The organism is Methylobacterium sp. Leaf87 (assembly GCF_001422775.1).
Classification (GTDB): Bacteria; Pseudomonadota; Alphaproteobacteria; order Rhizobiales; family Beijerinckiaceae; genus Methylobacterium.
The window spans coordinates 1-50,265 of the sequence record NZ_LMMI01000019.1; the positions used below are offsets into that span (position 1 = coordinate 1).

Sequence of the window (50,265 nt, forward strand, 5' to 3'; positions counted from 1 at the left end):
ATAAGGTCGAGGATGTGGTCGGCCTCTACATGGATCCGCCCGCCCATAAGGTCGAGGATGTGGTCGGCCTCTACATGGATCCGCCCGCCCATGCGGTCGTGCTCTCCATCGACGAGAAGAGCCAGATCCAGGCCCTGGAGCGCACCCGTCCCAACCAGCCGCTCGGACCAGGGCATCCCGCCGCCCAGACCCATGACTACAGCCGTCACGGCACCACAACCCTGTTCGCCGCCTTGAACGTCTTGGAAGGCACCGTGCTCGGCCGCGGCATGCAGCGCCATCGCCATGGCGAGTTCATCCGCTTCCTGAACGCGGTCGAGGCCGCCGTGCCGGCGGGCAAGGGGATCCACGCGGTGCTCGACAACTACGGCAGCCACAAGCACCCGAAGGTCCGCGCCCGGCTCGCCCGCCATCCGCGATGGACTTTCCACTTCACCCCGACATCGGCCTCATGGCTCAACGCCGTCGAGGGCTTCTTCTCCGCCCTCACACGCCGCCGGCAGGCGGCCATCAAACGCTACATCGTCGAGCACAACCAAAGGCCCAGACCCTTCGTCTGGACCAAACCCGCCGCTGCCATCTTCGACGCTCTCAACCGGACCCCTGAACCATCCGTCTGAGTCAGTGCACTAGAAGCGCCGCGTCAAGCAGTGCGAGGAAAGCGTTGCACCGCAAGGCTCTTTGCCGACAGGGCAATAGCACGCCAAGCTCAAAACATTGCGCCAATTTAAATTGCTTAATCAATTATTGAGAAGATAATCGTGAATCTCCATCCAATGTGTTATTTTAACGCATTTTGTTCGGACTTCGCTATACCAGATGTAAGTTTGATTCAGGCAATAGTATGGCATGTATATGTTATCAATCTTATGCCACGCGCATACCTCAATCCGCGAAGAAAACTGACCTTGGATAAACCCAAGAAAATTACAGTTTTTCGGCGCCGAACCGATCGGCATCCAGTTAGTATATAGGCCCTTCTCTCTTTCCACTCGGTTGCCTATAATGAATCAGATACCGAAGTTATAATCAAGCGATCGGACTGAGTGCTCTAGCCAACGCTCACCCGCGATTTCATGTTGCGGAAAGCTGTCTGACCAGATCGTCCGATATGTTCGATGTCGCGCCGCGAAGGACGCGGCGATTCTAGCGAGACTGGGTAGACCGCGCCAGAAGACTCGGGCAAATGTGGCAATCCACGCAGGAGCCGTGGGCAACACGAGGACTTGCAATGCAACGGCGGGCGATCCTGTCCGCAGGCCTGGCGCTGATCCTAGGTGCGGTGCTCGGCATTGGGGCCCTCGGCATGCTCGTGCTGACGGACACCGGTACCGGTCTGCTGGGAAGGGCTGGTCCTTCCGCAACCGACCTACGCCATCGCTTCTTCGCGACATCGTCGACTGCCGATCACCGAGGCAGTCCAGAGCAAGTCAGGGCCCCGGTGCGAACTGCGCTGGAAGGCGGGCGGGTCGTGGTGCGCCTGAGCGACGGGGAACAGACACGGATCGGCGTCGAAACGGCACGGCGTATGCGCTTTCCCCATCCCATCGAGGTGCAGGCATACGGCAGTGTCATCGATCCCGCCCGCGTCACGGACCTTACCAACGGTTACGCGGGCGCGGTGGCGGCGCTCCAGGCCGCAAAGGCCAAAGCCGAGGTCTCAGGCAGCGCCGCGCGGCGGGCGAAGAGCCTCAGCGCCGGGGTGGTGACCGCGGCCCAGATCGAGCTCACCGAGGGCGCAGCTATCACCGATCAGGCAGCCGTAACCGTCGCCGAATCACAAATTCGTACCTTGGCCGCCACCGCTCAGCAAGAATGGGGTCTGGTGATCGGCAAGGCCATCGTCGAACGCAGTCCCACCGTAACGCGCCTCATCGAACGGAACGATTTCCTCGTCCAGGTCACGCTGCCGCCCGGCGAGACGTTAAAGGCCCTGCCCGTCATGGCTTTCGCCGAGGTTCCGCCCCAGAGCGAGCGCGTCCCCCTACGCTACGTCTCGCCCGCGACGCGGACCGATCAGCGCGTCCAGGGCGTCAGCTCCTTCTACACGGTCTCGGGCAACAGCGGCCTTCTGCCCGGCATGAGTACGCTGGTCTTCCTGACCTCCGACCGCAAGACCCTGGGTCTCAGCATTCCAGAGAGCGCCGTGGTGCACTGGCAGGGAGGCGCCTGGTTTTATCGCAATGTCGGCGAGGACGCCTTCGTGCGCCACCCGCTGAAGGCCGACGCCCCGATTTCGGCCGACACCTACATCGTCGACGATCTCGGCCCCGAAGCGCAGATCATCGTCACAGGGCCACAGGCGGTCCTCTCGGAAGAACTGAGAGGGCAGATCCAGGCTCACGGCGATACGGACGACGATTGAGCATGCGCGATGAGCGGCCCCCGTCCCGCACGTCGCGGAGCGATGCTTCGAGCCCGGCGTCGGCCCGTGCGCCCTCCGGCCTGCAGGGGCGCCTCGTCGCCTTCGCCGTGCGTCGGCCCGGCATCGTCCTAGCCCTCGCCTTTACCCTTGCGGTCTACGGACTTTTCGCCCTCAGCAGCGCCAAGTACGACGTCTTCCCAGAGTTTGCGCCTCCGACGGTGACGGTGCAGACCGAGGCACCCGGCCTCAACCCGGAGCAGGTCGAGGTGTTGGTCACCCAGGCCTTGGAGGTCGCCATCGCCGGCCTGCCGGGCCTTGCCACCGTACGCTCCAATTCGGTTCAAGGCCTGTCGGTGATCACCGTGACCTTCGGGGCGGGGAGCGACATCTACCGAGCGCGCCAACTTGTGAACGAACGCTTGGCCGCGCTGGCCGGGCGTCTGCCGCAGGGCGTGCTACCGCCGGCCATGACGGCGCTGACATCCTCCACGAGTTCAGTGTTGCTCATTGGGCTCACCTCGCCGACCCGCACGCTCATGGATCTGCGCACGATCGCCGATTGGCGTGTGCGCCTACGCCTGCTTGCCGCCCCCGGCGTCGGCGAAGTGCTGATCTATGGCGGCGACGTGCGTTCCATTCGTATCCAGGTTCGGCCGCACGACCTCGTCCGCTTCCGCGTCGGCCTCAACGATGTTCTCGTTGCCGGGCGCAAGGCGACGGGCGTGCGTGGGGCAGGCTTCGTCGACACGACCAATCAGCGCATCACCTTGCAGACCGAGGGGCAGTCCCTGACCCCGGAGGCGATCGCCCGGACCGTCCTCGTCAACGAGGGCGGGGCCAGCGTGGTGCTCGGCGACGTCGCCGACGTGGTGACGGAGCCGGAGCCGGCGATCAGCGCAGCCCTCGTTGACGGTAGGCCGGGGGTGCTGATGATGGTCGGCGCGCAGTACGGCGCCAACACCCTCGACGTCACAGCTCGGGTTGACGCCGCCCTGGCTGAGCTGCGCCCGGGCCTGGAGCGCGACGGCATCGACCTGCGCGCCGATCTGTTCCGACCGGCGAACTTCGTCACGCAGGCTACTGGACACGTATTGAAGGCCCTGGCCCTCGGCGGCGTCCTCGTGGTGATCGTGCTGCTCGTCTTCCTGTACGACTGGCGGACGGCGTTCATCAGCGTTACGGCGATCCCGCTTTCCCTGATCGGGGCCGTCCTCGTGCTCGGGGCGTTCGGCCAGAGCCTCAACACGATGACGCTCGGCGGTCTGGCCATCGCCATCGGCGAGGTGGTCGACGATGCGGTGATCGGTGTCGAGAACGTGATGCGCCGGCTGCGGGAGAACCACCGCGCGGGCTCGCCCGTCGCCGGAGCCAAGGTGGTGCGCGATGCCATTCTGGAAGTGCGCGTCTCGGTTGCCTACGCCACCTTCGCGGTGCTGCTCGTGTTCCTGCCGGTGCTGGCGTTAACCGGCGTGCCGGGCCGCCTGTTCGGCCCCTTGGCGCTCGCCTACATCCTCGCCGTACTGACGTCGCTTGCCGTCGCCCTGACGGTGACGCCGGCGTTGGCCCGCCTGCTGCTGGCGGGTCGCGAGAACATGCCGGCCGCCGAGCCGCCGGTGACCCGAGCCGCACGGCGCGTGTACGTCCGCCTGCTGCGGCGGACCGACCGGCATCCGCGTCTCGTTTTGGTCGCTTGCCTCGCTCTGACACTCCTGAGCGGCGCGCTGGTACCGCTGCTGGGCGGCACCTTCCTGCCGGACCTCAAGGAGGGCCATCTCATCCTGCACATGACGACGGCGCCGGGGACCTCGCTGCGAGAGACGCTCCGGGTCGGCGAACGCGTCACCGCGGCGCTGAAGTCCGTACCTGGTGTGCGCGCCGTGGCTCAGCAGGTTGGTCGCGCCGAGGCCGGGTACGATCTCGGCGGCACGCATGATAGCGAGATGCATATCGATCTCGACCCCGGCCTCGACGGCGCCGCGCAGGCACGGGCCGAAGCCAGTATCCGGGCTCTGATGCTGGCCACCCCCGGTGCGAGCTTTTCCCTCAAGACCTTCCTCACCGAACGCATCGAGGAGGTGGTCTCGGGCTACACCGCGCCGGTGGTGGTGAGCGTTTCCGGCGCGGACCTCGAAACAATCGAGGCGACCGCCCGCGAGGTGGCGCGGGAACTCGCAGAGGTACGCGGCGCCGTGGATGTGCAGCTGAAATCGCCACCGGGCCTGCCCCAGATCAACGTCAGCCTGCGCCCGAACGACCTGCGCCACTGGGGACTCGATGCCATCGAGGTCCTGGAGATCGTCCGCACGGCCTACCAGGGTGACATCGTGGGGCAGGCCTATGAGGGCAACGCCGTCTTCAACGTCGTGGTGGTCCTCGACCCGGCCACGCGGACGCGCCTGGCGACCCTCGGCAACCTGCCCCTGCGCACCCCTGGCGGCACCTACATCCGGCTCGCTCACGTGGCGGACGTGTATGAGACCTCCGGTCGCTATGCCGTCGGACATGTCGGCGCGCAGCGGGCGCGGGTGGTCACCGCGAACGTGCAGGGGCGCGATGTCGCCTCGTTCACCGAGGCAGTGAAGCAGAAACTCGCCCGGTCAGTGACGCCGCCCTCGGGCGTCGACATCGGCATCGCCGGCGCGGCCGAGGCGCAGGCCGCTGCCAGACGCGACCTGGTCCTTTATTCAGGGCTCGCCGGGCTCGGGATCGTGCTGCTGCTCCTCGTCGTCACAGGATCGCTGACCAATCTCGCCCTGATCCTCGTCAACATCCCGTTCGCGTTCGTCGGGGGCGTGATGGCGGTGGCCGCCACCAGTGCCGTGATCTCGCTCGGCTCGATCGTCGGCTTCGTGACGTTGTTCGGCATCTCCCTACGCAACACCATCATGATGATCGCGCATTACGAGCACCTCGTACTCGTTGAGGGTCGGACGTGGGAGGCGGCCGTGGCCGTCGAGGGCGCGGCCGACCGCCTCGTGCCGATCCTGATGACGTCCCTCGTCACCGGTCTCGGGCTCCTGCCCCTCGCGTTGGGTGCGGGCGAGCCCGGCCGCGAGATCGAAGGCCCCATGGCCCAAGTCATCCTTGGCGGACTCATCACCTCGACCGTGCTCAACCTTGCCGTGCTGCCCATGCTAGCGAGTCGTTTTGCTCAGTTCAGGACAACAAACGAGACAAGCCATTTTGCATCGAATATTTAGCCTGGCCCAGACAGGTTCGCCCTTGGACCGAATTCATAGCATACATGATATGAATGCTTGAGATATGCATAAAGCGCCAAAAATCCCTACCTATGACTGCTGATTTCACCCACGCGGCGTGCGACCCGGCTGCCTTAGCCTCATACATCGAGCAGAACATTCGCTCGCCAGCGCGATCGTTGACCCGGGTACGCTCGTAGTCGCGGGTCCCCGGAAGGTGGTTGATCCGCTCACCCCCGGGAGAGATGTTGCCTTCGATGTTGCACCCGCTGGCCTCGGACGGTGCCGAAAGCGTTTCGGGCCGCGAATGCTCTCCGCCAGCCCGCTTCTCGCGCCGCCAATCGGACGGGGCATGGAACGTGCTCGCCCAGATGGCATGCCGAAGAGACTTCGCCGTGAGCTCGGCGTTCACGTACGCCTCGGGAAAAGCACCGGTCTGCGATGGCATGCCACTCGCGGACCATCCAGGCGTTCCGATCCTCAGATACCGCCCGGCACACGGCCACCACACGGCCGTAGCGGTCGGTGTCTTGCGGGTCGCATGTCACGACACGCTTGCCGATGTGGGCAGCGAGGGCTAGCGCCGCGGCTTGACCGCAGCGGTAATCCTTGCCGGCGGCATCCTTGCAAGTCTGGGTGCTCTCTGGCGCATTTCTGCCGTGCAAGCGGATGGGGGTGTCCCGGATCACCACCGTGTCGCCGTCGCTAACGCCGGCGCGGCCAACGAGAGGATCGGCGGCTATGGCGGGAGATGTGAAAAGAATGGCGACGACGAGGATGGTCCGCACGACGGTCTTCCGGGGGTGGTGCTGACCGCGGATGTCTAAAACACACGCAGCTCAAAGCCAGCGCTCGTCGAGGTCGGTCGCGTTTCGTTCGGCCACGGGCTGGCTCTCGTCTCCCTCAGCTGTCCGACGTCAGCACCTGTGGGACAGAATGAGGGTCTTCACGAACGGAGGATGGCTGGTTCATCGTAGCCCCTGAGGAGCGAAGATGAAGCAAACATCCGGACCGGCCAAGAAGCCTGCAGAAGCGGTGATCAAGGACATCCGTCGGGCCACACGTCGGCAGTTCTCGTCCGAGGAGAAGATCCGCGTCGTACTGGAAGGCTTGCGTGGCGAGGACAGCATCGCCGAGTTGTGCCGACGTGAGGGTATCGCCGCCTCGATGTACTACGGCTGGTCCAAGGAGTTCCTGGAGGCTGGTAAGAAGCGCCTGTCCGGCGACACAGCGCGCGCGGCAACGACGGACGAGGTGCGGGATCTCCGTCGCGAAGCGGGGGCGCTGAAGGAGGTCGTGGCTGATCTCGTCCTGGAGAATCGTCTGCTTAAAAAAAGCATGAGCGGGGCTGGGGGCGACGAGGCATGAGGTACCCGGCCCCCGAGAAGCTGGAGATTATCCGGCTGGTCGAGCAATCCCACCTGCCGGTGCGTGCCACCCTGGACAAGCTCGGCATCACGCGCTCGACGTTTTACCGCTGGTACGACGCCTACCAGCGCGGCGGCCCCGAGGCGTTGAATGACCAACCTTCGCAGCCGAGCCGGGTCTGGAACCGTCTACCTGCGGAGATCCGCGAGCAGATCGTTGCCCTGGCTCTGGAGCAGCCTGAACTCAGTCCGCGTGAGCTGGCAGTGCGCTTCACCGACGAGCGCCGCTACTTCGTCTCGGAAGCGACCGTCTACCGGTTGCTCAAGTCTCAGGACCTGATCACCAGCCCGGCCTATATCGTCATCAAGGCTGCCGACGAGTTCCGCGATAAGACCACCGCGCCCAACCAGCTTTGGCAGACGGACTTCACCTACCTGAAGGTCGTTGGCTGGGGCTGGTACTACCTGTCGACGGTCCTGGACGAACCGAAGGACCGCGTAGCGACTTCTCACGCTACATCGTCGCCTGGAAGCTGTGCACGACAATGCAGGCCAGCGACGTCACCGCCACGCTCGACCTGGCGCTGGGTGCGGCTGGGCTCGATCGGGCGCGGGTGATGCCGCGGCCACGCCTGCTCTCCGACAACGGGCCGAGCTACGTCGCCAGCGACCTGGCTGACTGGCTCGGCAGTCGGGGCATGACCCACATCCGCGGTGCGCCATGCCATCCTCAAACGCAGGGCAAGATCGAGCGTTGGCATCAGACGCTCAAGAACCGCATCCTGCTCGAACACGCCTACTTGCCCGGCGAGCTGAAGACGCAGGTTGCCGACTTCGTCGAACACTACAATCATGCCCGAGCCCATGAGAGCCTAAGCAACCTTACGCCCGCTGACGTCTACTTCGGACGCGGCGAAGGGATCCTGGCCGAGCGGGAACGCATCAAGCGCCAGACCCTGATGGATCGCCGCTTGCGCCACCACGCGCAGGCCGCCTAACCTCTCACCCCAGATGGACCAGAGCCTCCGCTCCTGAACACCGCTGAATGTCCCAAATCATCTGACGACGGACACCTCTAAGCTCCTTCACAGGACTGACCTGGGCTCAGGTCTATTTCTCTCTGTCTGGACCTAATATGGGGAGCCTCTTTCATTTTTGACGTGTCGATCCGCACGCACCATCGCGGATTAAGCGGACGGACCGTCGTGCACCGTGATCAACCCCATAGCAAGCACGACGCCAGCCAACTCAGGATCGGCAAGGAATAAGTTGTCCTCTAGGGCTATTTTTTTACGGCGATCCTGTTGATATTTTCAAAGCGGCACGTCTTAAGAAAAAATTGGCGCAATCTAAGGGAGAGATACAATGACCAAAATCGAACAAAATCAAGTGGTCGATTATATCGAATTAAGTGCCGATATCGTTTCGGCCTTTGTGTCCAACAATTCCATCCCCGCGAGCGAGCTTGGCAATCTGCTCGCTAACGTACACACGGCCATCACGGACCTCGCTGCGAGCGGATCTGCTTCTTCGAAGGGTGACGAGGTCGAGAAGGTCACCTCGGCGCAGATCAGGAAATCGGTCACGCCGGACGCCCTTATCAGCTTCGAGGACGGCAAGCCCTACAAGACCTTGCGCCGGCATCTCACCCTCCGCGGGCTCACGCCCGAGGATTATCGTGTGAAGTGGGGTCTGTCCGCGGATTATCCGATGACCGCCGCGAGCTACTCGGCCCAGCGTTCCGATCTCGCCCGTGCGCTTGGTCTGGGACAGCAGCGGAAGAGGGCCAGCAAAGCTGTTGAGACTCCGCAGCCCGACATGACCGTTTCCGAGGCTTCGACCGACGTGACGCCGAAGCGTGCGGGGCGTCCGCGCAAGACTGCTGCTGCTCGACGCTGATGGAGTCGGCGGCCGAGGTATCGCCGCTTCAGGCGTCCACAACTTCACTGCATTGAACCTGTCGACTGCCGCTTCTTTCGCCTTGCGGAAATTGTATGGAGACGCTCTTTGTAAAGGGATTGCCCTTGCTGGTCCTCTGGCAACTCACTTTAAAACTGACAGCCCGCTGCATCTCAGCAAGCGGGCTGTTTTTTCTAAAACAATCGCCTTGGAGCTCGTTGTCGTATCTCGCTTACTCTGGAAGTAAACATAGAGTGAATCGTCGCCTATGTTCGTCCTGCGTTCGATCTAATATCAGTGTGGCCGAAATGCACTAGAGGTATCCGGCCAAGGCTTGCTAAACTCTGGACACACCGCACCGAGAGTGCGCCTCCGACTTTCGGTAGCCGCCCCATGTTCAAGACGCTCTTCCTCGCCAGCACCGCCGCCGCCCTCCTCGTGGGCGCTGCCTCGGCCGCCGACCTTCCGCGGCGCGCCGCTCCGCCGGTGTTCGTGCCGGTGCCGGTGTTCACCTGGACAGGCTTCTACGCCGGGTTTAACGCTGGCTACGCCTTCAACGAGCGTGACACCGTCCGCACCACCGGCATCGGCGCCTTGCAGAACAACGTCAACGCCGGCCTTCGCCGCGGTGATGTCCGTCTCTCCCAGGAAGGCTTCACCGGCGGCGGCCAGATTGGCTACAATCTCCAATTCACCCCAGGTTCCGGCGTCGTCATCGGCTTCGAAGCCGATGCGCAGTACACCGACCTCCAGCGCACCCAGGTCGACAGCATTTTCCTGCCGGTGTTCAACCCGAACCGCCTGACCAACACCTACCGCTCGGAGCTTGGCTTCCTCGGAACTGTGCGCGGCCGCATCGGCTACGCCTTCGACCGCGTCCTCGTGTACGGCACCGGCGGTTTCGCCTACGGCGACGTGTCCCAGAACATCAGCTTCACCACCGGCATCCCGCAGACCTATGCCGGTTCGCGGTCACAGATCGAGACGGGTTACGCCTACGGCGGCGGCATCGAGTACGCCCTGCCCACCGAGTCGTTCCTGAACTTCTTCAAGTCCAGTGCCGTCACGGTCAAGGCGGAGTACCTGCGCTACGATCTCGGTACCAAGAACCTCCTCGTCGGTACCACGGGCGGTCCTGGCATCGGCTACAACTCCCGCTTCACCACCGAAGGTAGCCTCGTGCGCGCTGGCGTGAACTACAAGTTCGGCTCGTACTAGGACCTGCGGGACTTTTAGGTTCGGCCTAAGCGTCCCCAGCCCCGATCACGGAGCCGCTTCTGTCGAGGCACACCCCGAGGAGAAATCCTCGGGGTTTTGTCGTTTGCTCTTAAATCGGCATGTCCCGTCTCTAAACGCTCAACAGCTCGCCCCATCGGGTCGTGTAACGCTGCGATAGATGCTCGGCCCGCAGCTTCCAGGGTCGGTCCATACCCGAAGTCGCGTAGCGCACCCGGTCCTTGCCGTACCGGGCGTTCAGGGCATCCACGGCGGCCATGAGTTGGACCCGACGGGGCTGATCCGGCTGAAGGAATAGCGAGCCCTGCACGGCGGCGGCCGGGCGGAGGTCGAGCAGGAGTATGCCGCACTTCTTGTAGCGGAAGCCCGGCCGGTAAATGCCCTTGAGGCCCCATAGGGCGGCTCGGATCAGGCGAGCGGTGTCACTGGTGCCAATGGTGAGCCGAACGGGCCTGGTGGCGTGGTACTGGGCATCCTCGGGCTTGTGCCGGTTGGTCGTCAGCATGACGGTGATCGAGGCCGTGGCGAGGCCCTGCCGGCGTAGCTTCTGCGCGGCGTAGGAGGTGTAGGCAGTCAGCGCCTCGGCCAACTCGTCGAAGCCCTCCACCGCCCGGCCGAAGCTTCGCGACGTGCAGATGGTCTTGGCATCGGGGCTCCCGTGTTCGAGGTCGATGCAGGGGATTCCCTGAAGCTCCATCACGGTCCGCTGCACCACCACGTTGAAACGGCGCCGGATCATCGCCGGGCAGGACTCGCGCAGGTGAAGCGGGGTCGTAATCCCCATGCCCGCAAGATGGTGCTGGAGGCGGTGCCCGATACCCCAGACATCGCCGAGATCCAGCCGGGCGAGGGCAACTGTCTGAGCGGCCTCGTCGGCGAGGTAGCAGACGCCCCCAGACGCGGGGTCCTTCTTGGCGGTTCGGTTGGCGACCTTGGCGAGGGTCTTCGTCGGGCCGATGCCGACGCACACCGGGATGCCGGTGCTGAGGCCAACGGTTTTCCGCAGGCGACGGGCGTGGGTCTCCGGATCGGCAAAGCCGGTGAGGCCAAGGAACGCCTCGTCGATGCTGTACACCTCCAGGTCGGGGGTGAAGTCGGCGAGTACCTGCATCACACGCGCCGAGAGGCAGCCGTAGAGGGTGTAGTTCGAGCTGCGGACCTGAACCCCCCAGCGCTCGAACTCGTCGCGGCGAAGGTGCCAGGCGTCGCCCATCTTGATCCCGAGGGCCTTGGCCTCGTTCGACCGCGCTATGACGCATCCATCATTGTTGGACAGCACCACCACCGGCTTGCCCCGCAGCGCCGGCTGAAACAGCCGCTCGCACGACGCGTAGAAGTTGTTGCAGTCCACGAGGGCGATGGGTGCGCTCACGGCCTAGAAACGGCGGAATGAGTGCGTGACGACGCCCCACACCTCGAACTCCGCCTCATCGGGCACCTCGATGTCGGGGAAGGCAGGGTTCTCGGGGTGAAGGATGATCCGGCCGCGCTTCTTCAGGAAGCGCTTCATCGTGAACTCGCCATTCAGACAGGCAACGACGATGCAGCCGTGCGCGGGCGTCTTCGCCTTGTCCACCACGGCCACGTCGCCGGGGTAGAGGCCAGCCCCGAGCATGCTCTCGCCCGCGACGCGCACGGCGAACACCGAGGGCAGCCGCGCGCCCACCAGTTCGTTGAAATCCAGCGGGCTCTCAAGGCTGTCCTCGGCCGGTGAGGGGAATCCGCAAGCCACGGACGCCGTCACATATGGCACCTCGGCCGTCGAGTTGCCGTCCACCTTGAGGAAGGCGGCAATGCCACCGGAGGTGCCGCCACGGGCCGCGATCCGACGCGCGAGGTCCGCGATTTCCACCGGCAGGCGCACGACCTTGGTCGGCTCGCTCTTTCGGCGGCCGGAGTTCGGGCGCGCCCCGCCCCGTGAGCTCGTCGTGGACATGGCCGCTGACCCAATTGATTTCTGTTACAGAAACCAAACGCGCAACGTGCCGAAAGGTCCACCCCTTTATGCCGTCAAGCGATAAGTTCGCAGGGGCTTGTTAAATGTGGGGATAACTCGGATATCCGCTGTGGAGGGCTTCAGCCGGGCTCGTTTCCGGTATGTCATTGAGCCTGAATGAGTTTTACCACTTGCAGATGCTGCAATCCGTAGGTCTGTCAGCCATGGGGCGTTTTCAGCTACGGATCTTACGTCGTCCGCTGAGAAGCCAAGGTCCGATTGAAACCCAGCATGCCTGGGTCGAGGCCACCTCTGCCGAGCAGGCTATCGCTCAGGGGAAGTTTCTGGCTGAAGCCGCGCTGGAGGGCTGGTCCGGCGTATCGATCCTCACCAACGAGACGGGCGCCATGATCTGGTCGGTGCGCAAGGATATGCCGCGCCTCGACGGACCGGGCTCGCTCTGAACGCCCAACCCCTGTTCCGGATGGACGAGGGCAAAGCCTGCGATTGCGCGCACCACCGCGGGCGCTCGTTCGACGCGTAGCGTCCACAGGCGCCAGGGCGTCGCCAAGGGCAGGAAATCAGCCTCGTCGAGAACGTGCTCCGGGTGATCGGCGTGGGCGATGGCCATCCGGAACGGCACATCTCCCGGCTGTCCTATGAGCACCACCGTGAGAGTGTTGACCCCGTCATGCAGCCACGAGGTTACGTCGTAGGTGAACCCGTCCTCGGTCGGCTCCAGGCCCTCCAAAGCGGGCTGGGTTACGCCGTAGGTGTTGAGACTGACCATAGCACGGCTCCCCGCGCCCCACAGTGTGAGACGCAGCCGTTCCCCGGCTCGAATGTGCATGATGTGCCCCGCTTCAAGGCCCAAACTGACGGGTTCGTGAGTTTTCCACAACGGGAACATGTCGCGAACGGTTACGTCGCGTTAACCATGTTGCAGCGGTGCATGAGGGTTCCCACCAGGCAAGAGGCAGGGCGATTTGGAAGGTCCGGGGATACGTCTCGCGGAGTCCTCTGCCGTGGCACTCCTGCTGCCTCACGACCCTTTGCCGACCGCACTGCGCAGCCGATCCTCAGGATCGGACCCGTGCCCAGCATCCCAACCCTCCTCGCGAGCGTGTGTCTTTCCGGCGGCGTTGTTGCAGGCCTGTTCGTAGGCGCCGGAGGCTCCGTGGCGATTGCAGCTTGAGACGGCGATGGCCTGCTCACGTATCGAGAATGGCTGGAAGGTACTGTTCACCCGCACCACCGACCTCGTGCAGAAGCTCCAGATCGCCCGGTGCGACCTCACCCGGGAGGCTGCCCTCGCCCGGCTCGATCGCTTCGACCAGCTGATCCTCGACGACCTCGCCCACGTCACCAAGGATCAGGCCGAGACCCGCGTACTGTTCGAGCTGATCGGCGCCCGCTACGAGCGGCGCTCGATCCTCATCACAGCCCCCACCACCGAACCAGGGTCGGGAGCAAATCAGATAGGGCAACGACCCAAGAGCCGGGGGCATTTCAGCTGAGGCAATGCGACCAATCATCCAGATTGCCGCGCTACACCGCCCGTTTTCGCAGTGCTGCAACCCAGGTGATTGTCACGGTGAATCGCTGTGACATGGCCCGCAACCCAACGCCTGTCCAGCATCGCGCTGCGGAACGTTGAGCACAAAGTCTCGGACAAGCGACGGGCAGTCCTGGCACGCCCGCCGCGCCGGGAGGCGCGACGGGCGATGTTCACTCCGGGCCTTCTGCCGAACCTTACACGGTGGGGCTAGGCCCTGATGGTCACGGTCTGGCTTTGGGTCAGCAGGCTCTGGACCTGGCCGGCGAGACGGCTCTGCTCCGGCCGGAGGAGGCGCAGACCCGCGGCGTTGAGCAGGTTCAAACCGAGCATGAGGGCGAGATCGAGCATCTTGCGGTCATCGTCGCTCAGGGGGAAATCCTGGAGATGCCGGCAACCCTTGTGCCAGTCGATCTGTGCCTCGCCCTCGACGATCTCGGAAAGCTGCTCTTGCAGGTAGACCGTGGCGCTCTTGTTGAAGGACGGCGAGACGAGGAGGTAGATCTCCGCGACGAAACTCAGGCTCGCGTCCGCCCTGTGGTCCGGGAGCCTGCGCCATAGCTTGACCCCTTCGCCGACCCGCACGCGCCGGCGGCCGTTCTGCGAGCCGACCAGCAGGTAGGCCCCGCTGCGACGGTTCCGGTTCAACCACGCGCAGACGTGGCCGAGATCCGTCCAGTCGGCGGCGAGCACCTGCTGGCCGGAGAGCCGGTCTGTGACGAGACGCAGGGTAGTGTCCGGGGTCGGACATGACATCTGCGTCGCGAGACGGAATTCATGGAGGATCTTGGGCAGGGTCATGGTCATGTGGGATCTCCGGGTCTTGGTCGACGAAAGTGGGAAAGGGGCCGCATGGCGCGGCGGTCTCGGCGCGAAAGGGTCGTGGCGAAGCGGACCGGCCGGGCGGTCAAACCTCGTTTTGACGCATGGGCTGCCTCCGGCGAGCGAATGAGGACGGGACGGGATCGCGGGCCGGTTCTAAGGAACAGCCTTGACGACCCCGCGGCGAAAGCTCGGGTGGCCTCTCGCCGGCGAGGGTCCGCGCTGGGGGGGCCTCAGCGGCGACAGGCCTGGAACGGCGACGCTCAAAGCGCTCGGGGGCGGCCCTTAGGCGGCGGCGGTGGTCACGCCGTCCGTCGGGGCCGCTGCCGTTGCGCGCGTGAGATACCGGGAGAGGTTGTCCTCGCTGGCCCGATAGGCGTCGGAACCAAGGGCACCGCGCATGTGCTGCAGGGCGAGCCAGATCCGATAGGTCGCCGCCACGTCAGCCCGGCAATAGGCGGCGATCTCGGCGATGCGGCCGGCCTGCAGGAACTCGGCGACCCGGGACCCATCGATGCCCGCGGGCTTGCCCGGCACGTTGAGGGCACGGCACAGGGCATCGAGGCCCATCTTGCCGCCCGGCTGGTAGTTCGACAGCACGTCGCAGAGGTCGAGGGCCGCCTCGGAATAGCGATGGAGATAGGCGCGACGGGCGAGCCCCGGCATCGCGACCCGATTGACCAGGGCACGATATTGAAGAACCGGCAGATCGAACGCGGTGCCGTTGAACGTGACGATCTGCGGTCCCGTCGCCACGACACGGGCGTCGAAATCGCGGATCAGTCCGGCCTCGTCATGATCCCCGCAATGGGGGGCCTCGATGGCCTCGACCTGCCAGGCACCGGTGGCAAAGCGCGCCGTGAGGGCCCCGACACAGATGATTCTATGGAACGCGAGCTTCGGGAACTTTCCGGCGAGACGGCCTTGCGCGCCGGCCGTGTCCGTGTCGGCGAGCCCGTACATTCGGGCCAGACCTTCGAGGTCCGGAACCGTTTCGAGATCGAAGACCAGGACCGAACGCTCGGGCGCAGGTGCGTATGACGACGGCGGCGCGCCGGGCCGGCGGCGGTGCATCGGGTGAGGGGAGGGCATGGGAATCGAGCCTTTCGCCTGGTGGGTCGGGGTGGGTTGGGTGGCGAGGGGGCCGGGTCCTACTCGGCCGGGTGGCCGAGGCGGTACCAACGGCTGAGCGTCCGGGCCCATCCGTCCACGGGGTCGAGGGCGAGGAGACGCGAAGTCGCGACGTTGCGCCGGCCGGAGAGGTGCGGGTGCCCCTCGACGGTCCCGATGAGAACGGGCTCGACGAGGGGCATCAGGGTGCGGCGCCAACCCGACAGGATCGGTGCGGCGGAGAGTTCGTAGGGGTCCGGCGCGCCACCGGCGGTGAGCCGGTCGAAGGCCGCGAGCGCGGATTCGAGCCGCACCGCGTCATCGACGGGGAGAAACAGTTCGAGATGGTCGAGTCGGCTCATGAAACGGCTGTCCTTTGGTCGGTGGGGCCGCGCGTTTGCGGCCGGGGCGATCGGTCGAAGGCGGTGAACGGCGTCCCGCCGTGCTTGCGGGCGTGATGGACGCCGGGGTGGGCCCGTTGCGGGGGAGACGGTCCAGGCAATGCGGAGGTCGAGCATCCGTGACGGACCATCACCACGGCGGCGTTCGCGACCCGAACCACGGGTGATGGGGCGCCTCGGGCATCGCGCGAGCGGGGTTCGAGGACCGTCGATGCCGGCGACGCACGGTCCGGATCGGGCGTCCCGGGACACCGGCCGCACGCTCAAGCCAGGGGCACCGATCCCTCGCTGTCCCGCCTCGCGGCCGCCGACGGGCGAGGGCAGGTCTCGGGATGGTTCGCTGCGAGATTCATCACCTCGGACCCCGTCAGCACCCGCTGTCGAACCAGTGCCTCGGCGACGGCGCTCACCGCCCGGCGATTCCCCTCGATGAGCCGGAGGCTTGCCGCCATCAGTCGCTGGAGATGCTGCTCCAGGCGATGAGCGAGGACGGGATCGCCGGCGAGGAGATCGGCCGCATGTCCCGGATCGCGACGGTAGAGCAGGCCGTCGCCCAACCCGTGGCTTGTGTGCAGGGCCGTGAGTTGGGCCGTCGCCATCCGCAGATCGACTGTGGCACCGGCGTGCGGGCCGGTGCCGAGCACGATATCCGCGGCCCGGCCGCCGAGGAGCTCGATCACGACCGCCTCGATCCGCGCCCGGGTCGGCACGGCAAAGGTCGGGCCGAGTTCGGTCCAGCCCGCGGCGTCACCGCGCGGCTCGATCGATACACGCTCCACCGTGAGGCCGAGCCGGACCGCCGCGATGGCGTGGCCGGCCTCGTGCAGGGCGACGGCCCGCACGAACTCGGTCGGACGCGTGTCCTCGGGCTGGATCACGCCAAGGAGGTCGTCGAGCCTGAGCGACCGACCGGCACGCCGGGCGATCTGCCGGGCGGCGCGAATCCACCCGAGGGCATCGGCGCCGGTACCCCCCTGGCCAAGCCGCGCGACACCTGACAGGTCCATTCCGGCCAGGTCGTCACCGAGGTGGCCGCGCAGGATCGTCGCGAGGGCAGTCGCGTCGGGCAACGCGATGGTGAAGATCCGATCGAACCGGCCGGGGCGGCGCAGGGCAGGATCGATCCGATCCGGGTGATTCGTTGCCGCGAGCAGGACCGCTCCCCGACCGGCCGATCGAACCTCGGCGCATCGAAGCAATTGGTTCGTCGAGACGACGTTCCAGAAATCAGCGTTCCTCGATTTTACTTTATCTCTGCTTGGCAAAGCATCGCACTCGTCGATGAATCCGATGCAGGGCGCCTGAGCCAGGACGGCATCGAAGAACGCGTTCTGTTTTCCCAGCACGCTGTCGAGGTACGGAGATCCGGAGATCCAGTCGCCGATGCTCGTCTCGACGAGCGGAAGCTGCGCCGCCCGTGCCAAGGCGCGGGAAAACTGGGTTTTGCCCGTACCGGGGGGCCCGGCGAGAATGGCGCTTTCCAGTTCATTGCCATCGAGCTCCCCGGCACGGAAGCGTGCAACATCCGCGACGAGGCCCATGGCCCATTCCTTGGCCGCCCCATAGCCCGCGAGGGTCGCGAGGTCCGGCGCATCCTTGAGATCGGCGCCCTCGGCGATCCGGGCCGCGGCGCGGCGCAGGCGACGCATGATCTCGTCGGGCGTCGAATTCGGGCGCATGGCCGCGACGAGGTCATCAAGGGTGAGGCCGGCGAGATCGGCACCGGTGAGCGCCGTCTTGAGGCGTCGGCGGGTGAAAACCCGGATCGCCTTTGCCACCATCGCCGGGTCGGCCCCGTGCAGCGTCAGCTGGTTGTCGGCGGCCGAACGCAGGGCGACGGGGACCGCGTCGAGGCTCGTCGTGATCACCACGACGAGGCGCCCCTGACCCAGGCCGACCGTGGCGTCGGAAACGACGTTGGCGCGTTCGCGCTGGCGCTCGCCCTGGACCCGGACGACGCTGACGTTGCGGACGTCGCGATGGATCATGCTCTCGACCGGTACGACCCAGCGCTGGTCCGGCACGGTGACGAGGACGAGCTCGTTCGGCCCCGACCGCAGCCGCCGCAGGCCGGCGGGTCCGAGGACGCGGGCGAGGGCGAGTTCGGCGAGAAGCGTACTCGGGTTGGGGTTCGAGAATCCCGCGGAGGTCTGGGTTCGGCCGCCCCTCGGCTCAACCTCGGACCGAAGATCGAAGAACGGATCGTTGAACGCCTCGGTCGCCACGCTGGGATTGGGCTCGGACTCGGTTCCCCCGTCCGCTGTCTGGATCTCAGGCTGATCCGCCGTAGGGAAACGCGATCCCTTTCCGTTCGACCGTGCGGACCGGTTCGCGGGGCGTTGGTTCGGCGACAGGGACATGAGGGCGGAGACCTTTCGGGCAAGGCGGGATGGGTGATCGTCGGGTTTGGCGGCGAGGGGGGGGGCTATCCTGGCCGGATGGCCGCCCCCTTCGCGTCAGGCTGCGGGCACGTGGCGGGTCACGAGGTGCACCCGGCTCTCGGGACCCAAGGGGTGATCGAGATCGACCGCCAGGAACTTGCTGGCGACGAGGGCGAGGATGGCGCAGGCCGGATCGGTCTCGCCGCGCAGGGGCGGGAGGCAGTCGCGCAGGGTGGCCGAGCCACCCTCGGCAAAGAGGTGCCGGATCAGGCGCCGGGTGGCGCAGCGCGAGGGATGAAAGCCCGCCGATTCGTGGATGAGGCGGGCATTCGAGAGCCGCGGCTCACGGCTGACGACGGCCTCGCGGATGAGGCGAAGCGGGCACCCGAGCCGATGCCGGCGTGAACGCAGGGCGCGAAGCGCATCGCGGTGGGCGGGACGGTCGAGAAAGCCGTCGGGCAACGCGAGGAGGTCGAAGGTTGCCCCCCCGGCCACGCGGATGCGCCGCAGGATGAGGTGACCATCGGGATCGAGGCGCCGGACCGCCCGGACGAGGGACCGATCGAGGAGGGTTCGCTCGACCGGCATTGCGTCGATGAGCCAGTCGAATCGCTGGGCGAGCGTCTCCGCCGGAGTGGGGGGCACGGCCCCGGAGGGGAGGGGGTGGGCCCGGTCGGCGTCACCCATGGATGAGCCGGACCCGGGAAACCCGGAATGGGCCTCAGTGGTGGATGAGAACGAGGCATGCGTCATCGAGAACGGACTCCTGGAAGCGCCCGCCGCGGAGCGGCGGCGACGTCGAATCGAACGGGAGGGGTGGGATGCCGTCCCCGGAGCGGAGGGCTCCGGGGTGGTCGCGTGGGATCGGTTGGTCGTGCCCGCTGGGCCCCGCGACACCGTTGCCGACTGGCCACCGCTGGACCGGACAGCGGCGGACCACCACAGACGCGGGGTGGCCGGGATTCCGGTCCGCCAATGGCCCCGGAGGGGGCACGCGGAGGCCAACGGCGGAATCGTCGTGCGGGATTGCCCTTAGACGGGCGGCGAACCGGTTCCCTGGGGCACCGGACCGTGGGCGGCGGGCGTGGCGATGCCCAGCCGCCGGTCCGGCGGGACGACTAGTTCGGGGCGGCCGCCCAGACGCGACTCGACGCCCCGAAGGCGGCGTCGAGGTCGATCACGGCATCGCCCGCGTCGACGAGGTCGAAAATCGCGGAGATCGGGCGGGGATGGTCGGGGAGGAGATTGACGAGATCACCGAGCGCGACAGCGGTCCCGCCGGCGAGGGCGCCGAGCAGGATGCGGCGGGTGTCGCTGGGACGGGGGAGGGCGGTCTCGGGGCGCACCGGGTCGGGGACGGGGCCGCAGACGGGAAAAACGCGCGCGGAGCCGTTGCGCGAGGACGAGGCCTCGCCGTAGAAGTGGGTAACCATGCTGCTCTCTGCCTGTAACAGTGAGTTTGCGTGGCCAGGCCGTCATTGCGGCGGCAATCGCTTTGACGGCCGCCCACGGCAATGGGGGATGGTCTCGGCGAAGGCCAACCTTTTCGCAAGGACGGCTACTGACGTCGGGAGGTGCAAGTCCCGGTGAGTGCAAGATCGGTCACGGGCTTGGAAAGCGCAAGGGATGCAAGGCGGCTATTTGCGCATAACCGCACTCTCGTCCGATGATGGTAAACAAATCCTTAACGGGATCTGTAAAATTTCCGGTGATCGATCATTCGTCGGCACGCGATTCATCACTTGCCGTCCATGCTCAGACTAACTCCGTGCGACGGTAGCGCCAAAAAATTCAGCCAAAACTAATTCTTATAATTACAGAGCTTATAATTAGTAGGCACTTTATAAGTATTTATATAAACTCCGCCTTCGAAATATTATCGAAACAGTTCTATAAGACTAACAATTTTTTGTATTTATGTTGAATACAATTTTAATACCACGCACCAAAAAATATCTCCTGATCTCATTTTACTATATTGCTATAAGAGTAGATCTCAAAACCGACAAGTTCCAATATTATAGCGATGTGTCATAGATCTATATTTTCTTGATGATCGTACTCGTGGAATCGTCATCCTCGTCGTCCAGGCTCGAAGACGCCGGGTTCGCGACGATTTTTTCGGTCCCCGTGCGCGACGGCTCCCTGATCACCGACGGATTCGTCGAATCGGCCGCGGCGCTGACCTTGCGGTCAGAGACCCGGCTGCCGACGGTTTTCGGATTGATTCCGGCCGGCTGCCCTTCGATGATCGGCGGACGCTGCAGCGTCGGCAGCGCTTTCAGTTTGAGTTCGAGCTCGACCTTGTAGAGATCCCACGCCGAGAGCTCGGCCCGTTCGGTGTCCGCTAGGGCAATCGGGAGATCGGTGCTCTCGGCATGAAGCTTTGGACGACGGTCGCGTTTCGGGCGCGGCGCGACGGGATCGAGGACGTCCATCGGGGCGCCCGTGATCGACGACGGATCGCCGGTGGTGGTGCGCACAGTTTCGATGTGAGCCTGCAATCCGGTCCGCACCAGCGGATCGTTGTGGACCGCCGCGGCCAATCCGGGCGGCAACGTCCTGAGATCCGCAGGGGTCGATCCCGACCACTGATCCGGCGTGGTCTTCCTCCCTGACCCCTTCGACCGTTCGAAGAGGGCATCGATCAGCACCGCCTCCTGCGCCTGGTTCCGGGCGGCACGGTTCGGCACCGCCGGAAACTCGCCGGCCAGCGCCGCCGGCAGGCTGCGGCCGACAACCGCGACGAGCTCGTCGAGCGAGGTCGCGACCGCCGGCAGGACGGAGATCGGCACGGTCGGATCGCTTGCTTCGGATGCGAGCAGCAGGGCGGCCCACGCGGTCCGGCCCGATGCGACGACGACCCGGTAGGGACTGCTCGCCGCCTCCAGCGCCCGCGCCTGGCGAAGGCTCAGGTTCGCCAAGGGTGCGAACAGGTCGACGCCCTGTGTCGTCGACACCGGGATGTCCGAATCGGACGACCGCAGATCCCACGCAGGCCGACCGTTCGTGGTGCGGTGAACCGCCACCAGCACGTAGACACGGCCGGCCCGGATGACGGGCGGCAGGTGCCCGTAATCGGTGCGAAGGGCGATGAGACACTCGCCAACATTCGGATGCCAGACCGGGTTGGGACCGGGACGCGACGCCGAGCCTGCGGCTTTCGCATCCGCCACAGGAGGCAAGGGGTCGCCGACAGTGATGCGGTCACCCTCCGGTGCGGGCGATTCGAATCGCACGCCCCCCGAGCGCATCAACGCGGCAAGCCCCTCGCGGATGAAGCCCGTGCGCAGGCGTTGAGCGGAAAGGCGGCGCAAGTCCGCGACCGTCAGGTCCGGCCTGGGATCGCGCGGGGCGAGGAGACCGGCGATCACCGTGGCGAGCCGGCGTTCGATGACCCCATCCGCCGCGGCGTCATCGACCCCGAGGATTAGGGTGGCGCCCGCCCGCCCGGCATTGATGACGAGCGAGGCAAGATCGCCGTCTGCGAGGGCGTGGGCCCGCGGGGCCACGATCAGGGTCGAGGGCGACCACACCGCGTTGGCGCGTCCGATGACGTCGCGCAGACGGTGATGCGCAATCACGGGCGCTGCCAGATCCTCCGCGTGCGACAGGACGGCCCCGACGGCGACGACCGGGCCTGGGGCGTAGGTCCCGGCCTGATGGTCCGCCACCGCACGGTGGAGATCCGCGGTGAGCGTACCCCCCGTGGCGCGCACGCAAACGAGGGTGGGGGCCGCCACGCCGACATTGGCCTGCGCGATGCGGAGCGCGTGTGTGGTGCGCAGGTGGATCGTTCGCGTCGTGATGCGATCCACGGTCTGCGTCGAGGACACTCCCCCCACCGAGGGGACTCCGACGATGGCCGGATGCCCGAGGATCGCAGTGAGGCGATGATGGCGGGCCGAGGGATCGACGATGACGCGGGTCAGGAACGCGCGGAGGTCGGCAACCAGCACCGTGGATCGTCCCCGCGCCAGCGAACGCACCAACACCGGGGGAGATCCGAATGCGATCCGCCGGTTCTCCGCCACGAGATCCGCTCGCGCCGCCGCGATCTCCCGCGGCTCGGTCTGCGACATCTGACGCCCGAAATGCCGCTCGGGCCGAGCGGCGATCGGTTGAACTCGGGTCGAGAGCCCGAGTTCGAAGAACGCGCGATTCTGGAGGCTCCACCACAGGTCGGGCCAAGCCACGCCTTCGGCGACGAAAACGGGGCGCCGATCCTGACCCTCCCCGCGACCGGCGGTCCGCACCCGGGCGACGAGATCGCGCAGCTTGTGCCGGCTCAGGCGGCCGCCGTTGTACGGGCGCAGGGCGATGACCACGTGCGCGTGCCGATTTCGCAATGCGCGCGTCGGGTGGCGCACGGCCGGATCGTGGATGCAGAGATAGGCACCGACGGGCAGATCGCCCACCACCGCCGCGACGAGGCGTCGGGCGAGCGTTATGGCCTCCTCGAGGGTCAGCTCCGCGTCGCTGGGCAGGGCCAGTACCAGGTCGAGGCCGGTCTGGGGAAAGCGCAGGCGGTCCGTCCCCGGAATCTGTGGTGGTTCGGCGGCATCGAGGGCCCGCGCGAACGCCAGGGGGGCGGCGTGATCCGGTGGAGCGCCGGGCGGAAGCAGCATCGCCTCGTAGACGAGGTCGCCGGACAGGTGGCTGTAGGTGAAGCGCTGGCCGTCATGGGTGGTGGATCGGCGGCCGAGATAGGCGAGGTAGCCCGGCATCGGGCGGCGCGGTTTCCGGTTCAGGAACCGGGCGATGAGCAGGGCGATGGCCACCGGACCTCCTTCGAACACCCCGAATCGTGGCCGGGATCCCAGGACTGCATATTGCGCTCGCCTCTCACTTGAAAAATCGCAAGCGCATTGTTTTCTATGCGTTTTTTGACCCGAACCGTAGGATGCGAGGATCGAATTCTTTACCGTGGATCGGAGCGATGGCCAGGAAGGCTGAAGGCACGATGGCAGCCTACCGGGCCGCCCTCGCGAGGACGGAGCGGGCACGCCACAATGTAAGTGCGGCGCGGCTCGACCTCAAATCGTCCGAGGCGCGGGAGGTCCGGGCCTTCGACACCGCACTTGTCACCTTGGCCCGCGAGATCGGCCTCCACCGGATCGACCCGGATGTCCTGGCGGCCGAGTTGCGGCGCCTCGCGCCGCTCTGCAAGTCCACCACCGCGGCGTCCAGCTTCGTCACCGCACCGACGCGGCGCCGCGCGGCCGCAGCTTCGCCCGACACGCCCGAGCAGGACTGGACCGGGCCCATCGACGGCGACCGGCCCTTCCAGGTGACGGTGCGCATTTCGGGCAACGTCGGCCGAAAGAAGCGCGCCTGCTTCGAGAAATGGGCCATGACCTGGAACGGCCGCCTCGGTGTTTGGCACGGTCGGGTCGATGAGGCCGGCCTCGATGAGCTGCACAGCATCATCGGCACGGACAGGGTGGAGGTTGCCGCGCAAGCGCCCGAAACTCGACTTACGGAGGAATCCGAGGACAGCGACGGTGGATCGGAAACATCAGGGATCGTCTTGGACGATCCACCGGCTGCGGTCGAAAACAATCCGGCCCGCGCCGCGACCGTGGATCGCGATCCCCGCGTCGTGTCGTCCCGCCTGCCACCGATGCGTGCGGACACGCCGGCCTACCGATATGCCGAGATCGCTCGCCCGTGCCCGTCGACGCCGTTGGCTGAGACACCCGATGACGCCATCCGCGGGATGGCCATGCGGGTGATCGAGATCGAAGGCCTCGTTCACAAAGAAGAAATATTCGTCCGCATCCGCGACGCCTACGCGTTGCGGACCATCTCTGCGGGACTACGGACCACACTCGACCGCGTGATCGCGGACATCGACCCTGCCGAAGTGTCCCGCGAGGGGGATTTCCTGATCCTCCGCGGAGCGGCGATCCTCGTCCGCGACCGAAGGAATGCCAGAGATACGACAAAGCACTACGAGCGATTGCCCCTCAGCGAGCTGAGGCTTGCGATCCTCGACGAATTGGCCAGCGGTCGTAAGCTCGATCCGACCAAGCTCATCATCTGCGTCGCACGCCGCATGGGTTACGCCACGATGGGTCACGGTCTCCGCTCGCGAATCAAACTCGCGCGGGATACCCCCGCGGCAAGGTTGCTGTTGTCCGAGACGTTGGGCTCGGACCCGATGGGAAGTCAGGTGATCGCGAACGGCGGCCAAGCATTCGGGGTCGACACGAATTACACCCTGTCCGACATGGGCCCCCGGGCAGCCGGTCCAATGACCTGAGTCTGGCCCCGTCCGCCGCAGCGGGTGTTAAGGTCCGGCCGACCACGCTTGGCTTCGACGGCGGACCTGTCCGGGTGTCTGGACGCCCTACGGGCGCGGATCGGATCGCGCAGAGCGATTCAGATGATGCTGAGCTTGGGCGGCAATGAGATGCAGGGGTTCGGCCCAAAAATCGACCGCAGCGGGCGGCCGGATAGGCAAACGTGCGACGGATCGTGGTCCCGGCCCCACAACCGTCATCAACCCTCAGCAACCAATCTCAGTCCCGTGCCCACCGGGCGACAGCGGCCAAGCCTTCACATCCGGCCGACACAGCCGCGATGACCGCCGATCCCCCGTGTGCAAGAGCGAATTCGGGATCGCGCGGTCGATCATTATGCCGGGACGGGCCGCCGGCGATTGCGCCGCGTCGGGCAGGGCCAAGGCCGCGCCTTTGGATCGATATGTTCGCATGGGCGAAACCGTCGGGTGGGTCGGCTATCGCGTGGGACGAGCCAACCCGGTTCCGCCGATGGCATCATCACCACACCTGGAGCTACGGGCCTTCTGGTGGGTGACGACGGGTGCGAGCCATCCACATATCCGCGCCGCATCAGATCGACATCGCCCGTGAATTCACCGCGCTCTTGGCGCCCGACGCCGACCAATGAAGGGGTGGCCCGGGGTGAGCCTCGGTCTTGCACCCTGCCGCGGGATCTCGGCGAGGGAGACGCCGAACCGGCGACGGGCGCGCCCGGATACGACGGCGCGGTAATCGGAGCGCGAAATCAGGCCTCTGCCCGAATTCCCGGGCACGGCAACCCGGATCGCTTGGGCCGGTGCCGGGACCTCGCGAACCGGACGAACATTCTTTTCCCGCCCGGGTCCCGATCCTGACCGTGCTGGAGTGACCGGCTCACGCAAAACGCACGAGCTCCCGTGGACGAGGCCGGGGGTTCAGGGCGCCTGAAACACTTCCTCGACCCATCCCGTCCGCAGCCATGCCGGCATACGGGCGTGGCAGCGAAAGCCGCGCGCGCGCGCCAGATCGGCGACGACGTTCTGACGGTGATCGCCGTTCTGGACCGCGGATTCCTGATTGATGCTGAGAAACAGGCCACCGGGACGGATGCGGTCGAGGTAGCGTCCGGCATCGGTGGGCGCCATCTCGGGCAGGCTGTCGACGTTGATCACCACGTCCCAATCCGCGAATCGCTCCTGGCCCGCGCCATACGCATCGACGAGGGCGATGCCGGGACCCGACCGATCCCCGAAATCGACGGCCTCGGTTCCGAACGCGGTCGCGAGCAGAATGTACTGGGGCACCAGCACCGGCGGCAGGTCGAGAATCGCGAATTTGGTGCAGCCCATGCGCCGCGCGTAATAGGCGAGATGCCCGGATCCACCGCCGATTTCGAGGAGCGCCGGTGCGTCGATCCCGAAATCCCGCGCGATCCGGAGGGCGCGCCAAGCCCCGTAAATCCCATCGAAGTGACGGTCGGAGAAGATGCCCTTGGCAAGCCGGACCCCGAACAATTCGCCGGCCTGACGCGGCGGCGCGAGATCCGTCCCGATCCGCAGCTCGATGGCCCCGAACAGCGCATCGAGTTCCTCGATGACGAAATGGGTCTGACCGTGCTCCCGGCTCTGAACGCGCCCAGTCCCGACGGCCTCTGACAACCGGACGAGCCGGTCGAGAATGATCCGCCCGACATGGAGACGGGCCGCCGGATTGGTGGTGAGCGACTCGTGGACCATGTGGCCCTGGAGGAACCCATGCGTCAGGGGCGTCGCGTAGAGGCGCTGCTCGACCGTTTCCGAACGACCGACGTCCTCCCCGGCGAGATCGGCGAGGCTGCCTCCATAGAGTTCGGCATAATCGCTCCAGAGCGAGGCGTCGCTCCGCGCAGGGGGCACCATCGCGCGAACGTAGGCGCGCAGCCGTACCCGTTGATCCGGATCCAGTCCGATGCCGGTGCCGAACCCGAACAGCTCGTCGCTGAGGCCCGTCCAGTCGGGGCGCCGGGAGAACGGATGCGACACGCTGAAGCCTGCTCCTGTTGCGATGGTCGACGGCCGCCACTCAGAGCGGCCAGGTCATCCGATCCTCGGCCGCGTGACCGCCGATGCTGAGCGCCGGACGCGTCGCGCCGGGCTGGCGCAGGGGGTGATCGAGGACGTGAAGCCCGTACATCTGTTCGAGCCAAGGCTCGTCCACGAACGGCCGGCGATAGCGCAGGGTCCGCAGAATATCGATCTTTCGCGGAACCGAGGCGCTGGAATTGAACTCGTCGATGGCCAGCAGCTGCCCGCACCAGCGGTTGCGAAACAGGCTGCCGATGCGGGCCGGGCCGCCGATGGTGTCGTCGAAGTAGCACGGCACCACGGGGAGCAGGCAGTCGGCCTTCGCACCTGAGAACAGCCGCAGGCAATCGACGCTGGAACGGTAGATGTCGACGTCGACGCTGACGAATCCCACCGGCAGGTCCGGCGTCAGGGCCTCAACAAAGCCCGGCAGGGTCTCGGCGATGTCGCCCCACACCATGTTAGCATGTTGCGCGAGCGATTCGGGGTCGCGGGTCGGAAAGTCGCCGGCCTGCCAGATCTCAGGGTGATCGCGGACATCGACCAGCGGCGGCAACCCGGCGCCGGTGTCGAAGCCGTAGATGGTGAAGCGCACGCCCGTCACCGCCGTGACCTTCGCGGCAAGCTCCGACAGCGCGCGTAGACCCGCCCCTTCGGCGACGCCGAACTCGATGGCCGCCACGTGATCGATCCCGCTGAAGCGCGCGACATCCGCGGCCGTCAGCAGGCCGAACAGGTAGAACGGGCGCGCCTCAACATCGTAGCGCGCCCGCTCGCGCAGGTCCGTCGAGGCCGCGGCGCGCGCGCGCTCGGCGAGAAGGAACTCCGGATAGCGCCCCGTGAGCGGCGACAGGGCCTCAGACAGGGGTCGACTCCTCAAGCTTCTTCCACTGCACCGTGCGGGGGGTGACGTCGCCTTCTTCGGGGTGGCGGGAATAGTAGAAGAACGCGAGCGACTTGCGGGTGCGCCCCTCGGGGCAGGCCAGCGGCTCGGGGTGGCCGTGATGCGAGGTCGAGAGGGTGCTGAAGACGGCGAGCCGATTGAAGTGCGGCATCACCCGCGCTTCACACTTCGTGGCATCGCGGTTCCAGAGCTGGAGGTCGCCGCCCCAGGACTCGTCCCAGTCCTTGTTGAGATAGAGGATCGCGTTGAGCTTCCGGTAAAGCCCGAACGGCTCGATCATGTTGAAGTCCGCGTGCACCCGGAGTTTCCCGCCCGGCAGGATCTGGTGCATGCCGCCGCCGTTGAGGCACGGGTCGGAGATGAGGTCCTTCAGGCCCGTTAGGGTCTCCAGGAAGTGCAGGAACGTGTACGAATTGAACGCGTAGCACATGTTGTGGATGAGCGGCGGTGCGCCCTCCATCCGCGAGGCGTGGCGCACCCCGAGCTTCTTCGGCTGATTGACCGTATCGCCCGCCTTCCAGTCGAACCACACCGGATCATCCACCCCCGGATAGGCGGCGTGGATGCGCTCCGCGACGTCGAGGGGCAGAAAGTTGTCGATCACCACGTGCGGGAATGGGTGCGCGCCGTTGTAGCCGGCGGAGTAGTGCGCCGCTTTCTCCTGGAGGATGTCGTCCTCGAACTTGAAGAAGGCGGAGCCCGCCGGGGGGAGGGGGCTCGGCGCCGGGGCTTGCGGCGCTCTTTTGAAGAGGTTCAGCATCGACGCGATGTCTCTGGATTGGGCGCTCGGGCCGGGGGTTGCGATGTCGGTCTGCGCCATGGCGGAATCGTGGCGCATCGTGCTTGAGCCCAAAATCGGGCGCCCGTTTGGAGGAAAGTCGCTGCGCAGCGACGAGTCTATAAGAGTGAGGCGATGAGCGCCTTCTGGCGCGGCAGGCAATGGCCGTAGAGGTCGTAGCGCTCCAGGATGGTGCGGCGCGCCTCCAGCCGGATGGCGTCGTAGTCGCGCGGGCGCTCCAGCACGGCGCGGACCCGCTCGGCGAGGGCGTGGGCGTCGTGGAAATCGACGAGCAGGCCATTGTGGCCGTCGACGATCACCTCCTCCACCGGGGGCGTGCGCGAGCCGATCACCAGGCACTCGGCCGCCATGGCCTCCAGCATCGACCAGGACAGGAAGTACGGGTACGTCAGATAGATGTGCGCCGCGCTCACGTAGAGCACGTCGAGGAAGGTGGTGTAGGGCACCCGGCCGAGGAAGTGGACGCGGGTCGCGTCGATCTCCAGCTCGGCGAGCAGGCGCTGCCGGTGGGTCTCGCCGTTGGGCAGCGGGTTGCCGTAGGCCGGCTCGTCGGCCCCGATGATCACGAAATGCGCCTTCGGCCGGGTCTTGCACAGTTCGGCGATGGCCCGGATGGCGGTGGGAAAGCCCCGCAGGGGTTCCAACCCGCGCCCGACATAGGTCACCACCTCGTCGGCGCTCGTGAGCACGTGCCCGTCCGGGAGGGTGAGCTTGCCCCGGGCCGGGCGGCGGATCGACACCGTGTCGATCCCGTCGTGGATCACGTTGAGCTTCTTCTGGATCGAGGCCGGATAGCTCGCGTACTGATAGTGCATCGGCGTCAGGCCGGCGTCGCACAGCTCGGCGGACATCACGTTGGCGGTGTTCTTCATCCGGAACACGAACGGCGCGTCGCGGTCCACCGGCTCGGTGGGGGCGAAATCGGCGAGCGGCTTCGCGCGAAGATACCACTCGAAATAGCCGAGCACCGGCACCTTCGGGTAGAGGTCTTTGACGTAAAGGAGCTCGCCCCAGCCCACGTGGCCGATGATGAGGTCCGGCACCACCTTGAGCTCGGTCTGGAGGTGGAGGAGCGCCTTCGTCACCTTCTGGGCGTAGGTGAACTGCGCCACCGCCGGCAGCTCGTTCTTCACGTCGATCTGGTACTGGACCCGCTTCGTCCCCGCCGATTCACCCCCACCGGCTGTGATGAAGTAGACGTCGTTCCCCGCCGCCGCCATAGCGGGGGCGAGATTGCGGAACTGCGCCGGGATGTTCTGATGCACGAAGGCGATCACGGGCTTTTTCGACACGCGCGGAACTTTCAGCGGCTCAACAATCGACGCGCCCTATAGCGCACCGCCACATTCTCGGCCATTGCGCCCTGTAGCGACGGGGACCGAACGAGGGACCGAGGACCGATGCAACACCTGTTTTCGCGTTTCCTCGCGAAACCCGCGGCGAAGTTGGTTCCGGCCGAGGCCCCCGTGGCGGCCCCGCAGGCCGCCACCGCCCTGCCGCCCCTCAACATCCGGTATTACACCGACTACCCCACCTGCAACCTCGCCTGCTCCTATTGCGTGGCCGGCCACGGCACCACGTTCGCGAAGCCGCCGACCTCGAAGTGGGACCCCGCACGCTACCGCCGCGTCATGCACAACATCGCGCAGCTGCCCTATGCGGTGAACATCCGCATCGGCGTCGGCGGCGAGTTCTTCGTCTCCAAGGATCTGGTGGACGGCGCCCGCACCCTGTCGCAGAGCCCGAACCTCCACGCGCTCAACCTCATCACCAATCTCACCCTGTCGGTGCCGCAGTTCGAGAAGACGTTTGTCGGCTTCGACGAGGCGAAGATCGCCATGGTGGCGAGCTTCCACCCCGAGCAGATCAAGGACCACGAAGCGTGGTTCGACAAGGCGGCCGAGTTCAACCGCCGCTACGATTTCGCCGTTATCATGGTGGCCTTCCCCGAGGCCCTGGACGTGCTCGCCGACTACAAGGCCCGCCTCAATGCGCGGGGCGTCGACGTGTTCATCCAGCCCTTCGTCGGCCCCCACCAGGAAAAGTGGTACCCTCAGGCGTATTCGGACGCGGAGCGCGAACAGATCAAGGCGATGATCTACTCGCGGCACGATTACGAATACCTGCTCAACGCCAAGCGCCCCGGCGCCTGCAACGCCGGCTACCGGGCGATCTTCATCGATCCCATGGGCGTCGTCACCCCCTGCGGCATGGGCAAGTACCACGGGTCCCTCGGCAACCTCGCCGAATCACCCGAGATCACCCTGCGCGATGGGCCCGCACCGTGTCCGTTCTCCTCGTGCCAGTGCGATACGGAGAACGTGAACACCGTCGAGTTCCACACGCACTACGAGAAGAGCGGCGCCAACCAGCACCGCTACCGCTACCGCTTCGGGGACCTCGCGGCCCTCGACGAGCGCTACGACGAGTGGAAAATCCATTACTGAGAAAAAAGCAAGCCGGCTCATGGGCTTGTTGAATGCCTGAACGTCCCATTCAGGCGGAACTCTGTGATACTTCCACAACACGAATTTGAGGATTTCAGAGGCCTGTGCGGTTAACCCAAAATCCGGTTGCACCGCGCTCGGTTCTCTGAAAAAAGAGCCCAACCTTAAACGGAAAGTTCCTCAAGCAGGAGCCGCCGCGGTGGGTGTCGAGGTACTGGCAAGAATAGCCGGACTGCGAAGCGAAATTCTGTAGAAGACCCCCAGGAGAGCTTTCTTATGGCTACCATCATTTTTGACGGCACTACGAGCCAGACGGCTTCGAAGGCGAACGACACGGTCGTTTTCCAGGCGAACCCGGCCCTCTTCACCGGCGCTGCCGAAGTTAACGGCAACGTCGTTCTGACCTTCGGCGCTCAGACCCTCACGGTCACGGGCACCACGCTCGCCGCCAACGGCCTGTCCAACGTCACCGTTCCCGGCGGCAGCCTTACCTACGCGACCGCTGCTAACGCCACCCCCACCTTGACCACGGCCGGCAACAATCTCGCCTTCCTGCTCGGCGCCGGCTCCACCACGACCCTCGGTGGTTCGACCACCGCCAGCTCCGTCACCGCTGCTTTCGGTGGCCTCGGCCGCGCGGACTCCGTCGACAACGCTGAGACGATCAACATCGCAGCTGCTTCCAAGGGCTCCTACCTGATCTACGGCAACGAGGGTGCCGACAACATCGGCGCTGGTAACCTCGACTCCGGCACCGCAACGACCGTCTTCGGCGGCCGTGGTACGGACACGATCAACCTTGGTCTGCAGTCCGGCGCCGGCTCTAACTTCGCCGTTTATGGTGGCGAAGGTGGCGACGCCATCACGCTGAACCACACCGCTGCGACCGGCAACGTGACGATCTTCGGCGGCGTCGGTGCAGTTGATCCGAACGATGGCAACGACACCATCGCTCTCGGCGCTGGTTCCGCTGGTTCGTCTTTCAACGTTTTCGCCGGCGGTGGCGATGACATCGTGACTGCTACTGGCGCTGCGGTTGTTTTCGGCGCTGCGGGTGCAACCCTTCGCGCTGATTCCGCATCGTTCGCTGACGGCACCTCGCCGAACATCTTCGGCGGAAACGGCGCAGACTCGATCTCGGTCGGTGCTGCTGCTGGTGCCAAGGCCACCATCACTGTCGCTGGCGGCGCTGGTGCTGATATCATCTCCGTTTCGAACAACGAGGGTGGCACCACCACGATTTTCGGCGGCATTGGCGCTGCCGACGCGAACGATGGCAACGACTCGATCGCGATCGCGGGCGCTGGTTCGTTCACGGTCTATGCCAACTCCGGTAACGACGTTGTATTCGCGACGGCCCTGACCGCTTCGGTCAACGGCGTCACCAACGCAACGATCTTCGGCGGTCGTGGCGACGATCAGATCACGGCTGGCGCGACCAACGTGAAGGCCAACCTGGCCCTCTTCGGCAGCGAGAACGGCTCCGAGGGTGGTGACGTGATCAATGCCTTCAACGGCATCGGTGGCTCCACGATCATCTACGGCGGTACGGCTGCTGCCGATGCTGCTGATGGCGCCGACGTGATCAACTTCTCCGGTCAGGGCACCACGACGATCTACGCCGCTGGCGGCAACGACTCGGTGTCGATCAAGGGTCTCAGCGCCGCTGGATTCGCGAACGCTGGAAGCACTGATACGATCTACGGTGGTGGTGGCAACGACTCCATTACGATCTCCGGCGCACAGACCACCAATGGCACCCACACTGTCTTCCTCGGTGACGGTGCGGATACCTTCGTTGCTGGCTCACGTGATAATTCTGCGGCGAACATTGCCCCCACCACTACAAAGGTTACTGATGGTAACGGCACTAACGTCAATGAAGTCTATACTGTAACGTTCAATGACGGAATCACCGCAGGAAACACGGTCACCGTCGGTGGTATCTCGTTCAAGTCGAACGTTGACCTGACTGCCAACCAAGTTGCGGCTAAATTTGCGGGAATCGCTGCTGGCGCGACTGGCGCTTCCCTCAACGCGAACGCTACTGATGGTGTTTACTCTGGCACTCAGCAGTATAATTTCTCGACGACTGTCGTCGCCAACGTCGTAACTACGAATGGTGGAAACACCGACCAGGCGAACCTTACCCCTGCTGCCTACACTGTTGGCGCTGCCAACGGCTCGGGCCAGACCACCATCGACATCCGTGACTTCAGCCTCGCTCAGAACGACACTCTTGTCGTTCAGAACGGCGTCGGCGGTGGCGGCGCCCTTCAGATCGTGGACGCCTCCGGCGCACAGACGATCCAGTCGGCTCTTGACCTCGCCATCAGCGGTGTGGCCACCAACCCGGCTGGTGCCGTCTCGGCGGTGCTGTTCCAGGGCAACACCTACGTCGTCGTCAACAACGATGCTAACAACACCTTCAACGCCAACACCGATCTCGCCATCAAGCTGACCGGTGTGAACACCCTGACCGGCCTCGCCGCCGCCACGACCATCGTCTAAGTCTTTGCAGACTCTAGACTAAGAGAAAGGGCGGCCCTCGGGTCGCCCTTTTTCCTATGACCTGACGGTTCGCCCCACTCCGGCCATACGGACGGGGCTTTCGTCGTGTCAGGCAGGCTGCATGACAACGCCGGCCCATACCTCACGTTCGACCGCCGAGAATCCAGCATGTCGCAAGCCAAGCCAAATCTGCTCGATCAGGCCCTTCGCGCTTCGGTGAAACCGCTGGGCTATGCCTTCGTCTTCAGCTTCGCGATCAATATCCTCTACCTTGCCCTACCGCTCTACATGGTGCAGCTCTACGGCCGCGTCTTCGCCAGCCAAAGCATCGCCACCCTTCTGATCATGGCGTTCTCCGTCACCGGCGCCTTCATCGTCTCGGCGGTGCTGGATCACTACCGCAGCAGCGTGCTCATCCAGTTCGGCGTGCTGTTCGACCGCATCATGTCCCGCCACGTCTTCGCCGCTCTCTTCACGGCCGAACTCGGTCAGGGGGGCAATCAGAGCCAATCCGTGCGGGACCTCGACGGCTTCCGTCAGACCCTCACCGGCTCGGGCATGGCGGTGTTCTTCGATCTGCCGTGGGCGCCGATCTTCATGGGCGCCCTGTTCATCATCGATTTCTGGGTCGGCCTGCTCTGCCTTATTGGCGGCCTGATCCTGTTCGGCCTCGCCGTGCTGCAGGATCGCGTCTCGCGAAAGGCCCTGAATCAGGTCAACGATGCGGCCCGGCGCGGCTACAACTTCACCGACATGGCCCTGCGCAACGCCGAAGTCGTGCGCGCCCTCGGGATGCTGCCAGCCCTCACCACCCGCTGGCAGGTGGACCGTCAGGTCCTCATCGGCGGACAGGCCCATGCCAGCGAACTCGCCGGTCTGATCGGGGAGTTCATCAAGTTCACCCGCATGCTGATTCAGATCATGGTTCTGGCCCTTGGCGCTTTCCTCGTCCTGAAGCAGATTATCGGGCCGGGGGTTCTGTTCGCCAACATGATCCTTTCCTCGAAAGCCTTGGCGCCGTTCGAGCGCGTCGCCGGTTCGTGGCAGGGCCTTGTCGAGGCGTCGCAGATGTACAAGCGCCTGATCAAACTGCTGGACGGCTACGAGCCCAATCCCCTCGCGACGGCCATGCCGCGCCCTACCGGCCTGCTCGAAATCCAGAACGTGTCCTTCAAGCTGCCCAACATGAAGGAGCCGTTGCTGAAGAACATCTCGTTCGCGCTCCGGCCCGGCGAAGCGCTCGGCATCATCGGCCCCTCGGGCGCCGGCAAGTCGACCCTGACGCGGATGCTCATCGGCATCTGGAAGCCGACGGAGGGGCATGTCCGCCTCGACGGCATGGAGGTTCATTCGTGGGACCGCGCCGCCTTCGGGCGCCATGTCGGCTACCTGCCCCAGGACACGGAGCTGTTCACCGGCACCGTGCGCGACAACATCGCCCGGTTCCGCACGGACGTGTCCGACGAGGCCGTGACCCGCGCGGCGCAGGACGCCGGCATCCACGACCTCATCGTCCGCCTGGAGAAGGGCTACGAGAGCGAACTCGGCGCCTCGGGCACCACGGTGTTCTCCGTCGGCCAGCGCCAGCGCCTCGGCCTCGCCCGCGCGCTGCTGGGCGACCCCAGCCTCGTGGTTCTGGACGAGCCCAACGCCAACCTCGACACCGAGGGCGAGGCCGCGCTCCTCGACGTGCTCGGCGCCCTCAAGGCCCGGGGCGTCACCGTGGTCATCGTCTCCCACCGGGCGAGCGTGTTCCGGCACGTCGACAAGATCCTGTTCGTGCGCGGCGGCGAGGTCCAATCCTTCGGCGACCGCGACGTGATCCTGGGCCAGCTCATGCAGCCCGCCGGCGTCCCCGGTACCGCCGAGACCCGCGCCGCCCCGCCGCCGGCCGTGGCGCAGGGGTAGGGCCACCGGCACCTGCCACACGGCAGGGCACCTCGGAGCCGCGCCGGGACTCCCTCTCCTGGAAGGAGAGGGGACCCGCGCCCGATCCCCGCTTCGTTCGGGATTCCCGCAAGGGGGAGGGAGGGGCGCCCAACATCGGCCGCAGAGCGGCCCCACCACACGGTTCAGACCGATCGCCCGAAAAGGCACCCCGATGAAACTCCCCGCCAATCTCGGACAGACCGTGGGCACCGCCATCGGGCGGATCGTGCCCGTGAAGATGCCGGCCTTCGCCCTGGCGCCGGCCACCCCCATCCCGCACTCCGCCGACGAGGCGGAGATCCTGCGCGCCCTCGAAGCCCGGGTGAAAAAGCCCATTGTCGCCGGCATGGCCGTGGTGGTGGTGTTCGTCCTCGGTACCTTCGTCTGGTCGGCGGTGGCGAGCCTGCACGGCGCCATCACCACCCCCGGCTTCCTCCGGGTCGAATCCAGCCGCAAGACCATCAAGCACCGCGACGGCGGCGTGGTCCGGGAGATCCTGGTCAAAGAGGGTGCCGTGGTGAAGCAGGGCGACGTGCTGATCCGCATGGATGACGCTCAGCCCCGCGCCAACGCTGAGATTCTGTCCTCCGGCCTCGACGGCCTGCTGGTGCAGCGCGCCCGCCTCTACGCCGAACGCGACGGCGCCGACAGCATCACCCTGCCGAAGGAGATCGTGGCCCGCGCGTCCGAGCCCGACATCGCCATGATGATCCGCGACCAGGAGAACCTGTTCAAGACCCGCAAGGCCTCGATGGAGAGCCAGTTCGACGTGTTGCGCAAGCGCATGGACCAGTCGCAGACACGCCTCGCCGGCCTCGACGCCACGATCAAGTCCATCGAGAGCCAGTCCGCCCTGATCCAGGACGAGCTCGTTGGTGTGCAGTCGTTGTACGAAAAAGCCCTGGTGCCGAAGGCCCGGGTGCGCCAGCTTGAGCGCTCAGCCGCCGAACTCGTCGGCAACCGCGGCGCCCAGATCTCCGAGGTCGCCCGCACCAAGGAGCTGATGTCCGAATCCGAGTTCCAGATCGCCAGCATGCGCCAGACCCGCTACGCCGAGGTGGCGGAAGCGCTCCGCGACGTCCAGGCCAAGATCAACGACACGCTGCCCCGCCTCCACGCCGCCCGCGAAACCCTCGACATGGTCGAGGTCCGCGCCCCCGACGACGGCTACGTGCTGAACCTGACCCAGTTCACCAAGAACGGCGTCGTTACCCCCGGCGAGCGCCTCATGGACCTGGTGCCCACCGACGCCCCCCTGGTGGTGGAAGCCAAGCTCAAGCCCGACGAGGCCTACGAGGTCACCCAAGGCATGAAGGCGCACATCCAGCTCGCCACCTACGAGGCGCGCCAGCTGCCGCCGATCCCCGCCACGGTCACCAAGGTCTCGGCCGACCGCCAGCAGGACCAGCGCACCGGCGAGCCCTACTTCACCGTGGAGCTCTCCATCGAGCCCGAGGCCCTCAAGGACCTCGTCAAGCACATCCGCCTCTACCCCGGCATGTCGGCCACCGCCATGATCGGCACCGGCGAGCGCACGGTGCTCGACTACGTCACCAGCCCGGTCCGCGATTCGCTGAAGGGCGCCCTCAAGGAGCGCTAGGCGCGCGTTGGGGAGCGCTCGGCGCTCCCCTCAGGGACGATCGGTCGAACGGCGCCGCAGCCATCCCAGCGGCGCCGTTTTCTTTTGGGCCGCCGCCCGCTCGGCCTCCAGTTCGGCGATGCGCGCGTCGCGCTGCGCCAGCTCATTTTGCGCCGCATTAAGTTTCTGCTGCGCCGCAGCAATCTCGGCCACCAGGCCGGGAATCCGGTAGTTCTGTTCCTGTGCGTCCTGGAATCCCTTGTTCGTCGCGGCGAGCGCCGGGATGAACGCGCCGCACGCCGTTTCGAACGCCGCATGCACCCGGTCCACGATGGCGGAGTCCGGGCCCTGCGCCGTTCCATCCGGGGCTTGCGCTGTTCCGCGTGCATAGGCCGTAACGGCGTCGCGGAGCCATTCGTGCAGGTGTTCGAGGCTTCCGGACTCGGCCCGGCTGCGCCGCAAGGCGGGGTCCACGAAGGCCCCGAGGGCCGCGAAATCCGCCTCCGCCAGGCGGGGCAGGGGGAGCTTCAGGGCATCGACGACGCGCCGCATCTCACCCCGCTCGTCGGCCAGAAGGTCTTCATAACGCACGACAATCCGGCGCAGACCTCGGCTCCCGCGCTCGCCCTCCAGCATGTAGCGCAGCCACGCCATGTGGCTGTTGGGCAGGGGAAACCCGTCGCGCGCATGGAGCGACCGGGCGACCTCGTCCGGGTGCCGGAACGGCAGCACCGCCACCACCTCCAGATTCAGCACAGCCGCCACCCGCCGCCACAACGCCACCAACTGACAAGTCCGCGGATCCTTCACAACGAAGAGCGGCGCGTCCCCGAACTCCGCCCGAACGATGTCGACGAGCTCGTCGACGAAGGGCTGGGCGGCCGGCGAATCGTACCAAGTGTCTGGAAACGCAGCCCAATCCCACCAGTGCATGCCCGCCGAGGCGAGCACCCGATCGTGCAGCGCGACGATCTCCTTCGGCTCGAAATGCCCTTTCGGGTTGTCGTCGGACAGCCCGAGCCCCGTCGCCGGCATGGTCGCGCCCAGAATTCCAAGGGCCCCCGCGACGGTGGACGTTCCGCTACGATGCATCCCGATCACCAGGACGAGGGTCCGCCGCTCGTTCTCGTTGCTGGATCCAGTCATCCTACTTCCACGCTCACGCACCGTCGCACTTTGGGGCCATGTCTACCGATACCAGTGCATTCAATCGATCCCAAGGCCCATGGCCGAACCAAGATGCGAATCGCACGGTGGCCTCCGGCACACGTCAAATCCGTCCGCACGGTTTTCGCACTGATGTTGAATGAGCAAGGCACGTCGTTCGGACGTACCGAAAGGGACCTTGTGCATGGTCGACCTCATCGATCGACGCGGCTTTCCTGGAGGCTCCAACTCTTGAGAGGATGGAGCGATGACGAAGCGAACCTCATCGTATTCTTCTGAGGTCCGTGCTCGTGCAGTGCGGATGCTGCTGGACCACCAAGGCGAGCATGCCTCGCAATGGGCAGCGATCCAAGCAATCGCGGCCGAGATTGGCTGCTCGGGCGAGACGCTCCGGTACTGAATCCGTCAGTCCGAGCGGGACAAGGGTCTGCGGGGCGGCCCGAACACGGACGAACGCGAGCGGATCAAGGCGCTGGAGCGCGAGAACCGCGAACTGCAACAGGCCAACGAGATCCTCCGGAAGGCGTCGGCTTAATTCGCGATGGCGGAACTCGGCCACCGGTCGCGGAAATGATCGCCTTCATCGATGACTACCGCGGCGCCTACGGGGCCGAGCCGATCTGCAGGGTCCTGCCGATTGCCCCGTCGACGTATCATGCCCATGCCGCGCGGCGCGCGGATCCAGGCAAGCAGCCGACACGGGTCAGAAGCGATGCAGCTCTGATGGTCGAGATTCGGCGTGTGTTCGAGGCGAACTTCCACCTCTACGGCGTGCGCAATGTCTGGCTGCAACTCGGCCGGGAAGGGATCGTGGTGGCCCGCCGCACCGTCGCGCGGCTGATTCGGACGATAGGACTGAAGGGCGTCGTGCGGGGCAAGACGGTCCGGACGACGATCCCCGATCCGGCAGCTTTGTGCCCGCTCGATCGGATCAACCGCCAATTCAAGGCTTCGCGCCCCAACGCCCTGTGGGTCTCTGACTTCACCTACGTCGCGACCTGGTCCGGATTCGTCTATCCGCCGCCACGGTCGCGGGCGATGATCTGGATCGAGGTGTTCTGCTTCAGTCAGGTCTGCGCGGCCGCCTGCTCGCGATCCGGTAGGAGCGCCACGATGCGGCGGCGTTCGAGATCGCAGACCAGGGTGCCGTAGCGGTGGTTGCGTCGCCAGGCGAAGTCGTCGATGCCGATGACGCCGAGCGGATCGGACCGTGTGGCCGCCCGACGGCGGATGACCTACAGGAGCGTGTCGCGACTGACCGGCAGCATGAGGCGCTGGGCGAGACCCGCACCGGGCCGACCACCGAGGGCGAGACCAAGGTGATGGACGATCTGCTCAAGCTGCGAGGTGCGTCGCGCGAAGGCGGGCAGGAACGGCATCTCTGCAAGGTCATCTGAGCCAGAGCATGGTCATGCCAAGTGTGACGATGGCAAGGTAGTTGGCTGCCCGCTCTCGTAGCCGGTGGCGATGCGGCGATACTGCATGAGGCGTCCGATCGCCTGCTCGACCCTGTTGCGCTCCCGGTATGCGGCCGTTTCGAAGTCGGGCTGCTGCGGTTGATCTTTCTGGGTCGGAATAACCGGCTCAATCCGACAGCGTGGGGCGACGACGGGCCGGCGGACTGGAGCAGCCCCGATTCCCGGGCGTCCGGCGGGGACGCAGGGGCGGCCACAGCGCGGCAAGGCGCCCTTGTCCACCAGCGCGTCCAGGACGAAATGCTCGTGACGCTCTCCAGCCGTCAGCACCGCCGTGATCGGTTTACCGCCGCCCTCGGCGCGCAGATTCAGCTCGGTCGAGAATTCGCCCTGGCTGCACCCGAGCGCTTCACCGATCCTTTCGACCGTCCCCCACCCCCCGGTGGCGCCGGACCGGCGTTCACCGGCGGCGTGCTGGTGCGCGCATTACCGCGGCGTCCACGAAGTGCAGGTCCCAGTCGAGATCGCCTCGGGCATCGGCTTGCGCCTGCAGGCGCCGCCGCACCCGGTCGAACACGGCCGGCCTGTCGCAAGCGATAGAACCGGCTCGATACGGTCCCGAGAGCACCATAGCGGGCCGGCAGATCGCCACAGGGCGCACTCGTGCGCAGGATCCAAGGCATACCGTTCAGGACTTGACGGGAATCCTTCGCTGGCCAACCCGTGCGCGGCTTCTGCGGAGGCGGCAACGGGGCGATCTGCTTCCACTGCGCATCAGTCAGTTGGTAGCACCGCATCCCGACAACATGGGGAAGATCACCCCGCCCGTGAACCCTTCGCGGAGACGCCCAAGTGCGATTATGCGCAGATCCTGTCCGAGGATCATGGCGTGTTGATCGCCGAGCAGACCTTGAGACGGGTCTTGCGGAGGATGGGGTTATCGCAAGCTCTCGGTTCGCCCATGCCTCCATGACCAGGCTGCGGACGCCGCAGCAGTTCTTTTGACAAACGCCTTTCCCTACCGTTTGGCGCAAATCGCGGAGGCTTCCGGCGGCAAACCCGTAGAGGTCTGGTTCTGCAACGAGGCGCAACTCCACCAGAATAATACCCTGACTCGGCGTTGGGCAGCACGCGGAACACGACCCTTGGCCCCGGAGGATCAGCGCACGCAGTCGGCCTACCTCTTCGAAGAGATCTGATCACCGGAGTCGTGTGCGCGGGCCAGGTCATGCTGCATGGCCGGCTTTACGGCCTTCGGGAGGACGAATGTCCGGAGAACTCGTTGCAAAGCATGACATTGATAAGCCAGCCGGAACAGCCACATCTTTGGATATCGATGTTCGATGCGGCCTCGTCACGGTACGGCGCTACCGTAGCATATAACGGCGCACCATCAGAATACCGCAGGAATCGCAGGCTTCCTTGAACTTCTCGATGCGTTCACGCGGCACGAATGCGTGATTCCAGGCAAGGTTGTCGAAGACCACCTCACCGTCGTGGATCGCCATATCGGGTCGAAGTCGAAAGTCGACGTAATCGGCATCGTGGAGAAAAGCGCCGATTGAAGCCTTTCTGGCGGGACCGACAACTTCCGCGAAGATAAGGGGCCGATCCCGTTTAATCGTTTTGACCGCCCCGCGCAGGAATGCGTATTCGTGCCCCTCGATATCGACCTTGATAACGCCAACGGTCTCCTTGATTGAAAAGTCATCCAATGTCTTCATCGGGACCTCGATGATCGTGTGAGCAACCTTGAAATCTCTCTCCAATGAGGCGCTCGTCTCAACGAGACCATGCCCTGGATCCGGGAGATGCAAGCTGGCCGTACCGACCGCATCACTCAAAGCGACCTCGTGCAGCGTTACACGTTGAGCCAAAGCATTGGCCTCGATATTCCCACGCGCGATCCTTGCAACGGCCGGCAGTGGCTCAAAGGCGTAGATGTTTCGGTCGACCGTCAGAATTCCAGCCATGACGACGTAGATGCCTGTGTTTGCCCCCACATCGACAAAGCAACCTTCGACCCTCAGCAGAGTTGCCATCATCAGCAGGGGAAGCGGCGCCTCGTAAGATCCATTTGAGACTTGCGATGCGACCAAGTCGGTTTCGTTCGAATTGTCGAACGCGAAGCTTTTTCCCGCAAATTCTATTCTTACCGTCGCCATGGGGTATCTCCTGCCGGCCGCGCCGCCGCCAGTGACCGGTCTGTCCGAAACCTATGCGCTGTGCAACCGACAAGCCCCAGGTTAAGCGTCAGGCCGGAACGGGGATGCCGCCCGACGCTCAAAGCGGGGGCGGGCGCCCGGGAGGGCACGTTTTCTTCGAAGCGGCGTGGGCAGGCTATTTGCTCGCATCGAGGTCACGCTTCGGCCGGACAGGCACGGGAGCACAGATCGAATCGATTTCTGCAGCGACAACCGGGCTGGCCGAGGAACCGAGAAATCTGCTCACTGCGTACCAGAGCAGTCCCGTAATGCCCCTAAGGTGTCCATCCCAATGCGCAGACTCATAGTGATTCCCGTGCTCTCGCTCATGGCCCTGTCGCCGGCCGGATCCCTGGATCTGACAAGCGATCCATCGAACGAATTCACGGCACGAGTGATGTTCGCAGCGACGCCGGCGCGGAGGACCGAGCCAGTCGGCAGGTCGCGCGATCTTGCGGTCGAACCGTCATCTGTCATCCCAACGGAGTTTGGGGTTTCGCCGACCGGCACCGAGGGTGCGAACGACGGGGTGGATCTGACGAATGCTCAGACTCCGAACCCCGATGCGATCATCGCACGGCCCGGCAACAGGATCGCGTTCTGTCCGGCACTGTCCTGCCTTCGATCAACCACGGGGGATCATCAACGTGCTTCGCTGCTCGTTTCGACGCAAACGCATCTGGACGGACAGGCCGCCGAACAGACGGTGGGCATCACCACCACCGTGGGCACGGGTTTCTCACGAAAATGGGCCGGATCGACCGCGTACGCGACCGGCGACAATGTCAGCTTCCAAGACGCCCGCAACGCCGTGTATCGATTGGCCTCTCCGGCCTGTCTTTCGGCGTCCGGCGGACCCGGCCCGGCCGGTACGGGTCGGGGCATCATCGATGGAACCTGCCGCTGGGACTGGATCAACGATGCAGCCATCAACGCAAAGGTGGGTCTCTACAACGAGGTGATGAACGTGGCCGGCGGCGGAAACTCCTGGGCCCAGGCGAACAATTTTCACCTGAGACCCGGGCACGCCCCCCTGTTTCACGCCAACACGGAACTGGATTTCCAGAACGACAGTGGCACCGATTGCGCACCGGGCACGTCGAACTGCCTTGGGCTGTACGTGCGTATGGGTGGGACCAACCGCTCCACCTCGGGCATCAGCGTCGAGGGCCTCGGGCAGGGGGCGCTGTTCGGCGCACGATTCGTCGGACCGCTCGCCTCGAACGCCACCATCTCTCTGGGGACCACCGGCGGGCTCACCGGCATCGCCATCGGAGGCTTTACCCCGGCAAGTTACACCGCGGCCGCCCTGAGCGATGCCGCAACGGCCCCCCTCGGGCTCGATCTGGCTGGCACGAACACCCTCGCCACGATCCGCCTTGCCAGCACCGCCGCCGTCGGGATCGATCTTCGCGCGGCCAAGCTGTCGAACGCACAGGTGTTGGGCAAGGGCTGGTCCGTCGATGCAGCGGGCTCGGTCACGACCACCGATCTGCACGTTTTGGGACAAATCCACGAACCCGCGCCGACCGCACCGAGGCAATCGAACAGCCCTTGTAGGCCGGGGCAGCGCTCCTGGGATGCCGACTACGAGTACCGTTGCGTTGCAACGGACCGTTGGAAACGAGCGGCCCTATCGAGCTGGTAGCGTTTGCTCTGACCGTCTTGCGTGGCATTCGGCATCGGCTCTCGGCAAAATACCTGCATTGTCCTCGAAATCACGGCATCGATGAAATCCATCGAGGCTTTCGACGCTCGCGGGGCCGGACTCGATTGTCGACGTGGTAGACCTGTCTGCCTCACGGTACCCAGCATCGGGGATTCCGTGGTACCCGCATCGGGGACGACCGGTGCCGACAAAGAGACGCTTATCGGGTAAGGAGCGAGCGAACGGACGGGACTGGTTGCACCCCGTGCGGATCTTCGTGGGCCTTGTGCACAACAAATGTTAAAAATAATTGTTCAGGAAAATATTGAATGTTTGTGAGGAGGTTGTTTCGCAGTCGATTTGGAACACAAAAATTCACCACCAAGTCCTTCGACTCAATTTTCTACGGGACGTATTATGATGATCTAAAGGGCTTTACCAATTCACGGACACTGTTCAAACACTATGCGGCCCACGGTCGACACGAAGGGCGCTTTCCCCACGCTCGTGCCCTCATGGCAGCTCTCAGTTCCGAATTTGGTCCGCTTCCGACCGATTTCGTGCCGGAGCAGTATCGCCTGCTGAACGAGGATCTCACCGATTTCCATGAGGGCTGGGCTCTCGCCGAGCACTACCTCCGCTTCGGGCGTGCCGAAGGCCGAGCGTATCTCCTCGCGGACGATTTCGACGCGGCTTTCTATCAACGTCGCTACCGGGACCTGTCCGGCGTACCCGACGAGGAACTGACGTGGCATTACCTTAAATTTGGCCGTCGCGAGGGCCGTGCGCCAAACGCCCTTGCGCTGGTGGCGGCCCTCGAAAAGGAGTTCGGGCCGATCCCGGCGGATTTCGTGCCAGATCAGTACCGTCGACTCTACGGAGACCTGTCTGGCAAGGGCGAGCCCTGGGAACTGAAGGAGCACTACCTGCGGTACGGGCGGTCGGAGGGTCGCTCCTATCGTCGTATTCGCAACAAGGCCGACGAAGAGGATCTTGCGAGCCTCCGGGCAATCGCTGCAAAGGCGGGTGTCCTGCCCGAGCCCGTGCTCGATCACTTCATGCGCTACGAGTTCGCCGTTTTAAACGCGAACTGGCTGCCACACGCTCCGCGGTCGCGCCTGGAGGGAATCCGGCTTTTCCTGGAACAAGGCGTGGAACGCTTGGCGCCGATCTCCATGAAGGCGACGTTTGATCCAAACTTCTATCGTTTGCAGCTCTCAGGACCGGCTCCGTCTCGCGACGCCGACCTGTATCGTGCCTGGCTGAGCTTCGGACTTGACGACGGTGTTCCGGGCAGCGAGCGAAGCGCACTGCTTCAGCTCCTCGGCGAAGATAGATTCCCCGCCTGTTTCGACGACGCGGATTATCGAGCCGGTCTGGCAATGAACGTAGGTCAGCCACCAGCAGGCCGGTTCGCGGCCCTTAAGCATTTTGTCGAAGGCGGCTTTATCGATCGGGATATGCTTGCCGGACTGGGTGGCGCGGCGCTGTTCAGCCAGATCAGTGACTTTCATCTCATCCGAAACCACAATGCCCTTGCGCTGGAGGCCGCGGAGAGGGGGCTTGCCCTCGCCCCGCGAGAGCGACGGCTCCTTCATCAGCGCGCCGACGCCTTGCGGGCGCTCGGACGCGGCGCCGAAGCGACAGCCGATTATGTGGCAGCCGCCGACCTACCGGGGGCCGGCCTGTGGACGCACATCCACGCGGCCTTGGGGCTCGCTGCCGATCCCCTAGCCCACCAGGCGGCTCTCGACCGGATTGAGCGTTCAGCAAAATATTTTCGGGGGGCGTCCGCGTGGCGCGGCGCGGCGCATCAAACCATCGCACGGGTGTTTGCCACCGTCAGCGCAGAGGCCCGAGCCCTGTACGCCGCCGGCCGCCGGACGGAAGCCGATACCCGCCTCACCGCCTGCCTGGACCGGCTTGCGACGGTGATCGCGGTCGTTGACCCCTTGCCCGGGCGCCTACCGCCGCTCCGCAACGGTCGGATCGTGATGGTCGCCAATCGCGACCTGCCCCAATGCGACCATTACCGGGTGGTCCAGAAATGTGCGCAGCTTGAACACGGCGGATGGACCGTCGAACTGTTCAGGCAGGATGAAGCCGATCAATGCCGGCCGAGCCTCGATCGCGCAGCGGCGGTGATCTTCTACCGCGTCGCGGCCATTCCCGGGGTCCTGCACGCCATCCTCTACGCGAGGGCCCTGGGGCTGCCGACAATCTACGAGATCGACGATCTGCTGTTCGAGCCGGCGTTCTACCCCGATCCCTTCGAGAGTTTCGAAGGGCAGATCACCGAGCAAGACTATGTCGGGCTACAGTATGGCGTACCCCTGTTTCGCTACGCCCTGCGCCTGTGCGACGCCGGGATCGCATCGACCCCCGCCCTCGCCGAAGCCATGCGGCCGCATCTTCGCACGGGAACCTGCCACGTCTTGAGAAATGGGTTGGATCAGCGCAACGATCCGTTCCTGGCGCGACCGGCAACCCCGTTTGCGAACGGCCCGGTGACGGTCTTCTACGGATCGGGCACGAAGGCTCACAACCGCGACTTCACGATTCTTGTCGCCCCCGCCCTGCTGGAGGTGCTGGCCCGGCATGCCCATGTGCGTATCGTGATCGCCGGCTATCTTCACCTCGATCCGCGCTTCGCGCCGTTCGCCGACCGGGTCCTACAGCTCGGATACTGCGCCGATGTCACCGCCTACTGGGAGGTGCTTTCCGGGGCCGACATCAACCTCGCGGTGCTAGTGCGCGGCCCAATGGCGGACGCCAAAAGTGAGATCAAGTGGTTGGAGGCCGCCATGTGCGGCGTCCCGTCCATCGTTTCGGGTACGCGCACCTACCGGGAATTGCTCAGCGATGGAGAAGACGCGCTCCTTGCCGATTCACCCGGGGACTGGCTGCGTGCCCTCGACCGGTTGATCGTCGATCATGCCCTACGGCGGGCGATCGGCGAGCGGGCTCGCGCGAGGGCGTTGGGTGAATATGGGTTTGACGCTGCCGAAGCGGTGCTCGCCCAAGCACTGCCGCCGCCCGGAGCCCCGGAGCACACACGACCTCGACCAAAGGAGCTCCGTCCCCGGCCGTACCGACCGGACGCTGAACGAAAGCCCCGCGTACTGATCCTCAACGTCTATTTCCCCCCGCAACTGGTGGGGGGAGCGACGCGGGTCGTACGCGACAACCTGGATCATTTCCTCGATCACGCCGGCGACCGTTTCGAGTTCGCCGTCGCGGCGGCCGACGACGGCGCCGAACCGGCCCATGGCACCCGCATTGATCAGTATCGCGGCGTACCGGTGTACCGGATCGCGCCGCCGCATATCGAGCATGGCGGTTGGCAAGCGTTCGATCCGGGGATGCGGGAGCCATTCGAGGCGCTTCTCGATCGATTCGCACCCGATCTTGTCCATGTCCACTGCGTCCAGCACCTCACGGGAACGGTTGTGGAGTCAGTCCGTGCGCGCGGTGTTCCCTACGTTATCACCCTGCACGACGCGTGGTGGATCTCGGATTTCCAGTTCCTGATCGATTTGGACGGACAGGTTCACACGCCGTCTCCGGATCCCCTGGCCGACGCCACGAACCGCTCCCTTGACCCCATCGCGTCACTGGCCCGCAGGCGGACACTCGGCCGACTGCTCGACGATGCGCACGCTCTCATCGCCGTCTCCGAAAGCTTCGCCGGCCTTTACCAGGCAGCCGGTCATTCCCGGACGTTCGCGATAGCCAACGGAGTTCCAGCGATGTCTTTCGTGCCACGTCGTCCGGGTTCGGCAGGACGCGTGCGCTTGGGGCAGATTGGCGGCCGTACGACGCATAAAGGAGCAACGTTGATCGAATCCGTTCTGCGTGCCGGATCATTCTCCAACCTCGATCTCACGCTGGTCGATCACGCGCGGGCGCCCGGGGAAACCTCAACGGAGATCTGGGGCACCACACCGGTTCGTCTCATCGGGCGACAGCCGCAGGACTCCATCGCGGAGCTGTACGCTGAGCTCGACGTCCTGCTCGCCCCCTCGCTGTGGCCGGAAAGTTATGGCCTCGTCACCCGGGAGGCGCGCGCAGCCGGGCTTTGGGTCGTCGCGAGCGACAGAGGTGCTATCGGGGCGGACCTGATCGAGGACGTCGACGGTTTCCGTATCGACGTTGAATCACCGGAGGGGCTACGTAACGTCTTATCACGCATGGACAACGATCCAGTGCGTTTCAGTCAAAGCCCACCTTTAATGCCAGACACCGAGAGGACTACGGCGGATCAAGGCAACGATCTGCTGGAGCTATACGATCGCATTATCGCTTTCGGAAATGGTCCGTCGAGATAATTATCTAACTATTCATTCATAAAATCAGGAGATATCCAGACGTATGCATATCTCCGAAACTTACTTCTTACTCAATGGGAATAGAAATAATTGGAATTTATTCAATTCAATGCAAGCGCTAACTGACTTATTTCTGAGTCTCTATTTCAAACCCTAAACTGACGACATAGCAGTGCTCTTGCAGCATGAGAGGATAAGCCCGACACTTGATATTTCTATCCACGAGCAAGGAAGGCATGCTTGTCGATCTTCACCAGTCGGTTACGCATGTAGTTTAATCGCAAAAATCCGGTCTGTGACAGGGCACTGCTTCCGGATCGCCATCGACAGATAATCACAGCAAATGGATATCTTCCACACGAACTCGCTTATAATCCCATCGTAAGACTCTCTTCTGAGCATTCGAAATGTATTAATTCAAAAAATATGCCTCTAAAACGGGATAAAGAATGATAGTTTGGAAAATAAATTTTGAATGAATCATTTTCTTATACCAAATAAAATTATGAATTATTAATTATTCGACCAAAGACAAGTGCTGTCGGGATCACGGACTTGCAGGAAAAGACCGCCGCTACGATGTGACTGACGAATTGAGGTTCGGCGATGGTCAAGCCAATTCCGTCCGCGGAGCCGCCGGAGGCCGAATGGCTCAACGCCCCCCCGGATGCCCCACGGTATTTTTCCCCGGCGTCTCAGCACGACGGTACCCCGGACGAAGCTTCAAGCGCGACATGCCCCGACGCGGCAACTGTATCCAGCGTGGCACCGGACCGGTCGTACGCCTTCGGTGAAGGCCGCGGTCGTGGTTCCGACGGGGTGTCAGGCGGCGATCTGCCGGGGCTGAAGTTGGGTCCAGTTCCAGGGGAGCAGATTGTCGATGCGCCGGGCGGGATGGTCGGGTAGCCGCGCGAGTATGTCGGCGAGCCACGCCTGCGGGTCGATGCCGTTGAGCTTGGCGGTCTCGATCAGCGTGTAGAGCGCCGCGGTGCGATGGCCGCCGGCATCCGAGCCGGCGAAGGTCCAGTTGCGGCGGCCTACCGCGATGGGACGGATGGCGCGTTCGGCGGCATTGTTGGAGAGGCAGACGCGTCCGTCGTCGAGGAACCGGGTGAAGGCGCTCCAGCGCTTGAGCAGGTAATCGATCGCCGCGGCTGTGGGAGTCTTGGCCGAGAGCTTGGCGCGGTTGTCCCGCAGCCACGCTTCCAGGCCGGTGACGAGAGCGGCCGAGCGGGCGCGGCGGTGTGCGCAGCGCTCATCCGGGGCAAGACCGTTGGCGGCGCGCTCAATGGCGAAGATCGCATCGATCCGCGTGACTGCCTCGATGGCGATCGGGGCTTGTCTCAGATCGGCCAGTTCGAAGAACTTGCGTCGGGCATGCGCCCAGCAGGCCGCCTCGCGGATCGGACCCGGCTTGCGTCCGGGGTCGTACAGCCGGCCGAACCCCGAGAAGGCGTCCGCCTGCACGATGCCGTGGAAGTCCCCCAGCCAGGTCTCGGCATGCGCGCCGGAGCGGTCGGGGGAGTAGAAGTAGGCCGCGGCCGGCGGCTCGGGTCCGCCGAAGGGGCGGTCGTCGCGCACCACCGTCCAGAGCCGGCCGGGCCGCGGCCGGCGGCTCGGGTCCGCCGAAGGGGCGGTCGTCGCGCACCACCGTCCAGAGCCGGCCGGTGCGGGTCTTCCCCTTGGCCAGGACCGGCACCTGCGTGTCGTCGAGATGGAGGCGCTCGGCCGCCCGGACATGGGCCTCGATCCGGGCGACCAGGGGCGACAGAGCGGTGGTGACGGCCCCGACCCAACCGGCCAGGGTCGAGACGTCGATTGGCACGCCTTCATGGGCGAAGCGCTGGCTCTGGCGATGCAGCGGCAGGTGGAGGCCGAACTTGGCCATCATCACCTCGGCCAGGAGGTTCGGCCCGGCCCGGCCCCGCGGGATCGGATGGAAGGGGGCCGGATTCTGCGCGATGGTCTCGCAGTCGCTGCAGGAGAAGCGCTCACGCACGTGCTGGATCACCACCCAGCGCGCCGGGACCCGCTCCAGGGTCTCGGTGACGTCCTCGCCGAGAGGGCGCAGGCGTACCCCGCCGCAGCAAGCGCAGATCGTCGGGCCGGGATGAACGATGCGCTCGCGCGGCAGATGCTCGAGCAGGGCCCGGCGGGCGGGCTTGCGCCGGGAGGACGTGGTGGCGGCATGCGCCTCGGGCTCGGCAGCCGCCTGCGCCGCCGTCTCGGCCAGCGTCTCCTCCAGATCCTCCAGCGTCAGTTCAAGCGCTCCCGTCGCAGCCGGGCGACCTCCAGCTTGAGCCGTTCGACCGCGATCTCGGACACGAGCCGCGCCGCCCGCTCGGCCAGGATCATGGCGTGRGCGGCRGCGAGATCSGTGGGAAGCGGCGGGGGCTCAGGCGCGTTCGACACGCCCGAGAGAAGAGCATATTCCTCAGCGTGTGTAACGCGTTATCCTCAGCCGACGGCGCTCGGACGCCARCTCTCCTGCGGCATCCGCCAGTCGATGCCCGAGAGCAGGTAGCCGAGYTGCGCCGTCGAGATCGTCACGGCTCCGTCCGCCACCGAGGGCCAGAGGAAAGTACGCGTCCGGTGATGGCCGCGGTCGACGGCATCGCGCACTCGTCTGAAGCCTGACCTTAATGCTGGCGTTAAGGTCAGCGGGTCGGGGCGATGCGGGTCGAGGTGCTTGAGGGGGCCGAACGACGGCGGCGCTGGTCGTTCGAGGACATG

At 65.1% G+C, this 50,265-nt stretch carries 29 protein-coding genes, 8 pseudogenes and 1 other annotated feature; of the genes and pseudogenes, 16 read left to right on the plus strand and 21 right to left on the minus strand.

From position 1 onward, the window contains the following. The 3 genes from ASF22_RS11725 to ASF22_RS11735 form a co-directional block, all read left to right on the plus strand. Window positions 1-620 (plus strand): IS630 family transposase (locus ASF22_RS11725; RefSeq protein WP_156647673.1); only part of this gene is annotated, 620 nt, incomplete at its 5' end. 611 nt (window positions 621-1,231) lie between these two features. Then, window positions 1,232-2,365: an efflux RND transporter periplasmic adaptor subunit gene (locus ASF22_RS11730; RefSeq protein WP_056264380.1), complete on the plus strand. Its 1,134-nt coding sequence runs from the start codon at window positions 1,232-1,234 to the stop codon at window positions 2,363-2,365. 2 nt (window positions 2,366-2,367) lie between these two features. Further along, window positions 2,368-5,565 carry an efflux RND transporter permease subunit gene (locus tag ASF22_RS11735; protein ID WP_056264383.1) on the plus strand — a complete coding sequence of 1,066 codons (3,198 nt, stop codon included), beginning with the start codon at window positions 2,368-2,370 and terminating at the stop codon, window positions 5,563-5,565. A gap of 230 nt (window positions 5,566-5,795) precedes the next feature. Here ASF22_RS11735 and ASF22_RS24875 read toward each other — a convergent pair whose 3' ends face one another. Next, entirely contained in the window at window positions 5,796-6,353 is a 558-nt protein-coding gene (locus tag ASF22_RS24875; protein WP_348271143.1) for a thermonuclease family protein, read from the minus strand. Between the two features lie 205 nt (window positions 6,354-6,558). Between ASF22_RS24875 and ASF22_RS11745 the strand changes: the two are divergent. The 3 genes and pseudogenes from ASF22_RS11745 to ASF22_RS11755 all read left to right on the plus strand — a co-directional run bounded on the left by ASF22_RS11745 (window position 6,559) and on the right by ASF22_RS11755 (window position 10,049). Further along, window positions 6,559-7,930 (plus strand): annotated as a pseudogene (locus ASF22_RS11745) (IS3 family transposase). A gap of 367 nt (window positions 7,931-8,297) precedes the next feature. After that, on the plus strand, window positions 8,298-8,831 hold the full coding sequence (locus tag ASF22_RS11750) for a MucR family transcriptional regulator (protein ID WP_056264386.1): 534 nt from the start codon (window positions 8,298-8,300) through the stop codon (window positions 8,829-8,831). Between the two features lie 393 nt (window positions 8,832-9,224). Further along, window positions 9,225-10,049, plus strand: a complete 825-nt coding sequence (locus tag ASF22_RS11755; protein ID WP_056264389.1) for an outer membrane beta-barrel protein — start codon at window positions 9,225-9,227, stop codon at window positions 10,047-10,049. A 130-nt stretch (window positions 10,050-10,179) separates the two neighbouring features. Here ASF22_RS11755 and ASF22_RS11760 read toward each other — a convergent pair whose 3' ends face one another. The 3 genes from ASF22_RS11760 to ASF22_RS11770 all read right to left on the minus strand — a co-directional run bounded on the left by ASF22_RS11760 (window position 10,180) and on the right by ASF22_RS11770 (window position 12,793). Continuing rightward, window positions 10,180-11,439, minus strand: a complete 1,260-nt coding sequence (locus ASF22_RS11760) for a Y-family DNA polymerase (RefSeq protein ID WP_056264393.1) — start codon at window positions 11,437-11,439, stop codon at window positions 10,180-10,182. A 3-nt stretch (window positions 11,440-11,442) separates the two neighbouring features. Further along, window positions 11,443-12,003, minus strand: a complete 561-nt coding sequence (umuD, locus tag ASF22_RS11765; protein ID WP_082483656.1) for a translesion error-prone DNA polymerase V autoproteolytic subunit — start codon at window positions 12,001-12,003, stop codon at window positions 11,443-11,445. 331 nt (window positions 12,004-12,334) lie between these two features. Then, complete coding sequence (locus tag ASF22_RS11770; protein WP_156647674.1) at window positions 12,335-12,793, minus strand: hypothetical protein; 459 nt, start codon at window positions 12,791-12,793, stop codon at window positions 12,335-12,337. Window positions 12,794-13,202: 409 nt separating this feature from the next. Between ASF22_RS11770 and ASF22_RS11775 the strand changes: the two are divergent. Further along, window positions 13,203-13,448 (plus strand): annotated as a pseudogene (locus ASF22_RS11775) (ATP-binding protein); the annotation flags it as partial. Between the two features lie 320 nt (window positions 13,449-13,768). Here ASF22_RS11775 and ASF22_RS11780 read toward each other — a convergent pair. The 7 genes from ASF22_RS11780 to ASF22_RS11810 all read right to left on the minus strand — a co-directional run bounded on the left by ASF22_RS11780 (window position 13,769) and on the right by ASF22_RS11810 (window position 23,053). Then, window positions 13,769-14,365: a hypothetical protein gene (locus ASF22_RS11780; protein WP_056264401.1), complete on the minus strand. Its 597-nt coding sequence runs from the start codon at window positions 14,363-14,365 to the stop codon at window positions 13,769-13,771. Between the two features lie 300 nt (window positions 14,366-14,665). Then, window positions 14,666-15,472: a 3'-5' exonuclease gene (locus ASF22_RS11785; protein WP_162239548.1), complete on the minus strand. Its 807-nt coding sequence runs from the start codon at window positions 15,470-15,472 to the stop codon at window positions 14,666-14,668. 59 nt (window positions 15,473-15,531) lie between these two features. Beyond that, on the minus strand, window positions 15,532-15,852 hold the full coding sequence (locus ASF22_RS11790; RefSeq protein ID WP_056264406.1) for a DUF6634 family protein: 321 nt from the start codon (window positions 15,850-15,852) through the stop codon (window positions 15,532-15,534). 302 nt (window positions 15,853-16,154) lie between these two features. Then, window positions 16,155-18,116: an AAA family ATPase gene (locus tag ASF22_RS11795; RefSeq protein WP_056264409.1), complete on the minus strand. Its 1,962-nt coding sequence runs from the start codon at window positions 18,114-18,116 to the stop codon at window positions 16,155-16,157. A 231-nt stretch (window positions 18,117-18,347) separates the two neighbouring features. Next, entirely contained in the window at window positions 18,348-19,025 is a 678-nt protein-coding gene (locus ASF22_RS11800; RefSeq protein WP_156647676.1) for a hypothetical protein, read from the minus strand. Window positions 19,026-19,390: 365 nt separating this feature from the next. Then, window positions 19,391-19,705: a hypothetical protein gene (locus ASF22_RS11805; protein WP_056264415.1), complete on the minus strand. Its 315-nt coding sequence runs from the start codon at window positions 19,703-19,705 to the stop codon at window positions 19,391-19,393. Between the two features lie 606 nt (window positions 19,706-20,311). Next, window positions 20,312-23,053: a MobA/MobL family protein gene (locus tag ASF22_RS11810; RefSeq protein ID WP_156647677.1), complete on the minus strand. Its 2,742-nt coding sequence runs from the start codon at window positions 23,051-23,053 to the stop codon at window positions 20,312-20,314. Window positions 23,054-23,079: 26 nt separating this feature from the next. Between ASF22_RS11810 and ASF22_RS11815 the strand changes: the two genes are divergently transcribed. Next, a complete protein-coding gene (locus ASF22_RS11815; protein WP_156647678.1) occupies window positions 23,080-24,537 on the plus strand; it encodes a hypothetical protein in 1,458 nt (485 codons plus the stop codon). A gap of 936 nt (window positions 24,538-25,473) precedes the next feature. On the opposite strand, the gene ASF22_RS11820 is transcribed toward ASF22_RS11815, so the two are convergent. The 4 genes from ASF22_RS11820 to ASF22_RS11835 form a co-directional block, all read right to left on the minus strand. Further along, entirely contained in the window at window positions 25,474-26,559 is a 1,086-nt protein-coding gene (locus ASF22_RS11820) for a hypothetical protein (protein ID WP_056264426.1), read from the minus strand. A gap of 40 nt (window positions 26,560-26,599) precedes the next feature. Next, window positions 26,600-27,481, minus strand: a complete 882-nt coding sequence (locus ASF22_RS11825) for a hypothetical protein (protein ID WP_056264428.1) — start codon at window positions 27,479-27,481, stop codon at window positions 26,600-26,602. Next, window positions 27,459-28,265 (minus strand): 2OG-Fe(II) oxygenase, encoded by an 807-nt coding sequence (locus tag ASF22_RS11830; RefSeq protein ID WP_162239549.1) that lies wholly within the window; start codon window positions 28,263-28,265, stop codon window positions 27,459-27,461. Before ASF22_RS11830 ends, ASF22_RS11825 begins: the two co-directional genes overlap by 23 nt. A gap of 137 nt (window positions 28,266-28,402) precedes the next feature. Further along, complete coding sequence (locus tag ASF22_RS11835) at window positions 28,403-29,596, minus strand: glycosyltransferase (RefSeq protein ID WP_156647679.1); 1,194 nt, start codon at window positions 29,594-29,596, stop codon at window positions 28,403-28,405. Window positions 29,597-29,704: 108 nt separating this feature from the next. On the opposite strand from ASF22_RS11835, the gene ASF22_RS11840 reads away from it, so the two are divergent. The 4 genes from ASF22_RS11840 (at window position 29,705) to ASF22_RS11855 (ending at window position 36,791) form a co-directional block, all read left to right on the plus strand. Then, a complete protein-coding gene (locus ASF22_RS11840) occupies window positions 29,705-30,751 on the plus strand; it encodes a radical SAM protein (protein ID WP_056264435.1) in 1,047 nt (348 codons plus the stop codon). Between the two features lie 276 nt (window positions 30,752-31,027). Further along, window positions 31,028-33,262, plus strand: coding sequence for a calcium-binding protein (locus ASF22_RS11845; RefSeq protein WP_056264438.1), 2,235 nt, complete (start codon window positions 31,028-31,030; stop codon window positions 33,260-33,262). Window positions 33,263-33,430: 168 nt separating this feature from the next. Next, a complete protein-coding gene (locus ASF22_RS11850; protein WP_056264440.1) occupies window positions 33,431-35,170 on the plus strand; it encodes a type I secretion system permease/ATPase in 1,740 nt (579 codons plus the stop codon). Between the two features lie 193 nt (window positions 35,171-35,363). Then, on the plus strand, window positions 35,364-36,791 hold the full coding sequence (locus ASF22_RS11855; RefSeq protein ID WP_056264443.1) for an HlyD family type I secretion periplasmic adaptor subunit: 1,428 nt from the start codon (window positions 35,364-35,366) through the stop codon (window positions 36,789-36,791). Window positions 36,792-36,821: 30 nt separating this feature from the next. Here ASF22_RS11855 and ASF22_RS11860 read toward each other — a convergent pair whose 3' ends face one another. Next, the gene (locus tag ASF22_RS11860) at window positions 36,822-37,871 is read right to left on the minus strand and encodes a hypothetical protein (protein WP_156647680.1); all 1,050 of its coding nucleotides are present in this window, start codon (window positions 37,869-37,871) and stop codon (window positions 36,822-36,824) included. Window positions 37,872-38,184: 313 nt separating this feature from the next. Here ASF22_RS11860 and ASF22_RS23020 point away from each other — a divergent pair. Further along, a pseudogene (locus ASF22_RS23020) lies at window positions 38,185-38,954 on the plus strand (IS3 family transposase); the annotation flags it as partial. Beyond that, window positions 38,466-38,582, plus strand: a sequence feature (AL1L pseudoknot). (Overlaps the previous pseudogene by 117 nt.) 53 nt (window positions 38,955-39,007) lie before the next feature. On the opposite strand, the pseudogene ASF22_RS23025 reads toward ASF22_RS23020, so the two are convergent. Beyond that, window positions 39,008-39,307, minus strand: a pseudogene (locus ASF22_RS23025) (transposase); the annotation flags it as partial. 19 nt (window positions 39,308-39,326) lie between these two features. Next, window positions 39,327-40,149: pseudogene (locus ASF22_RS23030) on the minus strand (IS5 family transposase). A 68-nt stretch (window positions 40,150-40,217) separates the two neighbouring features. Between ASF22_RS23030 and ASF22_RS24880 the strand changes: the two are divergent. Beyond that, window positions 40,218-40,539, plus strand: a pseudogene (locus tag ASF22_RS24880) (IS630 family transposase); the annotation flags it as partial. 180 nt (window positions 40,540-40,719) lie between these two features. On the opposite strand, the gene ASF22_RS11875 reads toward ASF22_RS24880, so the two are convergent. After that, complete coding sequence (locus ASF22_RS11875) at window positions 40,720-41,517, minus strand: FkbM family methyltransferase (RefSeq protein WP_056264452.1); 798 nt, start codon at window positions 41,515-41,517, stop codon at window positions 40,720-40,722. Window positions 41,518-41,872: 355 nt separating this feature from the next. On the opposite strand from ASF22_RS11875, the gene ASF22_RS11880 reads away from it, so the two are divergent. Both ASF22_RS11880 and ASF22_RS11885 read left to right on the plus strand, forming a co-directional pair. Continuing rightward, complete coding sequence (locus ASF22_RS11880; protein ID WP_162239551.1) at window positions 41,873-43,204, plus strand: hypothetical protein; 1,332 nt, start codon at window positions 41,873-41,875, stop codon at window positions 43,202-43,204. A 329-nt stretch (window positions 43,205-43,533) separates the two neighbouring features. Further along, entirely contained in the window at window positions 43,534-47,532 is a 3,999-nt protein-coding gene (locus tag ASF22_RS11885; protein ID WP_244474268.1) for a glycosyltransferase, read from the plus strand. Window positions 47,533-48,354: 822 nt separating this feature from the next. On the opposite strand, the pseudogene ASF22_RS11890 reads toward ASF22_RS11885, so the two are convergent. Both ASF22_RS11890 and ASF22_RS24615 read right to left on the minus strand, forming a co-directional pair. Then, window positions 48,355-49,887 (minus strand): annotated as a pseudogene (locus ASF22_RS11890) (IS66 family transposase). A gap of 102 nt (window positions 49,888-49,989) precedes the next feature. Then, window positions 49,990-50,265: pseudogene (locus tag ASF22_RS24615) on the minus strand (hypothetical protein); the annotation flags it as partial.

What these genes read in the sequence shown, in the direction of transcription:
- ASF22_RS11730 (WP_056264380.1), top strand. Translation starts at nt 1,232, where the DNA reads ATGCAACGGCGGGCGATCCTGTCCGCAGGCCTGGCGCTGATCCTAGGT.
- ASF22_RS11735 (WP_056264383.1), top strand. Translation starts at nt 2,368, where the DNA reads ATGCGCGATGAGCGGCCCCCGTCCCGCACGTCGCGGAGCGATGCTTCG.
- ASF22_RS11750 (WP_056264386.1), top strand. Translation starts at nt 8,298, where the DNA reads ATGACCAAAATCGAACAAAATCAAGTGGTCGATTATATCGAATTAAGT.
- ASF22_RS11755 (WP_056264389.1), top strand. Translation starts at nt 9,225, where the DNA reads ATGTTCAAGACGCTCTTCCTCGCCAGCACCGCCGCCGCCCTCCTCGTG.
- umuD (WP_082483656.1), bottom strand. Translation starts at nt 12,003, where the DNA reads ATGTCCACGACGAGCTCACGGGGCGGGGCGCGCCCGAACTCCGGCCGC.
- ASF22_RS11770 (WP_156647674.1), bottom strand. Translation starts at nt 12,793, where the DNA reads ATGGTCAGTCTCAACACCTACGGCGTAACCCAGCCCGCTTTGGAGGGC.
- ASF22_RS11780 (WP_056264401.1), bottom strand. Translation starts at nt 14,365, where the DNA reads ATGACCATGACCCTGCCCAAGATCCTCCATGAATTCCGTCTCGCGACG.
- ASF22_RS11785 (WP_162239548.1), bottom strand. Translation starts at nt 15,472, where the DNA reads ATGCCCTCCCCTCACCCGATGCACCGCCGCCGGCCCGGCGCGCCGCCG.
- ASF22_RS11790 (WP_056264406.1), bottom strand. Translation starts at nt 15,852, where the DNA reads ATGAGCCGACTCGACCATCTCGAACTGTTTCTCCCCGTCGATGACGCG.
- ASF22_RS11800 (WP_156647676.1), bottom strand. Translation starts at nt 19,025, where the DNA reads ATGACGCATGCCTCGTTCTCATCCACCACTGAGGCCCATTCCGGGTTT.
- ASF22_RS11805 (WP_056264415.1), bottom strand. Translation starts at nt 19,705, where the DNA reads ATGGTTACCCACTTCTACGGCGAGGCCTCGTCCTCGCGCAACGGCTCC.
- ASF22_RS11830 (WP_162239549.1), bottom strand. Translation starts at nt 28,265, where the DNA reads ATGCTGAACCTCTTCAAAAGAGCGCCGCAAGCCCCGGCGCCGAGCCCC.
- ASF22_RS11840 (WP_056264435.1), top strand. Translation starts at nt 29,705, where the DNA reads ATGCAACACCTGTTTTCGCGTTTCCTCGCGAAACCCGCGGCGAAGTTG.
- ASF22_RS11845 (WP_056264438.1), top strand. Translation starts at nt 31,028, where the DNA reads ATGGCTACCATCATTTTTGACGGCACTACGAGCCAGACGGCTTCGAAG.
- ASF22_RS11850 (WP_056264440.1), top strand. Translation starts at nt 33,431, where the DNA reads ATGTCGCAAGCCAAGCCAAATCTGCTCGATCAGGCCCTTCGCGCTTCG.
- ASF22_RS11855 (WP_056264443.1), top strand. Translation starts at nt 35,364, where the DNA reads ATGAAACTCCCCGCCAATCTCGGACAGACCGTGGGCACCGCCATCGGG.
- ASF22_RS11875 (WP_056264452.1), bottom strand. Translation starts at nt 41,517, where the DNA reads ATGGCGACGGTAAGAATAGAATTTGCGGGAAAAAGCTTCGCGTTCGAC.
- ASF22_RS11885 (WP_244474268.1), top strand. Translation starts at nt 43,534, where the DNA reads ATGTTTGTGAGGAGGTTGTTTCGCAGTCGATTTGGAACACAAAAATTC.